Below are 56,897 nucleotides of genomic sequence, written 5' to 3'. Positions count from 1 at the left end.
AAGCGGTACGTGGAGCAGCGTGGCGTTCACGCCGATTTCCTGCTGTTCAGGATGCCGGGCGAGCAGTCACGTTGCCCCTCATGAACCTGCCGGGAACCAGTCGGGTTCCACGGGCAAATCACCGAGCGCACTCACGCGCAAATCACAACAGGAGGACAGCATGGTGGATCCGGGCCGCGTAGGAAGCCGCGTCGCGCCGACCGACGAGAAGGACAGCGGCGACGCCGTGGACGCACCGACTCAGCCGGACGAGCCGGGCAGCGCTGACGAGCCCGAGGCGTAGTTCGCGGATCGTCCGGAGGGCTTGGCGTTCAAGGTGGCGGCCTTCTCAGTGGTTTCCCTCCGCAGAGAAGGCCGCTGCTTGCCGCAAGGGGCCTGCCGGCGGCCGGGGCCAGATGGGGTGGAGTCTGGAAACCCGTGCCTCGACGACGCGCGAGGGCCGACCTCGGTACGCCCACTCATCCGGTCGCGGGCGGGGGTGTGTTGACGACGCCGAACGGCACGTGGACGCTCGGGGTTGCCGGTGCCGTGCCGTTGAGGTGGGAGACCTGGTCGTCGAAGAAGATGTGCGGGTCGAGGGCGTGCATCACGGTGGCCTTGTCGATGCCACCGAGGAAGAAGGCGTCGTTGACGCGAAGGCCCCACTGCTTGAGGCTGCGCACGAGCCGTTCGTGTGCCGGGGCGTCCCGGGCGGTGACCAGCGACACCCGCAGACGGGGCTGGTACGACGGGTCCTGGCGGCGTGCCTCCTCCTCGCGGCGCTGGATGCGGTTGATGCCCGCGAGGAAGTCCTTCAAGGGACCGGGGTCGTGAGCCGTGGTCACGTTGCGGACCTCGTGTGCGCGGAACGCGTCGATGCCGGCGTCCTGGTAGATCCGCTCGGAGGCGTCGTCCGCCACGACGCCGTCGAAGTCGAAGGCGATGCGGAGTTCCCGGTCGGCGTCGTCGTCGACCCTCTTCGTCTTGAGTACGTGCCCCGCCGGCAGCCCGTCGGCCACCGCCTCGCGGACGTCCGAACCGTTGGCCGACAGGAACAAAGACATGTTCAGGGCGGGCATGAACCGGTGTGGCGACCGCCCCTGCCGGAAGACGGCCCGACTGATGGGCAGGCCGTGCGCCGCGATGGACCGCATGACACGGAGCCCGGTGTCCGGGTCGTTGCGCGACAGGATGATGACCTCGACAAGTGGGTCGGAGGGGCCCGCGAGGTCGTTCAGCGACAGCAGGCGCCGGACGAAGGGGAAGGCCACGCCCTGCTCCAGGACGTCGTCCAGATGGGTCTCCTGGTATGCCCGGTACGCGGCCTCGCCCTGCTCGCGGAAGACCGCATCGCAGTCAGTGAGGTCGAACAGGGCGCTGGAAGCGATCCCGATGACGAGGCGGTCGGACAGGTCGTACTTCATCTCGCCCCCTGCTGGCACACGTGCAACATCGAGAGGGTTATCACCTTTTCGCATATGCCGAAAACATGTGCGGCCACCGGGTGGGGGTGTGGGCAGGGAGCAAGGCCTTGAGCAGCCTGGCTCCGGCTCGGGCCGCTCCCCCTCTGCGCAGCGCCGACAGCCGGGTGCGGCGTTTGCCCGCGTGAGGGGGAGAGCGGCGGGCATCATGGGGTGGTGGCTGACCACCAGGCGAGCAACACCCGTGAGTCCACATCGACGCAAGTGCTGGCCGCGGCGTTGAGCAACCAGCAGATCGACCCCGGCCAGGTGCTCACTCCCACGCAGTTGCTGGCTGCGGTGCTGGTGCTGCTCGTGGTCTCCGTTCCCGCGTTCATCGCCGGTGCGGCCACGACCACCTCGCCGGGCTGGGTGCCGGCGATGTTCGCGGTCGCGGCGGTGCTGGACGTCCCGCTGGCCCTGCTCTTCGTCTACCGGCTCTTGACCAAGCACCGGCAGCAGATCACCAGCGACGCGGTGTACGAGCGGGCGGTGCTGCGGGTCCCTCACGCAAGCCGTGACCTCGATGAATCACTCACTCACGCGGGGATCGACACCGAGGGCCTGGTCAGTGGAACCGCCACCGTGGACCAGCAGGTGCGCACAGCCCTGGAACAGATGGAAGCGGTGATGAGCATCCTGCGCGATCGTGCCGCAGACGGCGCTGTGCCGCCTGATGTCGAACTGAACCTGGCCAGGGCGCTGATGGCTGAACGCCGGTGGGCAGAGGCGGCAGAGCACTTCGACCGGTACGTCACTCAAGTCGAGGTGGACTGGGAGGTTCATTTCGTACGGGGCGTCGCCCACGGCAATACCCGAGGAGGACCGTCGTCCGACCTCTCCGCATGGCGGGCGTACAACGAGGCGATCGCCCTGCTGCCGGACGAGACGGAGCCGAATGTCAGCGCGCGGCTTTTCGCCTACCGAGGGGCGATGGCAAAGCGCCTCGGTCGATACGACCAAGCCGAGTCGGATCTACAACTGGCCAGGCGGCACGCCACCGCCAACTACGAGATCACCGACATCGCCTACAACCTGGCCGCGGTGTACGCCCTGGCAGGCCGCCGCGACGAGGCACTCGCCGAACTACGCACATTGCGCGACCTGGGACACATCAATCTCGTCCGTGGGCACTTGGACGACTACTTCAGCACGTTGCGCCAAGACCCTGAGTTTCGGCGGATCACAGGGATCTGATGGCGCTGGCGCGCACAGGTTTGCGTCCGCTCCGCTGGAACCGGCCATCCCGTCTTCGGCGCAGAACCATTGAACGCCTGGGAAAGGATCGAACTGGTTTGGCGGAGGGCCCCGGCGGGTTCTTGCCGCCTGCCCCGAGCTGCTCATGACGACGATCCTGGCGGCCGCGTACTGTACGGGAGAGGCTCCTGCTGGTGTTCGTCGACTGTTCTTGGGAGACTGACGGTACGGCGCGGCCGGTCGGGTCAAGAAGCGGTGTGGGTGCCAGCCGCACGCGTGGCATGCGGGCGATGCCTTCGCGAACCCGCCGGGTCAGCGGACACGATCACGCTGATGACCTTCCTCAAGACGTGGCCCGGGCCGAGATCCAGTGGTCGTCCCGGGCGAATAGCGGACCGTACGGACGTACTGGGTACGGATACTCACGACACAGCCACGGCTGCGCCCGACCATGGGGACAGACACGTCTCCTGGAGGGACCCGATGCACGCTCGTACCCTGATGCGCCTGACCTTCGCCAACCCGGCCTCGGCGGTCTACCTCGGGCTCTTCGGCGCCGCCGTCGCGATCGCCACGGCCGTCACCGTCTTCAGCCCGGACCCCGGATTCATCTGGGTATGGCCCGCCTTCTTCGCCTTCCCCACCCTGTTGTTCGCCGTAGTGGTCGGCGAGGCGGTCGGGGGAGCGGGAGAGGTACCCACCTGGCTCCTCCTCGGCGGGCTGGTCGCCTGTGTGCTGGCGCAGTCGCTCTGCCTCGGAGTGCTCGTGGAGGTCCTACGCGGCCGCCGCCGGGGGCTCACGCAGCCACACTGACGGCGAGGCCCGCGCGCCCCTGTTCAGCGTGGCCGTCGCCGGAGAGGTCACCGTGCTGCTGGCGCCGGGGCCAGCCCGGGCTCAGGTGTACAAGAGGAGGAGCGGGCCGTCGGCCTCCGGCGGGACTCGCGCCGCCTCAGCCCCCGGCGATGATGCTCCTTGCACTGGAGTCCGCGGCCAGGCAGCACGGTTGTCCGCGGACAAGTCCTGTTGTCCACCTGCAGTTCAGCGGCGACCTGCGTCGATGCCGGCATCGTGGTCCGGACAACGGCGGCTCTGGGGAGAGTTGCTGTCGTCAGTGAGAAGCAGTGGCGATTTACCGAATGAGTGCTGCGGATGGCGCGCCCGTCGTCCAGCGGAGCCGTAACGGCAATCCCGGTCAGGGCTGGTACGGGCAACTCCCGCCGCAGGGCAGGAGCAATGCCGGTCGCCGCAGCCTGCCGGGCTCACCGGCCCGGGAGTTGGCGTCGCTGCTTGGCAGCGAGCATGTGCCGTGCAGAAGGAGAACCAGATGAGTGGCGAACGGCCTGGAGCGGACGGCGAAGCTGCACTCCTGTATCCCCACGTGGGACCGGCCGCCAGCGTATGCCTCGCTCTCGCAGCCCTGGCGAGCAGCGTATGTACGTCGTGGGCACTGCGGTGAGCGGGCAGGCGGTGCTGCTCTTCGGGTTCCCGGCGATCGTCGGTGTGGTGGCAGGGTACGTGAGCGGTGGTCGCCTGGGCGGACTGCTCGCCACCCGGCTGCGGGCACTGTGGCTGGTGTGGCTCGCCGGCGCGGCGCAGATGGCAGAGTACGCCGTCGACCGTCTCGACGGCCGGCCGGGCCAGGCACTGCGCAGCGTGCTGCTGGCCACGGTCTTCGTGACGGTGCTGGGGTGGCTGCTCGCCAACGTGCGGGGACGCAGCCGCGCACTGAAGAGCGCCGCGTTGACGGCCCTGGGCGGCGGGTTGCTCAACGGCATGGCGATCGCGTTCAACGGGCGGATGCCCTACTCGCGTACAGCCGCGGCCGCCGCCGGCATCCCGCCGGGGCAGGAAACGGCCAAGAACATCGCCGCCGGGCGCGGCAGCCGACTGGCCTTCCTCGGCGATGCCATCCCCGTACCACCGCTCCACGCGGTCATCAGCGTCGGCGACATCCTCATCACGCTGGGAGCCGCCGCAGTCATCGCCACAGCCATGCACCAGCTCACACCACCACACACCACGGAGGCAAGACATGACTCAAACGATCAACGTACGGCGCCTGATGACGGCGCTGTTCACCCTGGCCACCTTCGCCGTGCTGCTCTACACCATCGGAGCCCCCGACTGGACCGGGGGCTGAGACCTCAACCCGAAAGGAGACCGACGTGATCCGAACCATCAGCGTGCAGCGTTTGGTGACGGCGCTGTTCACCGTGGCGACCTTTGCCCTGCTCCTGTACACCATCGGAGCCCCCGACATGACGGGTGGCTGAGAGCTCACTCGGAAAGGAGACTGACGTGACCCGAACCGTCAGTGTGCAGCGTGTGATGACCGCGCTGTTCACCGTGGCCACCTTCGCCCTGTTGCTCTACACCATCGGGGGCCCCGACTTCGGCGGCGGCTGATCCGCTACGAAAGGGGTCAGCTGGCGTGGTGGATTTCCTCACCGCAACAGCCCGACCCCAGCCTGCTGGATCACTTGGCCAGCCAGGATGCCGGGTAGCCCTGGCTCCTGGCTGGTTGCGGTCGCGGCCATAGTGGTGAGGGGAACGTCTGAACGGATGAGTGCACTGAAACCCTGGTGCTCCTATCCGTCATCCTGGCCATACTGTGCAGACCAGCCGGAGACGTAAGACGTAGAGCGAGCAGTGATGAACCACCACGACCGTGCGAACGGGGCAGAGCCGCGTGCACTGCTGATCACCGGCACCGTCGGCGTCGGCAAGACTTCGGCCGCCGATCTGCTGGGCGATCTTCTCTCTGACGCCGGTGTGCCGCACGCGGTCATGGACCTGGATCGCCTCTGCCAGTCGTGGCCCGCCCCTGAAGACGACCCGTTCAACTTCGCTCTGCTGCTGCGCAACCTGCGGGCCCTGACCGCGAACTTTCTCGACGCCGGTGTGGAGCGGCTCGTCCTGGCCGGAGTGGCCGAAAGCACGGCCGACCGAGACGCCTACCAGGCAGCCATCGGCATGCCGCTCAAGGTGTGCCGCCTGACGGCGGACCTTCCCGTCGTGCACAGCCGGCTCAGGCACCGCCATGAAACCGACAACGACCCCGAGTCCCTGCCCTGGCACCTGGAACGCGCCGACCAGCTCGACAAGGTCCTCGAACAGGCCGACATCGCCGACTTCACCATCGACACCACCCACGTTGCGCTCCCGGCCGTTGCCTCCGCCATTCTGAAGACCGCTGGTTGGACCTGACCCGACCCCGACTACGCCGGGGGTCGTGGCGTCTTGTGAGAGCAGGCCGGGGCAGTGGGCGGGCCAGGAGTGGATTCCGTATCCCACAGGGGAGGGTGCATACACCCTGGTGAACCGGAATGGTGGAAGCGCCTGAAGGCCATCGTTCTGCGTGGGCAGCCTGGCCGCTCGTCCCCTCCTGAGGGGACGAGCGGCCAGACGCCGACGTGATGATGGGCGCTCCGGTCAGGGCCCGGTGTCTCCCGGGTGGGTACAGAGGCCGCCTTGGTAGTTGCTGTCGTACCAGGCGCCGGTGGCGTCGAGGTCCAGGTTGGTGCGGCCCGGTCCCACGCAGCGGTGGTAGTTGGACCGGGGCCACCGCTTGACCTGGATCCACACGTTGGTGTTGGTGGCGCAGTGCTCGTAGTAGGCGCGTTCGCCTCCCCTGCTCTCGTTCCAGCCGCAGCCCGCAGCGTAGGTCTTACCGGCCTCGGAAAGCGCCTGGACGGCCGGGGCAGTGGCGGCTCCCGCGCTGGCCGAGGCCGGCATTGATGCCAGGGCGCCGATGGTCAGCGCTGCTGTGGCGGCAACTGCTGTGCAAAGTCGTGCCTTGAGGAAAGTCATGCCACTACTGCTATCGGATACCGCTTGCCCCGGGACAGCGAAAAAGGATCAAACCCCTCGGACGAGGGATCGCCCTGCGGTGCCCATTGGCCCGTCTGCGCTGCCCGCCCCCCCGACGGCTTTGAGGAGACGCTGCGCGAGGCGCACCAGGACGTGCCGGTCAGCCGCTACGAGTTGTGGGCTGGCTGGCTGAGCAGCAGATAGCCCCGGCCGCACCAGCCCTATGTACTTGTGGCCTTCTCGGCCCTCCCCGCTCAGTCCTGCCAGTAAAACAGCAGGGTGTCGACGTTGAGAGGGTCGCGTGCGCCGAAGTAGTAGACGCACAGGTCGGTGACCCGGATGCCGCCGATGGCTGCGTGGATCCAGCGGAACCCAGCCTCCTCCAGTACCCGCCGAGCGGGATGCCGGTCGTCGTCGCTTGTGGCGAAGCGCCCGAGGGCACTGATGTAGATGTCCTCGTCGCCGCACGAGATCACGTGATAGGTGCCGTCGCCCTGCTGGTTGTGGTCCCCGGCGGAGACCGGCGGGTCCGGGGTGAGACCGCCCGCGGTCAACGCGGCGGTCGCACGTGCGAGTTGGTCGGGCAGGTCCGGACGGACGGGCGGCTCGGTGCACAGGGCTTCGAGGAGCCATCGGGGGTCGCTCTGCCGCTCGCACCAGGGGGCGTACTCGTGGACTATCGCCCGGCGCAGTTCCTCGTCCAGGCCCTCGACTTCGGTCCGCGGGCTGCCGAGCCGCTCGTCGATCCGGCGGGTCTCCGCGGTGTCCCCGGTGAGCCGATGGAGGGCGCAGGCCGCCCGCACCGCGGCCTCGGGGGCGGGCACGTCCTCCAGAAAGGCACGCAGCCGGTCCGGATCCGCGACGAGCGACTGGGCGAGATACGCGATGCCCCGGTCGGAGTCGGCCAGGTACGGCGTCACGTCCCGCCCCGCCCGGTGCCGTGTCCGCAGGGCGAAGCGGCGGTCCTCAGGTCGCTCCTGGCCGAGCTGGGCCAGGAGCGCGTCGGCGCCGTGGTGCTCCACCAGCCCGTCGAGGCCGGCCTCCCCGGTCTCCCGCCACCGCAGCCAGGGCGAGGCCGCGAGCGTGGACAGTCCTGGGGCGGCGGTCCGGTCGCCGAGCAGGCCACGGGTCTTGAGGGCCGCCTCGGCGACGCCGTACGCACTATCCCCACACCCCTCCACGGTGCGCAGCCAAGGTAGGAGCTCCGTCCGGCCCGCGAGGAGGTCGAGGAGTGCGATGCGTACTTCGGCCGTCTCGTCCTCGTCCCGGATCCGGTCGGCGAGGCCAGGGGTGTATGCCTCCGGGACTCGGCCGGCGAGCGCGTGCACACAGATCCGGCGGCGCCACCAGGCGTTGCCGGTGTCCAGAACGTAGCGGGCGAGGGCGTCGGGGTCGTGGGCGTGCAGGGCCGCGGTGTCGGGCTGCCCCCGCTCCGGTATCAACGTGTCGATCTTCCGCATCGGGCGATGCTACGTCCCTGGGACACCGAAGAGCCCCGGATTTCCTTCCGCGCAGGCGCTCCTGCGCGTCGCGATCCCGCCGCGGAACCAGCCGGGCTCGGTAGCGGCCTGGACGGTATGAGGCCTCGCCAGTCAGGGGCTGATGACGAAGTCCCAGACAAACAGCGCTGATCCTGCGAGAACCGCCGCCGTCACCAGGGCACCTGCCCCACCCATGATCTTGGCCGCTATCGGGCGCCGCTGGGGGTTCGCGTACCCGGCGAGCAGCAGTACTGCCGCGGGCCAGAACAGGAACACCCCCAAGAAGACGCCCAACACTCCCCATCCGAGGAGTGCGGTGAAGCCAGGTACGGGGACAGGGCAACGCGAGGCAAGCCCGGGCCCTGCTCAGGAGCCAGGTGTGTCCCAACAGGAGCCTGATGAGAGAGGGGAGTTGATCAGGTCTTGTGCAGTCGTTGACAGGAATACTGTTCGCCGGTGAAGAAGTTGAAGTTGCACACCTCGAACCAGATGTTCGCCACGCCGGAGAACTTGTCGGGCATGCCGGTGCGGGACTGGCTGTCCTGGTTGTCCACGATGATGTTTCTGTCGCTTCCCCATACGGAGTCAAAGTGCATCAAGACCCGGCCGCCCCATCCGTCGCCCGGCCACTGATCGCTGGAGGTGGGTTTGCGGTACTCGGCCGTGTACCAGCCATTGCCATCGGACCAGTACCGGTACTCCACGGAGCCGCGCGTGGCCTTGTTGGTGCTTTCTCCGGCGAACGTACTGAATGCGGGCAGAGCGGCCGGGCTGTGCGGCTCCGCCTGCGCCGGCACGGCGGACAGGACGGCGAACGCCGCGCCAAGACCGAGCCCCATGAGCGATGAGCAGATTTTCATGGACGTCTCCTCTGGCACTGAGATTGCCGCCTCACGCGGCAATCGGATGCTTCAACAGTGCTCAGGGGACGAGCAGTGGTCCTTGACTACCCGTGCACAGACATGGTCGATTCGTGCGCCCGTAGAACACCAGGCACTGCACGTTCACCGCCTACCACCCGACCCATGTCCGGTTCCGGCGATCGCCCGTCTCCCCTGCTCCCGGCGGCGGCCCTGCGCAGACCATCAACCTCCGTCGGTAGACCGTCACATAGGACCGAGGCTAGGACGAATCTAGGACGACCCAAGGACACGTGTCCGTAGCCTCCCTGTTGCCGTCGCGCCTGTGAGCAGCGGGGCATCAGCGCACCTGGATGGAGGGCTCGCCGCCATGGCTGCCGCTGGAGCGCTCCGAGCGTCGGCCCCCAGCCAAGCGGGGGGCCTGGTCCTGCTGCTCCGCGCAAGGCAGGCCCACGCCAGAGGACGGCTCAATCGCCACCGCTGGGCCACCGGCCATGCCGTTGCGCACGCGCCGTCAACACGAGACGAGGGGAAACCGTGTCTGCACTGACGACAGCACGCAAGTTCCGCCGCACCATCGCCATGACCACCGCCGCGCTCGCTCTTGTCGGCGGAACCGCATTCGGCGCCGCCACCACGGCGACGGCCGCTGACGCCGCGCCCGCAACCATCAACGACACCAGCGGCGTCGCTCACCCCGCGCAGCACCCCATCGCGCGCACGAGCACGACGAAAACGACCCTGACCACCGCGTGCAATCCGCGGATCTGGATCGGGGACCAGGCACCGTACGGCTGGCAGGGTTGGATCACCGCCGGATGGGTTCAGCAGTACTGGAACCAGTGCACCGATCACGTGGGTGTCTACTGGTGGTGGAACCAGGACTTCATCAACCGGGTCGGCGGTACGGCGACCATCAAGGTCAGCTCCCCCTACGGGCGGCTCCTGGCCTCGGGCTACGTCAACACGAGCATCACACAGTGGTACTTCGAGGCGTCCCAGTGGACCCACGGCACGCCGAGCCCCGACGCCTGGCGTGCCGGTGCGGAGGTCAACTCCAGCAACTGCACCCAGTGGGCTACGCTGCACTGGTATGGCGGCCAGGATTGGGATGGCGACCGCGGCGGCTGCAACAACCCGTACGCCCCGTACCCGAACGGAACCCAGCCGTGATCCGGCCGTCGTCGTGCTCCCACTCAACCGGCTGACCCAACCTGAGGGCCTTTCCGGCCGCAGTTTGAGGTGTCGCAGGGGCTGTCCAGTCAACGGCTGATCTTGGTTGTTGAGGGGGCAGTGGCTGGTGGTGGGGGTGAGTCGCTCTTCGAAGGTGACCTGGAGGGCGTTCAACGGCGCCTTCCAGCGCATCGTCCAGCGGCGTTGGCCCTTGCAGGTCGGGTCGGGACCGTATCGGATGCCCCGCCGGGTGGCGGGGCATCACTGGTGGGTGCGGCGGTGTCGTGGCCTGATAGCTGCTGATGCCGTGGGGTGACTACGCCGTTACCTTCTGCCCTGAGCCTGTGTCGCAGGCACGTGACGTGGGAGGGACGCCGCATGTCGAACAGCACGCCGCCGGTCACTGGAGGCCCCGATGGACCCACGACGACGCGGGAGGAGCGGGTCACACGGCTTCGGACTCTGCTGTCGGAAGCCCGCGCGGACACGCGTTGGGCGAGCCGCCTGCGGGCGAACCGGAACAGCAACATCCTGATCGAGATCGCGCTGCATGCCGCGGCCCGGCTCAGCGAGGGATTACCGCTGTCAGACCTCGAGCAGGACCTGGTCGACCAGATGGCGCGGGTGGTGTCCGTGGAGGAGGTCGCGGAGTACGGCAAGCTCTACAAGGACGCCCCCGCCGTCGGGGAATTGTTTCCCGCTGGCGTGGCGCGGATCGAGCTGGAGCGTTCCTACTCGATGGCGGACTACGCGGCGGACCAGGAGATCCTCGTCCGGGACATTCTGGCGCAGCCCAACGTCAACATCATCGACCTGTCCTCGCTGCCTCGGGGTGCACAGCTGAACAGTCCGGACAGCGAGGAGTTCGTCGCTGCGATGGGCGAGTACGGATCGGCGCTCACGGTGATAACGGGACCCCCGCCCGGCGTGGAGGCCCTCGCACCGAGCACCTTCACCCTGAGGGCGCACAAGTTCATGAGTGTGCGGGGATCCAACGAGATCGGCGCCGACGAGTTCTACTGGGCCTCGGGCGCGGGCAGCGACCAGGTTGCCCGCCGTGAATACCGGTCCCGTGTCTTCAGCGACATGTACACCGGCAACACCCGGGGCTTCAGCGACTCCGACATCCTCTTCCAGGGCCGCGTGGACCGGTTCTTCTACATGGATGTCGAGGCGTGGGAGGAGGACAGCGGCGGCATCTGGCGGGAGATCAGCAGGTTCCTGTACAAGATCTCCGACAAGGCGATGGAGGCCGCCGAACGAGGGCAGGCGTCCGGCGTTCCGGACGACAACGCCCAGGCGGCCGCCGGAGCCCTCGCACTGTTCGGAGTCGCCACCGAATTCATCGGCTGGCTCTTCTCCCTCTTCGAGAACAAGGACGACTTCGTCGCCCACCGCTCCTACGGGATCACCCGTGCCGGACTCGTCGCCCTCAGCCAGATCCCCCCGGGCGCCGGGTGGCCGGCCGGGCTGTCCGCCTACGAGTTCAACGGCGGCGGCGAAGGCCACCTCAGGCTCTGGATTCGCACCAGTTACCAGCCCGCGCCCGAACCTCACCCACGAAGCTACGCGCTCAGCATGAACAACACCGGAGCAGTGACCGGTCGACCGTACGCGGGCAGCGCGGACCAGAGCTTCAAACGCGTGTCGCAGGCGGACGGTTCCACCGGCATCCGCAACGGCTACTACAACCTCGCACTGAGCATGAACAGTGCCGGTGCGGTGACCGGCCGCCCGTACGTGGGTGATGTGGACCAGAGCTTCGTCCTGGTCCCGCAGGCTGACGGCTCCGTCGGTATCCGCAACAACTACCACAACCTCGCACTGAGCGTGAGCAGTGCCGGTGTGATCAGCGGCCGCCCGTACGCGGGCACTCAGGACCAGAGCTTCGACATCGTTCCCCAGGATGGCGACAACTCCACCGGCATTCGGAGCGTCTACTACCGGGCTCCCTGACCCACGGTGGACCACCACTCTGCGCGTCACGTTCAGCGCGGCCCAGTGGGCGAACAGCTCGTAGACGGTCTGCCACGGACCGTACCGCTCAGGCGGATCATGCCAGGGGGCGTCGGTCCGTAGCCGCCACAGCGCCCAGTCGACCTGCAGCAACAAGGGCTCTGTTGGCTCCCAATTCGCTCCCGCGCCGCGTCGGTCAACTCACCCGTACCATTCACAGATCAACTATCGGGCGATCCCTGACCGGAATCGGGCGCGGCGTTCGGTACGAAGAGGCTCAGCCGGTAGGTGGTCGGTTGGACCAGGCGCCCGCAGAACATGTCCGCTCGCACCGCCGTCCAGTCGATCTGGGTGTCCGACGCTCGCAGACGGCGGATGTGAGCGTTCCACTGCGACTCGTCCTGAGTCTCGAAGAGCACCTCCCAGCGACCCGCGTCAGGCGCGAAGCGAGCGGCCGCCCGCTCTGCTGCGTCCTGCTGCTCACGTTGCCTCTGACGTTTTCTCTTCCTCTGCCCTGGCACCGATCCAGCATCGCTGAGCCCCACCATCGCGGCAAGGGCATTACCTACTGCTCGAAACCAGTACGAAGTTGATCATTCGCCAGACAGCTCCAGGACCGCGACAGCCAACCGGGTCACCTGCACGGGTTCCGCCGCCTGCGGATCTCCTGGGAGGTACGCGACGCCTTTCACGGAGCGTGTTTCCGGCATAGGGCATCGTTGGGTGGTTGATCTCAACTTGGCTTGCGCCATACGGAGACGTGCTTCGCAGAGTCCTGGGTGAACGGCGACCCGTCCCAGTCCGCGACGCGGCGTTCCAGCTCGAGGCCGGCGATCCTTGCCATCAGGTCGAGCTCTGCCGGCCAGGCGTACCGATGCCGGGAGTTGCTGCGGCGGTAGCGGCCGTCGTCGCCCTCGCGGGTGAAGTGGTGTGAGACGAGAATCTGCTCGACCAGGTCGAAGGTGTCGAAGCCGAGATGCTGTTCCGAGACATCGAACGGTACGGCGACCTGGCCGGGAGGTAGGAACCGCAGTGGCGGCACGCCCAGCTCGATGACGAATCGGCCGCCGGGCGTCAGATGACGCGCGGCGTTGCGGAAGCATTCGACCTGCTCGTCCTGGGTGAGGAGATTCGTGATGGTGTTGTAGACGAGATAGACCAGGGTGAACTCACCAGGGACGAGTGTGGTGGCCATGTCCCCGATGGTCACCGGGAGCGTGACCTCGTCGGCCTTGCGCCGCAAGACCGCTGCCATGTGCTCGGACAGTTCGATGCCCGCTACCTGCACGCCGCGTTCCCGGAGCGGGACACCCACCCGTCCGGTTCCGATGGCGAACTCCAGGGCCCGGCCGTCTCCGGCGAGCTCGGCGAGGAAGTCGAGAGTCGGTCCGAGAACGGCGGCCGAGGACATCTCGGTCTCTTCGGCGTCGTAGCGGTCGGCGGTCGCACGGGTCCATAGCTCACTACTCGTCACGGGCGGCCACTTTGCCGGGCGCCGAGGGTCGCTGTCGACGCATTTACGTTCCACCGCTCCGATCACAAGGTCTGGGGGTGCAACGACACGACGGTGGCGCGGCCGTTCTGCTCGGCCCATCAACGTCGCGGTCGACCCACAGCGAGCAAGAACCGGACGGTCAACTCCCCGTGGTGAACAGCACACACCTACGATGCCGCCTTCCTCGCCCCAGAGCTCAAGGCGTCCCCTGGACAGTGGCAGGCGGCGATCGAGGCGGCTACGGGGTTGGAGGGCGCCCCGTGCTCAGCGAAGGGCGGGAAGGGTTCAGCGGCCGCACCGGGCGCGGACCGTGCCGGTCATGCCGACCCATGCCACGAGGACAACGATGGCAACAGCGATGGCCCCAAGAGCCTCCATGGGTACGGCATGCGTCACATAGAGGGCGAGCCACACCATGGACAGAGGGAAGGCTGAGCCGATCCACGCGGCCACCGGGAACCGCTTCTTGGGCCCGGCTTCGGAGCCTTCACGGGAAACCCGTCGGGACATCTGTGAGGACATGGATTCATTCCTTAACTTCTATGAACAGGCCGTGTGAACTGCCTGATCCGTATCCTGCCGGGAACTGGGTGCCCCATACAACCGGGTGACGGCTCAGCCTCAACGGAAGGTCGCCAAGCGGGGGGCGAGGTGGTCCTGATCGATGGCACCTTCCGCACCCGGTCGGCGTCCAGGAAACGTACGCCCCGTGGTCGTCACAGGCTTCCACGCCAGCCGCACCCGCCAACTGGCCCCGGCCAGCGGGAAGCCAACTACCTCCTCGTTGTCGGACACACCCCGTCGAGCACGGCTTCGCCCACCTCGCGAACTGGCAGACTCTCACCAAACTCGGCACCGACCCCGCCCAAACCGCCTCCCCGTACCGCCCCGTGCTCGTTCTGACGAACATCGAAGCCTGGTCCAGCTTGAGCGGTTGATCCGAGTTCTACCGGATGCTGACTGGTGGTCTTACAGAGGCGACCGGCACGGCTCGTCGCGCAGTGGCGACTCTCCGTCAGCGTGCCTCCCGATCGTCATGAGCAGTTGGCGCATGGCTCCGGAGGCCGTGGAGGCGTTCCTGGTTGCGGTAGGGAACGTTCCGGCCCTGGTGCGCTGGGACTTCAGCGGTTGGCCTGAGGCTCCGGAGGTCGGCCTCGGCCGCGGGGGCACGAGAGGCGCCTTCGTGACGGTATGTGTGAATGCGCGCGACCTCTACCTCGAAGAGCCCGCGGCAGACCACACGGTGTACGTCCACGTGAAGCAGGCCGAAGCCCAACGAGCCAACTGGCTGGCAGCGCAAGTCGGCCTGCAGGTCATCGGCGAGTTGCAGATGGCGTCCCTCTGAGTCGGGTTGCTCGCTTTGGTCGCCGGACTACCGGATCGGCGAGCGAGAGGACGGTGGGGGAGTGTGGCTTGGGGTGGGTGATGGCGCCGGGCCGGGGAAGTGCGGCATACAGGGCGTCGTTTTCCTGGGTTTTCGAGGTGATCGCCCGATCTCACTGGCGTCTCGAAAGGGTACGTATGGTGACTCTTGGTCATAATCGGGCGTCCCGAAGGTGAGCCGCCCCATAGGACCTATGTCACGTACGAGCGGGGTTCGTAGCTCCACGGGCCGCCGCACCCCCGTCCTTACATAGGCTCCCACCTGCACAAATCACCCTCCAGCGGCGCCTGGGGCGTTGGTGGTGTGCTGCGAGGCCCGCTAGTAGGTGGGGTCGTTGCCAGGCGGGCGGGGCGCCGGTAGAACTGGATGAGTCGCCGGGCGGTTCGGGTGTTTCTCCCCGCCGCTGGTGAATCCCTCTCTTTTGCGTGAGTGGCTCACGCATGCCTGTGGCGTGCCGCGATGGTCCTTGTTCCCGTTGGAAGGCTTCTCTGTGTCCCAGTCCGTCATCCGCCGTATCGCCGCTTCGAAGAAGACCCTCGCGGGTGCCGTCGTCGCCCTGGGTGCCGCCGGTTCGATGCTCGCCACCGTTCCCGCTCAGGCGGCTCCGGTGAGTGCGAAGGCGATCGCCCAGCAGATGATCAAGGACCCGGCGCAGTTCGCGGCGTTCAACAACATCGTTTCGCGTGAGAGCGGCTGGGACCACACCGCCACGAACTCCTCCTCGGGCGCGTACGGCCTGGTGCAGGCTCTGCCGGCGTCGAAGATGGCTTCGGCGGGTGCGGACTGGAAGACGAATCCGGCCACCCAGATCAAGTGGGGCCTGGACTACATGAACGACCGCTACGGCGGCCCCGTGGGTGCCTGGAACTTCTGGCAGACCCACCACTGGTACTAAGCCTCCAGCGGCAGCAGACACACACGAAGACGCTCGACCGGGAATACCCCGGCCGAGCGTCTTCGCGTATGTGCGGCGCGCACGGGGTGGTACCAAGTGTCGGGGTCGCTACCTGCGCCTGCGTGTCACCACCGGTGCAGGAAACTCCGGACGTCGTCATAGCCGTCCAGGGCCCGACCGTCCACGTCCGTCGGGTCCGCCTCGGCCCGCGCCGCCAGCGCCTCCGCCAGTGCCAGGGCTTCATCACTGAGACGCCCGAAGCGCCGGGCGGCGTGCCCCAGGCACAGGCCGGCCAGCCCGAGCAGTGGACTCCCCGGCGCAGCCCGCGTCCCGATCTGCACGCACCAGTGCTCGACAAACTCCGCGTCGTCGTCGTTCAACGCGGTCCCGACCATGACGCTCGCCGCCTCGCCCTCGGCCGAGCGGTCGAGCAGAGCCCGCTCCAGCATCTGGACCACGACCCCGTGAGGCAGAGCGGGAGGGTTCTCGAACCTCAGATGAGAGTGCACCCCGCGAGACTATGCGGACCGCGCGATCCACACTCGACCGGCAAGACCGAGGCGAACGTTGCCTGATGTGGCACTTAGTTGCTGCCGACCGGCGAGACCGCGATGCAGCCGCCCGCCGTCACGAGGCCCTGGCCCTTCTCTTCCTTGAGGACCTTGCCCTTGTAGGTGATCTTGCAGTTGACCTCGGCGCCGGACGGGTCCGCGGCGACGGGCATGACCGCGGGCGGCATGATGCCGCGCAGCGTGACGGTCTTCTTCCAGGGCAGCGCGGGCTTCTGGACGGTCTCGACCTTCGGCTTCATCGCCTCGCCGCCACCGCCGTGGAAGTCGATGGAGTCGACACCCTTGCCGGTGACCTCGTAGGTGACGTCGTAGGTCTCGGTCACGACCTTGTCGACCTGCTCGGCGGCTTTGTCAGCAGCCTTGTCGGCGGTCTTTGAGCAGGCGGTGAGGCCGACGGCGAGACCTGCGGCAGCGAGCGTGCACACGGCGCGGAAAGTGCGCTTCAAGGGTGGTTCCCCCAAGTTAAGCGGAATGTGTAATTCGGGTTGGTGCAGGCACACCAAATCGTAAAGGGAAGGTAAAGTCAAACCCGTCTGTGCGGCTCAGGGCGCGCTCTTGTCAGCGGCCACGGCTCTCCCGACACTGCGGCGTGTCGGGCCGGGCGGCCATGGGGGTGTGCGTGATGGCCGCGCGCAGCTGCGGGGCGCGGCGCAGTCGTGTGAAGTGGCAGCTGCTGCGCCGCAAGTCCACTCGGTCACCGTGATCTCGGTGAGGGGGCCACGCCAGGTCGGGTTGGGCGCTGGCCCCGTGCGGCGGGGGTCGGCCACCCGGCCACGCATGCCGGACCGGCTCTTTGGCGTGATCTCTATAGAAGTTATCGCCGGCAGGCCGTCAGGATGGCACTCTGCCACCCGTTGGTCACACTCTGCAGTAGAGGAGCTTCCTGCCATGTCGAATATCCCTGCCGAGCTCAAGTACACCGACGAGCACGAATGGGTGCGTACCGAAGCCGACGGAACACTGACGATCGGCATTACCGACCACGCCCAGAACACGCTTGGCGACATCGTGTTCCTGGAGCTGCCCCCGGTGGGCAAGCAGGTCAAGGCCGGAGACGCCATCGGCGTCGTGGAGTCGACCAAGGCCGCTTCCGACCTCTACACCCCGGTGACCGGCGAGATCGTCGCGATAAACGCTGACGCCGCCGACACTCCTGAAGAGGTCAACAGCGATGCGTACGACGCCTGGCTGTTCAAGATCAAGCTGGCGGCGGGCGCCTCTACTGACGGCCTGCTCGACGCCGCCGCATACGCGAAGCTGGTCGACTGACCACCTGTCACACGGCCCCGGCCGCAGCGTGCTGTGACGCCGAGGTGATCGGCTCGCAACCGGCACCGGCCGGGGCTGTCCTGAGCCTCGGCCGGTGCCGGTAGGCCGCGCACGTGCGAAGCCCTCTTGGGGCCTGGCGAGCGAGCTGAATGGTTCGCCCCTGAAACGCCTAAACCCAGACGCGGGGTCGGCAGATCGGGGGAGCGGTGTTGCTGCACGCCTGGTAGGAGGTGATGCGGTACGGGCCCGTCACCCAGTACTCCCCACAGCCGGACTGGCTGCCATTGTGGTCGTAGACGACGCCGCTCTCCCCGCTGGCCAGCCAGAAAATGGTCATGAAGCCGTCGCCGTCCGCGTAGGAGTCACAGGCATAGGCTCGCAGGTTGTTGTTGCTGACCCCGCCGTGCCCGCAGATGGACTGCCCGAACGGTCCACAGCCACCGAGCTTACTGTCGCTGTCCACCGCTGCGGCCGCAGGTGCCAGCCACAGCCCCACGCCTGCGACCGCTGCCACGACTCCACTCACCGAAACAAGACGCTTACGCGTTTTGGTTCCCACGTGTTCTCCTTTGCCCGGACTGTCGGTGTGGCCGAATACGGAACTCCCGCGCAGGGACAGACCAAGCGCGGTGACGCAACGCCCGTTGAGCGCCCCGTCCACCGAGAACCTCGTTCGACGGGGAATTGACCGCAAGCCGCCGACCGCATCCGCGCAGGCCCGTCGGCACAGAACCGGCGGACAATGGGGATTGTCCCCGGACAACCCCTCGTACTAGGCACTGTCCGATGGGCTGCGTCACCAGGCCAGCAGTCACATCGTTCCGGCCGGTGGGAGCCGGCGTGATCTTTCGGATGAGGAGTGGGTTCTGCTGGAGCCGCAACTGCCGAAGAACGTGGGTCGGGGCGGGCATTGGAAGAGTCACCGCAGGGTGATCAATGGCATCCTCTTCCGGCAGCGGACCGGTGGCCCGTGGCGTGATCTGCCAGGACGGTTCGGGAAGTGGAAGACCGTGCACGACAGGCACCGCAGGTGGGAGCCGGACGGCGCAGCGGCTCGCATTGGCCCGCCCGCGCGGGTGGCACAGGCGGCGGCGAACTGCTTGGCTCCCTACCCCGCCCGCGCTGCTCGGGAGGTGGGATCCCTGTGGGGCGGTTCCCCTCCGGGGAGCAGGCTGAAGACGGCGATGCTCGCGACCCACAGGAAGGCCAGTCCGAGCAGTCCGAGCAGCAGCCACGGCCAGCGCCCGCGGGTCTGTTCCAGCTCCCAGGCGCGGATCCGGTCCTGGCAGTGCGGGTTCCCGGCGTTGCGGGTCATGGTGCATTCGGGCTCGGGTGCCGGCAGGGCTTGGCTCGTGGCCTGCCCCGGGGCCGTGGGCGCGCGGTGTTCCAGCAGTCCGGGGTGGTTGTTCAGCCAGGTGGTGAAGGTGTCGCGCATGGCTTCGTGGCCGCGCTCGTTCGGGTGGAGGCTGTTGTGGATCCATTTGGCCGGGCTGAAGCGCTGGGAGGCGAAGCCGTTGACCGATGCGATGTCCACGAAGTTGATACCGGCTTTGCTTTTTCTTCCCTGGCACAGCTGGAGCTGGTGGTCTTTGAGGCTGTCCTTCATCTCGGCCAGGTACTCGATGCCCGCGTTGGCCTCGGTCGCGGCGTCGGACATCGTCTGGTCGACATCGTCGACGAATGTGTGGATGAAGTCCCGTTCGGTCTTCGTCAGGGCCACTCCGGTGCATGTGTCGGCTGGGGCGAGCGGCTGCGGGTAGGGCACCGCCACGATGGGTACGCCGACGGGCAGGGCCTTCCTGAGTGACCGGAACGTCGCGGCGAGGGCTCCTCGCACCTTTGGCAGGTTGGCTGTGAACGCCGACGCCTGGTCCTTGCAGCCGCCGGGTGCGATGCACGCTTCCCCGAGGATGGCGAAGCCGGCGTCGTTGCCTCCCAGCGCCACGATGACGAGTGCGGGGCGGAACGAGGATGTCTGACTGGTGAGTTGATCGATCTGGGTACCCGGCTCGCCGTCCTGCGCCTGGATCTTGGCGCCCGGCTTCCCCTTCTGCCCTTGGAGGAGGCGTGCATCGGCTTTCGCGATGACGTTGTAGGTCCGTGCCCCGGAGCATGCGAGGAACAGCATGCGGTCGAAGCGCCGGTCCTTCGTGGCGAGTGCCACCGCGTACGCGGAAGGCGAGCGCCGGCATTCGTCGCGGCCGCCATCGTCGGTCCCCTCGAAGTAACTGCTCGCGCCCTCGCCCGACATGTAGGAGTCCCCGATCGCCACGAGGACGCGCTGCCCTCCGGCGGGAATAAGGGCCTGTGGTGTGGGGCGCTCGGGGGGAGCCGCCGCGAGCATGCAGAGCGCCGCGAGGACGAGGGCGATGTCCGCGTGCGTGTTGGAGACGACGGCCAGCACCAGCACCAGCGCCGTGGCGACGAGGACTGCGGCCAGTACCCAGTCCAGATACCCCAGACACACGACGGCCAGGACGGCCAGGACGATCCCCGCGAGGCCCAAGTACCCGACGATACCGACACCGGCGTCGTCTCCCGCGGCAGAGCTGCGCCGACGCAGCCGACGCACTCCCCACTCGGACAGGACGTTGACCCCGAGCGGCAGGGCCACGAACAGGCCCAGGCCGAGGGCGACGAGCAGGGACAGGAAGAGGCCGCCCTTTGCCTTGGGCAGCAGGAAGGCAGCTGCGATTGCCGTCACCGCCGTCAAGGTGCACAGGGCCACACCCCACCACAGGAGGGCTTTCCTTGGCTGGCCGGGCTTGGCTCCCCGCCACGCTTCGACGAACCAACCCAGACCGAGCAGCAGCAGGACCGAGCCGACCAGCGGCAGGGCGTCCCCCTTGACGCCCGCCAGGTGGGCGACGAGCACCAGCACTCCTGCGGCGGTCAGGAACGCCGCCGCACGCACCAGCCAGCGCGGAGCGTCCCCGCCCGGCCCTCGCTGATGCCCGACCCACAGCTGTCGCGCGATGAAGACGGCACTGCAGACCCCGAAGACACACAGGGCCAGCCGCAGCTCCGGGAGAGGCACTCCGCGGCTCGACTCCACGACGAGCACCACGGCGCCGCCGACGAACATGACCCGCGGTCCCCACCACAGCAACATGTTGCGTCGGCCCCGTCGTTCGGCCGACGCCGCCGACTCGACATCGTTCATTTTCCTGCGCCTTTCGGCTGGTCGGAGGACGTCGGACGACGCTCGACGTGCTGGGCATCCCTTGGCAACAAGGGCTGCGGGGTTCGGGGAAGCTTCACCGGCCCTGCTCTGGCGGGTGAACACCCACACCAGTTCATTACGGTCGGGTCAGGCGGCGGGGATGCCGAGCACCTGGTGGACGCCAAGGGATCGGATCAGGCGGGTGGGTTGCCGGTGTGTTCCTAGCGGACCAGGACGGGTATGGGGGAGGCGAGCGCGGCGCGGGTCCGGCCTCATCTCACCATGACCAGGGCCTCCTTCGGCCCGGGTTCCCGGCCATCGGCAAAGGCGGCGGTCGGCTCGGACCTTCCAGGGTGCAGCCGGCCATCGCGAGCGAGGTGAAGGCGACAGTCGTCAGGAAGTCGCGACGGCGCGACCCTGACCCGTCGAAGACTTCTGGCATGGAGCCCACCGTCTCCCACATGCCGGACACCGGCGGGGCACCACGCTCCGAACCGCCGCCACGAGCGCCCGGTCGGCCGATCGGGCCAGCCGATCGGCCGAGGCTTCTCGAAAGTGTCGGCGTACACATAAACGTACGCGGTCGGGTGCGGACCAACGGCGCCTGTGGCAATCCGTGTGGTCGTGCGTGCGGCAGTGTCCCAGGTCAGGCGCCCACCTCGTGTCAAGGCGGCTCTTCGGTACTGGCTAGGCTTCTGCAGAGGAGGCGATCATGGGGATTGAGCTCGAACTCCATTCCACTCGGCCGGCGCGAAGCAACTGGGACATGTCCAGGGGCTCGTTTCTGCAGGGTTCGTACGAGCATGGTGAAGCGTTGGCCGGGGTGTTGGCCACACTCAAGGCGGACGGCCCTGGCAAGCTCTCGTGGGTGGATCCTTACGGCAACACACAGTTCAACGAGCAGGAGGCGCAAGCCGCGCTCGGCGAGATCGCCGACCTGCTGGAACGGTGTGCCGACGCGGCGCAGATGGCTGCCGTGACCGACCTCGCGGTGCTGCTGAAGTCCTGTGCGAGGACGCCAGGGAGCTACTTGTGGTTCATCGGGGACTGAGGTGCCCCGGGCGGTCATCGCTGACCCCCAGGTTCGCGAAGCCCTGCGGCACCGCCCGATCACACGGATTGCGGCAGACCCGGTGAACGTGCCCGGCGCCGGGCTTTCAGCGGGTCCACCGGGGAGGCAGTCCCGCTTCGGCACGCCAGTAGTCCGCGTCGTGAGGATCGGCTAGCCAGGCGGTCAGACGTTCAGCGCCGGCATGGAAGGCCTCGGGCAACGAGGTCTGCTCGCCGACCACGAGTCTGAGGGCGTCGACGTCATGGGTAGCGTGATCGGTGTCGCACCAGCAGGCCACGTTCACCGCCGCGTCAACCGCGAGGCGGCCCAGGTCGGTCCACACCACCTGAAGCAGGAACTCCAACTGGTCGCCCTCCTGGGCGCGCTCGATGACATACAGTCCAAGGATGATCGGCGTCCCCAACTGCGTGCCCGGGAAGGCGGCATGCTCGAGGATCCACTCCCAATCCGCCGTGTCTACACGAGCCGCGTCGACGGTGCCGGCCGCCAGATTCAAGGAATCCGCATCCGCATCCGCAGGCGACAGGAGAGGGAAGAGCGCGGTCAAGGGGACATTGCTGAAGGCGCCTCGCATCATGAGGTGATCATCCCTGTCTCCGAATCGCACCGCGAACCCTTCCGGGGTCCCCGCGCAGAAAGCCGCCCACGGCTTGGCCCGGCCAGCTGAGCACTTTCCTCCATACTTGGTTGGGCACCTCGACGAGTACGTCGACAACGGCGGGCAGGGGAACACCGCTTGACCTGCTTACCGGCCCAGAGGAGCCGACTGGCGTCCCTATAGCGTGCGTTCCATGATCGTCCTCGATGCGCTAGTCCGCCTCTGCCCGCCACCCGCCAGTCCGCCACCCCCGGTCGACTGGGCGCAAGCCGAGCGTGCCCTCGGGGTGACTCTGCCCGCCGACTACAAGCAGCTCGTCGAGACGTACGGCGACGGCATCTTCGACGAGACGATCTGGCTGCTCGTCCCCGACTCCGCCTACGACGACTGCGACCTGCACGCGCAGACCGCCGAACGGGACGAGATCCTGGCCGACCTGTGGGAGTTCGAGGAGAAGCCCGCCAGCCTGAAGGAGGCAGGGGCGAAAGTCCTGCCGTGGGCGTTCGAAGAGGGCACGGGAGCGTTCCTGTACTGGCTGGTGCGGCCCGGTCAGCACCCCGACGACTGGACCGTGCTCTACAACGAAGGGCGCGGCCCCCTGTGGGAGCACCACGACGTGGGATGCCTGGCCTTCCTGCTGGCGGTGCTCACCGGAACGGCGGAAACGGAGTACTTCGGCTACCTCTACGAAGTGCTGAAGCCGACGGAGCACCGCTTCGCATCGGCCGACGAGGTCCTTGGTGAGGGCCGGGCAGTGATCCGTCAGCCGCTCTCAAGCGCGGTCGGCGCCGACTACGCTCACCTCCATCATGTCTGGGCCAGCCCCTGGCCCTCGGCATGCAGCCCTTGATCAACCAACTCCGGCCGGGGGCCGTGAGAGCACTGATCCCTTCACTATGCTGACGGCATGATCGATGTGCCGATTTCAGCGCTGGAAGTCGCAGTGGTCGAAGCAGGGACCCGTGGCGTGGAGACCCTGAGGGACACCGCCAGCTTCGCTCGCAGGCTCGAACTACTGGGGTATCACCGGATCTGGTACGCCGAGCACCACCATTCGCCTGCGATCGGCGCGTTCCCGCCCGTGGTGCTGATCGCTCATGCGGCGGCCTCGACCTCAGTCATCCGGCTCGGGTCGGGCGGAGTGCTGGCGCCCAACCACGCGCCCATCATGCTGGCGGAGCAGTTCGGAACGCTGGCCGCGTTGCACCCGGATCGCATCGACCTGGGTATCGGCCGCGGTCCCGGCACCTTCGACGAGGCCACGGCGCGGGAACTGCGTCGCGGAGCTGGACCGGCGACGGACGCGGAGTACCACGACGACGTCGCTGCGATCCTGTCCTTTCTGGTCGACGAAGTGGCGCTCGGCTCGCTGCCGGAGCCATGGCTGCTGTGCTCGAGCACAGCAGGTGCCGCCCTCGCCGCGCGACTCGGCCTGCCGATCGCCGTCGCGCACCACATCCGGCCCGACAGCACCTTCGCGGTGCTGGAGCGCTACCGGGCGGCGTTCACTCCGTCCCGCTGGTGCGAGCAGCCCCGTGTTGTGGTGTGCGTGGAGGCGATATGCGCTGAAACGGAGCAGGAAGCGGCGTGGCGAGCCGGGCCCATGGACGTCGTCAAGGCCGGGCTGCTCAAAGGTCTGAGCGAGATTCCCTTTCCTACGCCCGCGGATGCTGCCACCCATCCCTTCACGGCGGAGGAGCGACAGGCGCTCGATGGCTTCCGTGCACAGCAGGCGTGCGGGACGCCCGAGGCCGTCGTACGCCGGCTCGCGCAACTGGCCGCCGAGACCGGAGCCGACGAACTCATGCTGACCACACCTGTCTACGACCTCGACGCCCGCGTGCGCTCCTACGAACTCATCAAGAAGCACTGCGAGGCCATGAAAGCACCGTAACAACCGCGCGGCACCGAACCGTCCGTCCTGACCCGCCCCACCAGAGCTGCCCCGCGCGTCGCATCAAGGAGGGCAAGATCCGACGCGAGATCGTCCGCTGTCACAAGCGCTATGCGGCCCGGGAGGTCTTCCACTTGGGTCGGACGGTACCGCCAGGGGACCTCGCTCAAATGCGTTGCGTCGTGGCCGCCAACGAGGTCAGCTGTTGCAGCGGACCACGAGGTCGTCAAGGCGTACGGTCCTGGGTGTTCCGTCGGAGCCGAGGATCGCCTCGACGAAGGCGTTGTTCTGCTGCTCGGCGATCCAACTGACCTGGACGGTCTGGTACGTGCCGTTGGCCACGAGCCAGGGCGCGTTGCTGGCGAGCTTGGTGCCCTGGGGGGTCCAGACTCTGAGTTCGAACTGGAGGTCTTGGACGGGCTTGACGTAGATCTCGGCGGTGCACACCGTCCTGGGCCAGATGTTCGTGCCGAAATAGGCCCAGGTGCCCTCGCGGGCCCAGCCCCGGGTGGTGGACAGCCAGCCGTTGACCCGGCCGGATCGGGCGGTTCCTTGGTTGGTCTCGAACGCGGCTATGCCGTCACCGCCCGCCAGGCGATCCCATTTGTCGATGTCGTAGCCTTCGAAGCCGTTGGTGGTCACCTTCTCCTCGGCCTGTGCCGCCGGCGACACCGTCAGGGCTGCCAGGGACACCAGGGCGAGGACGGCCCATCTGGCCGTACCACGGGCGTATTTCAGCATGGCTGTCTCCAAAGATCGCCGCAGTGGATGTTCGGTCCAGGCTCGCGCACGCTCTCCGACGCTGGCAATGCACAACTGGGAGGATGGCTGTATCAGGTTGTCCGTGCTCGGCGGAGATGGCGAAGTCCGCTGCCGTCCTGTCGGGGGCGGGCGGGGTGGCACACATCGAAATGGATCAGCAGCTGACTTCGCGGCAGCCGCCTACTTCCCGGCGGCCTCCGCCAGAGTGTGGGCGACAAGAGCATTGGCGTGGCCGTGGCCCAGGCCGTGTTCGGTTTTGAGCCAGCTGACCAGCTCCATGTGCTTGGACAGCGGGGACGTACGGATGAGGTTCTTCCACTCGGCTATGGGTCGGCCGTACTTCTTCTCGATCGACGGAAAGTAGCTGGCCGGGCCCTTCACAGGTTCAGTCATAGCCGCAGCATGTCACCCACCACTGACAACGCGGCCTGCCCGACCGTCACCGGACCTCACAGATCGGCAGTCTCGTTCGTGTCCGGGATTGGCGCCAGAGGAAGCGAGGGAGTCACGGGCCGCCGACGCACAGCCAGCCTGTCGCCCACTGCGTCCCCGGCCTTACTTCGACTTGTCAAACACCTTGACCCCAAGGCCCCTCAACACGATTCTGGGAGCGCTCCCACGGGTTCAAGGCTTGTGCACAACCCCCACACCTTCCTCCGAGCCGCCAAGGAGGCTCGCACATGCCACCAGGAAAGAGAACGCCCCCCGGCACGGGGCGGCGCAGCCGCAGACGTCGTCTGTGGACTTCGTTGGTCGCGGCGTTCGCCCTGCCGTTAGGTCTCGCCGCGGTCGGCTCCCCGTCGGCCAGTGCGGCCGCGGTCCAGTGCAGTGTCGACTACAAGAACACCAACGACTGGGGCTCCGGCTTCACGGCCGACCTCACTCTCACCAACCGGGGCTCTGCCCCGCTCGACGGCTGGACCCTGACCTACTCGTACGCCGGCAACCAGAAGCTCGGCAACGGCTGGAACGGCAGTTGGTCGCAGTCCGGGGCCGCCGTCACCGTCAAGAACGCCGACTGGAACAAGACCGTCGCGGCGGGCGCCGCCGTCTCCGTCGGCGGCCAGTTCAGCTACAGCGGTACGAACACGGCACCCACCTCCTTCGCCGTCAACGGCACGACCTGCGCCGGGGCCCACCAGCCGCCGGTCGCCGTGCTCACCAGCCCCGCCGCGGGTGCCACGTACTCGGTCGGCGACACCGTCCCGCTCGCGGCCACCGCGGCGGCGGCCGACGGGGCGAGCGTGAGCAAGGTCGAGTTCTACAGCGGCACCACTCTGCTCGGCTCCGACACCACGGCGCCCTTCACCTTCGGCGCCACCGGACTCGCGGCCGGTGACTACTCGCTCTACGCGAAGGCCTACGACAGCCTGGGTGCGTCCGCCGAGTCGGCCCCGGTCGGCATACACGTCGCCGCCGGTCCGGCCGTCATCGTCACGCCCACCCAACTCGCCCTTCAGCAGGGAAAGTCGGGCGCCCTGCAGGTGAAGCTGTCGACGAAGCCGAGCGCCAATGTGACGGTCGGTGTCGCTCGTACGTCGGGCAACAGCGGGCTCTCCGTCACGGACGGGGCGAGTCTCACCTTCACCCCGTCCAACTGGAGCACCGCCCAGCGCGCCACCATCACGGCCGACGCCACCGGCACCGGCTCCGCCGTCTTCGCCGCGACCGCCCCCGGCCACGCCAAGGCCGAGGCCACCGTCACCGAACTGGCCGCGTCGTCGACGTACAACGCACGCTTCCTCGCCCTCTACGGGAAGATCACCGACCCGGCCAACGGCTACTTCTCGCCCGAGGGCATTCCCTACCACTCGGTCGAGACGCTGATCGTGGAGGCGCCCGACCAGGGTCACGAGAGCACCTCGGAGGCGTACAGCTATCTGATCTGGCTGCAGGCGATGTACGGGAAGGTCACCGGGGACTGGTCCAAGTTCAACGGGGCGTGGGCCGTCATGGAGAAGTACATGATCCCCACCCATGCGGACCAGCCCACCAACTCCTTCTACAACGCCTCGAAACCGGCCACGTACGCGCCGGAGTGGGACCTGCCCTCCCAGTACCCGGCCAAGCTCGACACCGGTGTGTCCGTCGGGGCCGACCCGATCGCGGCCGAGCTGAAGAGCGCGTACGGCACGGACGACGTCTACGGCATGCACTGGCTGCAGGACGTCGACAACGTCTACGGGTACGGGAACGAGCCCGGCAAGTGCGAGGCGGGTCCGGCCGCGACCGGCCCCTCCTACATCAACACCTTCCAGCGCGGCGCCCAGGAGTCCGTCTGGGAGACCGTGCCGCAACCCACCTGCGACACCTTCAAGTACGGTGGGAAGAACGGGTACCTGGACCTGTTCACCGGTGACAGCTCCTATGCGAAGCAGTGGAAGTTCACCGACGCGCCCGACGCCGACGCCCGCGCCGTGCAGGCCGCCTACTGGGCCGATGTGTGGGCCAAGCAGCAGGGCAACGGCGGCGCCGTCTCGGGCACCGTGTCCAAGGCCGCCAAGATGGGCGACTACCTGCGCTACGCCATGTACGACAAGTACTTCAAGAAAATCGGCGACTGCGTGGGGCCGACCGTCTGCCCGGCCGGCAGCGGCAAGAACAGTTCGAGCTACCTGCTGTCCTGGTACTACGCCTGGGGCGGCGCGACCGACACCTCGGCGGGCTGGGCCTGGCGCATCGGATCGAGCCATGTGCACGGCGGATACCAGAACCCCCTCGCCGCCTGGGCGCTGAGCTCGTACGCCGACCTCAAGCCCAAGTCGGCGACGGGCGCCGCCGATTGGAGCACCAGCCTGGGACGTCAGCTGGAGTTCTACCAGTGGCTGCAGTCCGCCGATGGCGCCATCGCGGGCGGCGCGACCAACAGCTGGCAGGGCCGGTACGCGGCCGCGCCGGCCGGTACACCCACCTTCTACGGCATGTACTACGACGAGGCCCCCGTCTACCACGACCCGCCGTCCAACCAGTGGTTCGGCTTCCAGGCGTGGTCGATGGAGCGCGTCGCCGAGTACTACAAGGAGACGGGCGACGCGAAGGCGAAGGCCGTCCTGGACAAGTGGGTCGGCTGGGCCCTGTCCAAGACGACCGTCAACCCCGACGGAACCTTCCGGATCCCTGCCACCCTGCAGTGGTCGGGCAAGCCCGACACCTGGAACCCGGCGTCGCCCGGCGCGAACGCGGGCTTGCACGTCACCGTCGCCGACTACACCGACGACGTCGGCGTGGCCGCCGCCTACGCCAAGACGCTGACCTACTACGCCGCCAAGTCCGGTGACGCCAAGGCCGCGAGCACGGCCAAGGCGCTCCTGGACGGCATGTGGGACCACGACCAGGACGCGCTCGGCATCGCCGTGCCGGAGACCCGTACCGACTACAAGCGGTTCGCCGACCCGGTGTACGTGCCCAGCGGCTGGACCGGCACCATGCCGGGCGGCGAGAAGATCGACTCCGCATCGACCTTCTCCTCCCTGCGGTCCTTCTACAAGAACGACCCGGCCTGGTCGAAGATCGAGGCCTATCTCGCGGGCGGCGCGGCGCCCGTCTTCACCTATCACCGGTTCTGGGCCCAGGCGGACATCGCGCTCGCCATGGGTTCGTACGCGGAGCTCCTGGAGTAGCCCCCCGCCCCCGTGGCGGGCCCCGTGTAACCGGGCCGGAGGTACCCCTGCCGGGGGTGCCTCCGGCCTGCCTCGTGCCGTACGGAAAGACCGGGCGACCGGCGGGCGGGCGCCGGGATGTCCTACGGTTTCCGGAAGACGCCCGGAGGCTTTCGGGGTGCACGGCTGCGGAGGTGGGGATGGTGGCTGGGGAAGGGGCGCGGCGCAAGGCGGAGGCGCGGAGCCCGGACGGCGCGGTCAAGGTGACGATCACCGAGATCGCGCGGGAGGCGGGGGTGTCCGTGCCGACCGTCTCACGGGTGGTCAACGGGCGCTCGGACGTCTCGCCGGCCACCCGGGCCCGGGTCGAGGACCTGCTGCACCGGCACGGCTACCGGCGCCGCCCGGCCGCGCCCGGCACCAGGGCGGCCCTGCTCGACCTGGTCTTCAACGACCTGGACAGCCCATGGGCCGTCGAGATCATCCGGGGGGTGGAGGAGGTCGCGCACGAGGCCGGTGTGGGCACGGTGGTCTCCGCGATCCACGACCGGGCGGGTGCCGCGCGGCAGTGGATGACCAATCTGCGGGCCCGCGCCTCCGACGGGGTGATCCTGGTGACGTCGGCGCTCGAACCCGGGCTCCACGACGAACTGCGGCACCTGGGCGTGCCGTTGGCGGTCATCGACCCGGCCGGACGGTCCCCGGTCGCCGAGGCGCCGACGGTGGGAGCCACCAACTGGGCGGGCGGGATGGCCGCGACCGAGCATCTGCTCCAGCTCGGACACCGGCGTATCGGGTTCATCGAGGGGCCGCCCAGGCTGTTGTGCTCACGGGCGCGCCTCGACGGTTACCGGGCCGCGCTCGACGCGGCCCGAGTGGCGGCCGACGGCGACCTGGTCGTGCCCGGCGACTTCTATCCCGAGTCGGGATTCGTCGGAGCGGGACGCCTGTTGGACCTGCCCGAGCCGCCGACCGCGATCTTCGCCGCGAGCGACCAGATGGCGCTCGGCGCGATCGAGGCGCTGCGTCGGCGCGGGTTGCGGGTGCCCCAGGACATGAGCGTCGTCGGTTTCGACGACCTGCCGGAGGTGCGCTGGTCCTCGCCTCCGCTCACGACGGTCCGTCAGCCTTTGTCCGACATGGGGAAGTTGGCGGCACGTATGCTGCTCGACCTCGCGCGGGACGTCGAGCCGGCCGCGCCGCGGGTGGAGCTGGCGACCGAGCTGGTGGTCCGCGCGAGTACCGCACCGCCGCGCCGCGCATAACGGAACATCCCACTCCGGGGGGGGTGTCAACGGCTGTGAGACTCGGGGTGGCCGGTCTGGGATCGGCTGCCAGGGTGGTGTCGGTCGTCCCGTCGTGTGGTGACTCATGTCAATGGTGGCCCTGCGAAGGTGCCCTCAAATGGACTTGTCCGACGTGGTGGGAGCCGACGCCGCCCTGGCCCACCTCGGTGTCCTGATCAGGAGATTGCCCGCCGTTCACGGCGTGGCCCGTCACAGTCGTGGCCCGGAGTGACTCTTGCCCAGACCGACGTCGGCCGTCAGCGGCCCAACCGTTGATCTCTGGACTGGAAGGCACCCGACCACCGTGACGATCGTCGCGCACAGCCACCCGTACGTCATTGGCGTGGACACCCACGCGCGTAACCATGTCTTGGCCGTCCTGGCCGCACCGACCGGCGAACTGCTCGATACGGCTGAGTTCCCTACGAGCAGATCCGGCATGACGCGGGCGGTGGCCTGGGCCGCTCGCCGCAGCGGCGGCGACCTCGCCGCTCTGTGGGTCATGGAATGCATCGCGACCTACGGCGCCCAGTTCGCCCGCACCGTCGCCGAGGCCGGCTACCAGGTCATCGAAGCGCCGCGGACGGGTGTTCATCGTGGCAAGGGCAAGTCGGACCCGATCGACGCACGGCGCATGGCAGAGGCCGCGCTCCCGCTTGAGGAGCACGAGCTGCGTCATCCCCGCGCTGACGAGGGGGAACGCGCCGCCTTGCGCGTGCTGGTGACTGCCAGAGACCAGATGACTGAGCGGACCGCGAACGTCAACGCACTGACCGCGTTGGTCCGGGCCATGGACCTCGGTATCGACGGGCGTCGGGCGCTGACCGGTCGACAAATTCTTGAGGTCTCCCGCTGGCGAACCCGTGAAGAGCCTGTCGCGGTCACGACCGCTCGGGCGGAAGCCGTGCGCCTGGCCAAGCGCATCGTCGCGCTCGAGGAGGAACTGAGCGCCAACGCGAAGTCGATGACAGCGATGGTGCGCGCGACGCCGGCCGCAGGGCTGCTGGACAAGCCCGGGATCGGGCCCGTCACGGCAGCTGTCGCAATGACGGCCTGGTCCCACCGTGGACGGGTGCGCTCCGAAGCCGCGTTCGCCTGCCTGGCCGGCGTCAACCCGATCCCTGCATCCTCGGGGAACACCGTCCGCCACCGACTCAACCGCGGCGGCGACCGACGTCTGAACCGGGCACTGCACATGGCCACAGTCAGCCGCATGATCCACGACCCCGACACCCGCGCATACGTCGAACGCCGACGCGCTGAAGGCCGCACCAACAAAGAGATTCGCCGAAGCCTCAAGCGCTATCTCGCACGCCAGATCTACCGACACCTCAACTCCGCCGACAATCCACCCGCCTCGACTTGCATGTCATAGGAGAGCCCTTTTGTGTCAGGGCCGTTGACACCCCCCAACGCATGCCCGTAACTTCCGTGGCCGTCTCCCGAAATATTTCGGATTCCTTCCGGAAGGTGTGTCATGCCAGCCTCCCATCGAGCCGCCGTGTCCTCCGCCTTCTCCCGCCGACGGTTCCTCGGGACCGCTTCGGCGGTCGGTCTCGGCGCAGCCGGCCTGTCCGCCTGCTCGGACTCCGGGTCCACCACCGACAGCGAAGGCCGGACCGTCGTGGAATGGTGGAACATCCAGACCACGGAGCCGTCGAAGACCGTGTGGCCCGAGCGGGCCAAGGCCTTCGAAGCGGCCAACCCGCACGTCCGCGTCAAGCTCGTGACGATGGAGAACGACGCCTACAAGTCGAAGATGACGGCCCTGACGAGTTCCGGAAAGCTGCCGGACATCTACCACACGTGGGGCGGCGGCGTACTCAAGCAGCAGATCGACGCCGGGCTCGTGGAGGACCTCACCCCGTCGGTTCAGCCCTGGGCCGACACCCTCGTTCCGGCGTCGGCCAAGGCCTACCAGTTCGACGGGAAGACGTACGCCGTGCCCTTCGACATCGGCGCGGTGGGCTTCTGGTACAACAAGGCGCTGTTCGCCAAGGCCGGCATCGAGTCCCCGCCCACCACCTGGGCTGGCTACCTCGACGCGGTCGGGAAGCTGAAGAGCGCCGGGATCACCCCCATCGCCCTCGCGGGCAAGGAGAAGTGGCCCGGCATGTACTACTGGGCCTACCTGGCCATGAGGATCGCCGGGGTCGACGGCATGCGGAAGGCCGCCGATGCCAAGGACTTCACCGGGGACGCGTTCGTCAAGGCGGGCGAACACCTCAAGGAGCTCGTCGCGCTCCAGCCGTTCCAGAAGGGCTTCCTCGGTGCCGCCTACTCCACGCCCAACGGCGAGGCGGCCGCCATGGGCAACGGCAAGGCGGCGATGGAGCTGATGGGCCAGTGGGCACCCGTCGTGCAGGCCGACGCCGGCAAGGGCATCGGCGGGGACCTCGGGTTCTTCCCGTTCCCCGCCGTCGACGGCGGCAAGGGCGCGCAGAGCGACGTGTTCGGCGGAGGCGGCGGATACGCGGTGCGCAAGGGCGCTCCCAAGGCGGCCGCGGACTTCCTGAAGTTCCTCGTGACGGCCGAGTCCGACCGCGTCCTCGTCGCGAAGGGATCCATGATGCCCGTCGTCAAGGACGCCACCACGGCCCTGACCGACCCCAACCTCAAGCGCGTCTCCGACGCCCTCGGCAAGGCGACCGGCTTCCAGCTCTACCTCGACCAGGCCTACCCGCCCGCCGTCGGCCAGGAGATCAACGACTCCGTGGCCGCGCTGATCGCCGGGTCCAAGTCGCCCGACCAGGTGGCCCGTTCGGTCACCCAGGTCGCGAAGAGCCAGTGAACGCGATGACGACGACGTATGTGCAGGACCCCACGCCCGCGACCGCTCCGGCGAAGCGGCCGCCGTCCACGGCGGGCCGCCCGCTGGGGCGGCGGTTCACGGACTGGCTGACCGCGGTCTGCTTCACCCTGCCCGCCCTGCTCCTGTTCGGCGCGCTCGTGCTCGCCCCGATCCTGTACGCCCTGTACGTCAGCCTCTTCAACTGGGGCGGGTTCGGGGCCCCTTCGGACTACGTCGGCCTCGACAACTACAGCCGGCTGCTGCGTGACCCGGTCTTCCGCGGTGACCTGTGGCGCAGCCTCCTGATGGTGCTGTTCTCCGTGTGCGTACAACTGCCGTTCGCGCTCGGCATGGCCGTGCTGCTCAACCAGAAACTGCGCGGCCGGGCCCTGTACCGGATGCTGTTCTTCGCCCCCTACGTCCTGTCCGAGGTCATCACCGGAGTCCTGTTCTCCATGATCTTCGCGCCGCAGGCCGGCCTCGCCGACAAGGCGCTCGGCGCGGTCGGCCTCGACGGCCTGGGCGGACTGTGGTTCGCCGACCAGAACCACGTCCTGCCCACCCTGTTCCTCGTCATGACGTGGAAGTACTTCGGCTTCCACATGATGCTCTACCTGGCCGGACTGCAGGGCATCCCCGCGGAACTGCACGAGGCGGCCCGCATCGACGGCGCGGGTCCCTGGCAGCGCTTCCGCCACATCACCCTGCCGCTGCTGGGGCCGACGGTCCGCATCAGCGTGTTCCTCTCCGTGATCGGCGCCATCCAGCTCTTCGACCTGGTGTGGGTGGTCACGCAGGGCGGCCCCGACCACCACTCCGAAACCATGGCCGTGACCCTGTTCCAGTTCGGCTTCCAGCGCTACCAGATCGGCTACGCCAGCGCGATCAGCATCGCCATGTTCCTCATCAGCCTCGTCTTCGCCCTCGTCTACCAGCGCTGGGTGCTGCGCCGCGACACCGAAGGAGCCCTCACCACCATGCGAGCCCACCGATGAGCGCCCCGCCGCCGACCGCCCGGCGCCGGCTGCGGTCCGCGCCGCTGTACGCGATCGTGTGGCTGGTCGGCGTCGTGATGGTCACACCGCTGCTGTACGCGGTCGTGTCCGGCTTCAAGTCCACCGACCAGCTCTCCCGCAACCCCTTCGGACTGCCCTCGCCGTGGGTGGCGTCCAACTACACCGATGTCCTCGCCTCCGGCGCGTTCTGGCGGATGCTGGGAGCCTCCACGCTGATCGCCGTCGGCACGACCGTGCTGACCGTGGGCGCCGCGGCCCTCGCCGCCTTCGCCCTGGCGCGCTTCGCCTTCCGCGGCCGCGAGCTGCTCTTCACCCTCTTCACCGTCGGCCTGATGTTCCCGTTCGCCGTGGCGATCCTGCCGCTGTTCATCCTGCTGCGCACCTTCGGCCTGCTCGACAACCCCTGGGGCGTGATCCTGCCGCAGGCGGCGTTCGGCCTGCCCGTGACCGTGGTCATCCTGCGCGGCTTCTTCCGGGAGATCCCCGGCGAACTGGAGGAGGCGGCCACCCTCGACGGCTGCTCGGCGTTCGGCTTCTTCTGGCGGATCCTGCTGCCCATGGCACGGCCCGCGCTCGGCACCGTGTCGATCCTCGCCGTCGTCGGCAGCTGGAACAACTTCCTCCTGCCGCTGCTGGTGTTCAGCAAGCAGACCTGGTGGACGATCCCCATCGGCGTCCAGCAGTTCCAGGGCCAGTACGCCACCGACATCGCCCGCGTCTTCGCCTATCTCGTCCTGGCCATGGTGCCCGCCCTCGCCTTCTACGCCGTCGCCGAACGGCAGTTGATCGGCGGCATCACCCTGGGCGCCACCAAGGGCTGATCCGGCGCAGGCCCACCTCCCTTACCCGTACCGCACTTTGAGGAGTCCCATGGTCGAGCCATGGCGGGACACCACCCTGCCCGCCCACGTCAGGGCGGCGGACCTGCTCGCCCGGATGACGGACGAGGAGAAGACCGCCCAGCTGTCCAGCGTATGGATCGGCGCCCAGTCCGACGGCGGCGCGGCCGCCGACGTCGCCCCCGGCCAGCACGTCTACGCGGCCCGCAGCGCCGCCCTCGACGCGCTCCTTCCCTACGGCCTGGGCCAGCTCACCCGCCCCTTCGGCACCGTCCCCGTCGACCCCGCACAGGGCGCCGCCCGCCTCGCCGAACTGCAGCGCACCATCCGCGGCGGCAACCGCTTCGGCCTGCCCGCCATCGCCCACGAGGAGTGCCTGACGGGGTTCACCGCCTGGCAGGCCACCGTCTTCCCGACCCCACTGGCCTGGGGCGCCACCTTCGACCCGGCGCTGATCACGGAGATGGCCCGGGCGATCGGCACGTCGATGCGCGCGGTCGGCGTCCACCAGGGGCTCGCCCCGGTCCTCGACGTCGTCCGCGACCCGCGGTGGGGCCGCACCGAGGAGGCGATCGGCGAGGACCCCTACCTCGTCGGCACCATCGGCACCGCCTATGTGCGCGGCCTGGAGGCCGCCGGGATCGTCGCCACCCTCAAACACTTCGCCGGGTACTCCGCCTCGCGCGCCGCCCGCAACCACGCACCCGCCTCGCTCGGCCCGCGCGAGCTCGCCGACGTGATCCTGCCGCCGTTCGAGATGGCGGTGCGCGACGGCGGCGCCCGCTCCGTGATGCCCGCCTACAACGACGTCGACGGCCTGCCCGCCCACGCCCACCCCGAACTGCTCACCCACCTCCTGCGCGAACAGTGGGAGTTCACCGGGACCGTCGTCTCGGACTACTACGGCGTCTCCCTGTTGGAGGAAGCACACCGGGTCGCTGACGGGGAAAGCGGCGCCGCGCGGCTCGCCCTCGCGGCCGGTGTCGACGTGGAACTGCCGGCGGCCCAGTGCTTCAGCCCCGCCGACCCGCTGCCCAGGGAACTGCTCGACCGTGCCGTGCTGCGTGTCCTCACGCAGAAGGGCGAACTGGGGCTGCTGGACCCGGACGGGGAGACCGTCGTGGGGGGCATGCCCGTCGACCTGAACCCTCCGCACATGCGGGAGCTGGCCCAGAACGTCGCCGAGGAGTCGGTCGTCCTGCTCGCCAACGACTCCGGGGTGCTGCCACTGAGCGGCGGGCCGCGCATCGCCCTCCTTGGCCCGCTCGCCCACGACCAGGCGGCCATGCTCGGCTGCTACTCCTTCCCCCGCCACGTCGGTGTCCACCACCCCGACCTGCCGACCGGTGTCGAGGTGCCGACGCTCGCACAGGCGCTGCGCTCCGAGCTGCCGGGTGCCGTGTTCGTCGCCGATCCGGCGGCGGCCGAGGTCTGCGTGGCCGTGGTGGGGGACCGGTCCGGTCTGTTCGGGCGCGGTTCCTCGGGCGAGGGCTGCGACGCCGAGGACCTGCAACTGCCCTACGGCCAGGGCGAGTTGCTGGATGCGGCGATGGAATCCGGCACGCCGGTTGTCATCGTCGTCCTCAGCGGGCGGCCCTACGCGCTCGGCCGCTGGGCCGACCGGGCCGCAGCCGTGGTCCAGGCGTTCTTCCCCGGTCAGGAGGGCGGCCCGGCCGTCGCGGGGGTCCTCTCCGGCCGCGTCGCCCCCTCCGGGCGCCTGCCCCTCGGGGTGCCGCGCGGCCCCGGTGGCCAGCCCGCCCCGTACCTGGCCCCGCCGCTCGGCCGGCACGGCTTCCCCAGCACCGTGGACCCGACCCCCCTCTACCCGTTCGGGTACGGCCTGTCCTACACCACCTTCACCTGGGGCACCCCCGAGTGCGACGCCTACGAACTGCCGACCGACGGCGAGACCACCCTGCGCCTCACCGTCCGCAACACGGGCGAGCTCCCCGGTACGGAAGTCCTCCAGCTCTACCTCCACGACCCGGTCGGCACCGTCGCCCGGCCCGAGGTGCGGCTCGTCGGATATGCCCGAGTGCCGCTCGACGCCGGAGCCTCGGCCGAGGTGACCGCCACCTTCCCGGCCGACCTCGCCGCGTACACCGGTGCCGACGGCCGCCGCGTCGTCGAGCCCGGCGCCCTCGAACTGCGCCTCGCCGCGTCCAGCGAACACGTCCACCACACCGTGCCGCTGACCCTGACGGGCCCGGCGCGCACGGTCGGGCACCAGCGCCGGATGCGCTGCGAGACGCACGTCGAGCAGCTCACGCACGACCCAGCGCATCCGCAACCGTTCACCTCTCCGTCCACGAGTTGAGGAGCCGCCTCATGCGCGCACCCGCACGTCGTTCCCGTATCAGGTCATCCGCCCTCGCCGCCTGCGCGGCCCTCTTACTCGGACTTGCGGCCGCTCCGGCCGCCGACGCCGCGAGCCCCGACCGGCACCGGGCGACCACCCTTGACGAGCTGGCCCGCCGGCACGGCCGGTACTTCGGCTCGGCCGTCGACAACCCGGAGCTCACCGACGCCGCGTACGCCGATCTGCTCGGCCGCGAGTTCGGCACCACCACTCCCGGCAACGGCATGAAGTGGTACGCGACCGAACCCCGGCGCGGGGTGTTCGACTTCACCGCCGGGGACGAGATCGTCTCCTACGCCCGCGCCCACCACCTCAAGGTCCGCGGCCACACCCTGCTGTGGCACAGCCAACTGCCCGGTTGGCTCACCTCCGGCACCTGGACCGCCGACGAACTGCGCGCCATCCTCAAGAACCACATCACACAGGTCGTGAAGCACTACCGCGGCAAGGTCTTCGCCTGGGACGTCGCCAACGAGATCATGAGCGAGGACGGCACCTACCGCGAGAACCTCTTCTACCGCACGCTGGGCCCCGGATACATCGCCGACGCCCTGCGCTGGGCCCGCGCCGCCGACCCCAAGGCCAAGCTGTACCTCAACGACTACAACGTCGAGGACATCGGCGCGAAGTCCGACGCGTACTACACGCTGATCAAGCGGCTCAAGGCCGACGGGGTGCCCGTCGACGGCTTCGGGATGCAGGCCCACCTCGCGCTGCAGTACGGCTTCCCGGGCCGGCTGCCGCAGAACGTCCAGCGCTTCGCCGACCTCGGCGTCGACGTCGCGCTGACCGAACTCGACATCCGGATGGCCCTGCCCGCCGACACGGCGAAGCTGGCCCAGCAGGCCGACTGGTACGGGAGGGTCACCGGCGCCTGCCTCGCCGTAAAGCGGTGCGTGGGCATCACGGTCTGGGGCTACTCCGACCGGCACTCGTGGATCCCGAGCACCTTCCCGGGCGAGGGCGCGGCCCTGCCGTGGGACGAGAACCTCCGGCACAAACCGGCCTACGACGCGATCCGCCAGGCGCTCACGGCGGCATGACCCGCTGAACGCCTGGCGAACGAGGACGCCCACGGCCGCGGCGAAAGCCGGGGGCGGCGGTGGGCGTCAGCGCGGGGTGTCGATGAAGCCGGTCTTGTCGACCTCGTCGCCCGAGCGGCCGTGGAACCCGGTGATCTGCCAGCCGGGAGGCGCGCTGTGGGTGACACAGTCGGAAGTGGTGGAGCCACCGGCGAGCGTGCGGCCGAGGTTCGTCGTGAACCTGGCGGAGGAGATCCGTGTACGGCCGTCCTTCTGGGCCCGGCACAGGTTCGCGGTGGTCACATACTCACCGGTGGCGAGCGTCAGCGCGGACGCCGTACCGCCGGTGCCGCCATGGGTGAGTGCGGTGCCGTTGTCCAGGGTCATGCTCATACGGTCGATCCGGGAGCCGGAGCCCAGGGCGACGGTGGTGACGCGGGCGTTGGCGGGGATGCTGTCGATGTCGTTGAAGTAGTCCCCGTGGGGTCCGCCGAACGGGTCGCTCAGCCGGAAGGCGGGGTTGCGGCTCCAGGCGAAGCCCACCGTGATGGGGTCGTGGTCGGAGAGCATGAGTCCGCCTGCGGAGAGGAAGGCGGCGTGCTCGTTGGCGTAGGACGTGGCGTTCAGGGAGACGAGTGTGCTGCCGCGGTACAGCACCTTGTCCACGACCTCGCAGGTGTTGGGCACCGTCGGCTGTGACTGGTCGCAGACGAGGGCGTCGCTGCCCTTGGCGGGCGGGACGCCGCCGCGGATGCGCTCGACCCAGGCGTCGGTGAGGCCGTTGGCGGCGGCGAACTCGGCGATGGTGTCGCCGGTGCGGGTGTAGCGGGTGTTCGTATCGCCCATGACGACCACCGCGTTGCCCGCCGAGTGGGTTTTGATGAAGGCGGTGAGCTGGTTCAGGTTGTCCGCACGGGCCGCGAGGTCTCCTTTGTTGGTGCCGGCGTTGGTGTGGAGGTTGTAGAAGTCCACGTACACGCCTTCGGCGAGGCGCTCCCGGTTGAAGGTGAAGCCCTTGGGGGTCAGACAGTCGCCCGAGTCGTACTGGCAGGACTTCCAGCGCACCCTGGCGAAGTCGTCCTCGTCGTAGGGGGCCTTCGACAGGGTGTTGAGCCCGCTGCCGATGCCCGCCCCTCCGCTGGTGGGAGTGCGGTGGGTGTGGGCGGTGTCGGCCGCGTACAGGCGGGCGTGGTAGTTGAAGTCCTCCTGGACGTGGACGATGTCGTACGGGGCGATGCGCCGGCCGATCTCCGTCGTGCTGGGCTCGCGCGGCGTCGGGGCGCTGGAGAGGACCTCGGGGAGTCCGGCGACGTTGTAGGTGAGCACGCTGAAGGTGCCCGAGTCGGCGGCCGCCGACGGCGGCGCCAGCGCGGTGAGTCCGGCGAGAGCGACTGCCGTAGTGGTCAGGCAGGTGAGGAGTCTGCGCATGGGGTCCTCCCGGAAGGTGCGTGACACGGTCGGGTGGTACGGCGGCGGCCGGGCCGGTGCGCTCTGGTGCGCCCCGGCCCGGCCGACCGTGGATCAGGTGCAGGTGCTCCCGTTCAGGCTGAAGGCCGTGGGCGGGGGAGTGGTCCCGGTGTGTGTTCCCTGGACTCCGAAGCTCACTGTCGTGCCGGGGGCGATGGTCCGGTTCCAACCGGCGTCGCGGGCGACGACCGCGGCGCCGTTCTGGGTGACGGTCGCGTTCCAGGCGCTGGTGACGCGCTGCTCGCCCGGGTAGGTCCAGTGCAGCTGCCAGCCGTCCACAGCGGTGGGGCTGGTGTTCTTGACCGTGACGGTCGCGGTGAAGCCGGTGCTCCAGACGTTGTCGCTGCGGTAGGTCACCGTGCAGGCACCGGTGGGGGGTTCGCCGGTGGAGGTCCGCTCGGCGGCGTAGGCGGCCAGCCAGGCCAGCGGGGCGTTCCAGTTGACCGCCACCTCGTTGGTCGAGTACGAGCCGATGTCGTCGACGTAGCAGGCGGCGGGCGCGCAGCCCGGCAGCTTCTCCTTCGCCACCGGATCCTGGAGCCCGCTGTCGGGACCGCCCGCGAGCGACCCCGCCGGGGGATGGGGCAGCGAGGCGTCCAACTGGTGGGCCCAGAAGCGGTGGTGCTGGTTCTGCGAGGACGTCGTGCCGTAGCCGGATACGTAGGACTGGCCCAGGGCGTTGCGGCCGAGCAGGTAGTCCATGGTCTCCAGCGCGCCCGTGCGGTAGCGGCCGTCGCCCGTCAGCTCCCCGGCGACGGCCATGACGACCGCGTCGCCCGCGACCTCTCCGTTGGAGCCCCAGAAGTAGCCGTCCACCGGGACGGGCACCGCGTACCCCTGGGCGGCCATCCGGGACAGGTAGCCGTCGGCGGCGGAGGTCACCGAGGAGCGGACGCGGGCCAGGTCCGTGGCGGGCAGCCCGTTGGGGACGGTGGCCAGGGTGAGGCGGCCGAGGGCGGCCGTGTCCGCCCAGCCGAAGCCGTAGGCGGAGAAGGCGGTCGGGGAGGTGTGCCAGGTGGAGGAGGTGACCGCGTCCCGGTAGCCGCTCTCGCCGGTCGTGGCGTACAGCTCGGCCGCCGCCCAGTAGAACTCGTCGGTGACCTGGGTGTCGCCGTAGGCGCCGCCGCCCGTGCTGTCGGCATCGGGCGCGTACAGGGCCGGGTTGGACTGGGCTGCCCGCCAGGCCCGGCGGGCGGCCGACAGGCAGCGGTCGGCGAACGCGGCGTCGTACGGCCGGAAGACCCGGGCGCACTGCGCGGCGGCCGCCGCGAGGTTGAGGGTCGCCGCCGTGGACGGGCGGTGCAGCTCGCGCGCCTGGGCGTCCTGGTCGGGGCGGAGCGGCATGCCGGTCCAGGCCGCGTCGTGGACCTTGTGGAACGCCAGGCCCGCGTACGGCTTGCCCTCGGGCACCTGCATCCGCATCAGGAAGTCCAGCTCCCAGCGCGCCTCGTCGAGGACGTCGGGTATGCCGTTGCCGCGCTCGGGGACGCGCAGGGTCGAATCTCCCAGGGCCGCCTGCCCGCCCGCGCGTTTGGCCCGCTCGAAGGAGTTGACCATCAGCCAGGTGGATATGCCCCCGTTGACCACGTACTTGCCGTGGTCGCCCGCGTCGTACCAACCGCCCCTGACGTCCTGGGTGTAGTCGCACACGGTGGCCTGGCACGGCACGGACGTGTCGCCCTTGTTGGGTGCGACGCCGAGGTGTCCGGCCGGGCGGGCGTAGGCGGAGCCCACCAGAGAGGCGTCGATGGGGATGCCGCTGCGCTGGTGGTAGAAGAACGCCATCGCGTCGGAGCGCAGCGTGTCGTACAGGTTCGCGCGGATGTCGAAGGGCACGCTGCCGCTGCCGTCCACCGCCAGGACGTATCCCGAGCCGGACCCCCGGTACGAGGAGAAGTCGGCCACCTGGACGGACTGGCCGGAGGGGGCGTCCGCGCCGCGCGGGGCGGTCGCCCCCGAGGCGACGACCGTCCCGGAGGCGTTGCGCAGCTGCCAGGCGAGCGACTGGGCGGCGGTGGTGACGACGGTGGCGCGCTTGGGGCCGTCCGGCAGATAGCCGAACTGGTTGACGCGCACGGCCGTGGTCGCCGCCGCGGAGGTGGCGGCGGCCGAGGCGGGCGCGGACAGCAGGCCGCCGATCAGGAGGGAACCCGTCAGCGCGGCGGCGGCGAGGCGTCTGGGATGGCGTGACGAAGCGGTGGGGGGCATGAGCGGCTCCGGGGCGTCGGCGGGGTCAGCAGGGGGAGTTGGTCTGGGTGAGCAGTCCCATGCGCCAGGGCAGGCGGAGGTAGTCGCCCCCGGCGTTGGGGTCCATGCCCTGGTAGACGTACTGGAGGCGGCACGGATCGATGGTGAGGCTCTGGTCGTTGCCGGCGCGGACCATCTCGCCGTGGCTGATGTCCTGTGTCCAGGCGCCGCCGGGGAAGGTGACGTTGGCGCGGCCGGCGAAGGGTTCGTTCTCGGTGGCGGCCAAGGGGGTCCAGCTGCCGGTGAGCGAGGGGGAGGTGAAGGAGCGGAAGTAGCGTCGGCCGGAGGAGCCGATGGCCTCCTGGACGAGCAGGTACTGGTCGCGTCCGGCAACCTTGTACACGTTGCTCGCCTCGAACAGGTTGAACCGGCTGTCCGACAGGACGATGTGGGTGTCCGTGAAGCCGTTCGGGAAGTTCGCCAGGCTGGTGTGGGCGCGGTAGACGTGGCCGTTGTCGTCGCTGAAGAACAGGTGGCAGTCGGACGTGTCGCAGATGACCCAGAAGTCGATCCAGGTGCCGGGGCCCTTGTTCTGGGTGACGATCGGCGGCTCCTGGGAGATGAAGGTGCGCGGCGCGGACCAGGAGTGCGGGTCGGCGGGGTTGGTGCTGGTGGAGTAGGTGGGCGGACCGGTCTGGTAGACCATGTACCACAGGTTCTGCGGCGCGAAGTAGAACACCTGTGGCGCGGCCCGGTAACCGGGGCCCATGGGCGAGGTGTCGAGGTAGGTGTGCGGCGCGGAGGCCGCCTGGGACCAGTCGTTGAAGGCGAACTGCACCAGACCCCAGCCGGACGGGCTGGCGGTCGTCGCGTAGGTCAGCCACTGGTTGTTGTACCGGATGACCGAGAAGTCCTTGATCGCCAGTGTCTGCGGATGCTGGGCGTCCGGCTTCGGACCGGCCAGCACGCCGCTGGAGGACCAGCGGAACGTCGACGGCAGAGAGCCGCCGCCGGAACCGACGCGGACCGGTTGCCACTGCTGGTTGGCTCCGCCCCAGTCGGCGTACTGCACGACCTTGGCGCCGTCCGCGGTGGAGCCGCCCTGTACCTCGACGGCTTTGCCGCTGTTGCGGTTGATCAGCCGGACGTGGCCGTCCGGTGAATCGGCGAGCCGGAACTGCTGGTTGGTGCCGTTGTGGTCGCTCCACTGCACGATGTCCGCCCCGTCGGCGGTGGAGTGGGAGTAGACGTCCAGCACCTTGTTCGAGTGCTGGGCCCGCAGCCGGTAGTAGCCGTCGCCCGAGTCGACGAACTGGAACCGCTGCTGGGCCCCGTCGGTGCGGGTCGCCTGGGTGAGGCGTGCGCCGTCGCCGGTGGCCGCGCCGGACACCTCCAGGGCCTTCCCGCTGCCCCGGTTGACCAGCACGTACCACGCGTTCGGATCCACGGTGGCGGCCCGCGCCATTCCGGTCGCGCCGAGGGCGGCCAGGAGCCCCGCCAGCAGGACGGTTACCGTGCCGAGCACCGTGCTTCGCCTGCCGCGCCTTCGCCAGGCGGTCGTGCGGGGTGAGCGCTTGCGCGTCATCTGCATCTCCTTCGTCGTTGCGGTCGCCGGTGCGCCGGGGGTCTGCTGCTGGCCGCCCTGGGACTGGAAGCGCTAGTGGGCATCCCGGCGGACGCGGTGGGTGACGTGGGGGACTGGGAGCGCTCCCAAGATTCGAAATACCGAACGTGGGTCGATGGATCGAAGATTTGAGGCGGACAGTAGTGATGTGCGGAGGAGTCGTCAACAGGTGCGGGCGGTACGGGAGTTGTGACCGCGACTCACCGGGGTTCCGTGTTCGTCCGCGGCGCCCAGACGCTTGTCGCCCTAGACCATGAGCTGCTTGCCGGTGGGCGTGGGGGAGTGGTCGTCGACTTGAACTGCGAGAAGAACTTCCATACCTCTCCCGAGGTCCAGGTGCGCCAGCCGTCACCGGTGGACCCGTCTATCGGGCCGGGGTCGTGACCGGCTCCGTCGAACGCGGCCCACACGACCGGATACCCGGTCCTGCAACCGGAGTAGGCGGTGACGATGTGCGTCAGGCTGCCGTACGCCGGCTCGGGCGGGTTCTGCTGGGTGCAGCCGTTGGCCTTGGCGAACGTGTCGCGCAGCGCCCGTCCCGAGGAGATGGGCAGCACGTTGTCCCGGAGGCCGTGGAGCCCCATGTACGCGATGGGCTGGGTGCCGCCGGCGCACCCGCTGAGGTTCGCGCCGGAGTAGACCGCGACCGCGCGGAAGACCGTCGCCCGGGCGCAGGCGAGTGCGTACGACATGGCACCGCCGTAGCTGAATCCCGTGGAAAAGAGCTGCGTGGTGTCGATGCACAGGCCCGTCTCGAGCTGGCGGACCATGTCGTCGACGAAGGTCAGGTCCTGACCGCCTGAATTCGCCCAGCCGTTGTTGATGCCCTGGGGTGCCACGAAGATCGTGCTGTTGTTCGCGCCGTCCGCCAGCCGCCTGAGTCCGTAGTAGGACCAGTTGTAGCCGTCGGTTCCGCCCGAGTCGACCTCGTTGGCGGTGCCGCCCAGCCAGTGGAAGCCGAACACCAGCCGGTAGGGGTGGTTCTGGTCGTAGTTGGCGGGCACCCGGAGGATGTAGCCGCGGTTCTGGCCGCTGCTGGAGATCGTGTGCGTACCGCTGGTCAGGGTCGGAGCCTTGCCGCATCCGGTGGTCGGTGCGGCGGCGCTGACACTGGTGGGCGACCTGCCCGCGTCCGGGCTGCTGCTCAGTGCCGTTCCGGCGGCGGTCATGACGAGAAGTGCTGCGGCCACAAAGGGCATGACGAGGGATTTGGCTCTCAACTGGTTCTCCTTGTTCCGTCGGGGGAGTCGGTCGCCCGTGTGCGCCTGCCGCGACACGGGGCCGGGGCGAGCGGTGGGCTGCTGCCTCACCTCACCTGAAGTTCCAGTGCTGGTTGGCGGCGCCGCTGGAGTCCCAGACCTGGACAGGGGTCCCGTTGGCGCTCTGCCCTGCGGGGACATCCAGCGCCCGCCCGGAAGCGACGTTGGTCAAGGTGTACGAGCCGTCGCCGTTCTGGCTCGCCCGCCAGTGCTGGTTCGCACCGCTGTGGCCGTCCCAGATCTGCATGCGGGTGCCGTTGCCCGTCTGATCGCCCGGCTCGTCCAGGACCCGCCCGCTGCCGATGTTCGTCAGCGTGTACGAGCCGTCGCCGTTCTGATCCGCCCGCCACTGCTGGTTCGCACCGCCGTTGGCATCCCAGACCTGCACAGGGGTGCCGTTCGCCGTCTGACCGCCCGGAACATCCAGCACCCGGGAGGCGGCCACACTGCCCAGCGAGTACACCGTGCCCGAGACGATGCCCCCGGGATTGCCGGTGCTGCCGCCCAGTGCGGACAGGGTGGCGCCGTAGGCCGACTTCTTGTTGCCGTTGCCGTCGAACAGCAGCGGGTTCTCCCCCGGCCGCCACGAGTCGGTGTCCCTGATCCCCCACGCGGTGAGGCCGGTGCAGCGGGCGACGTTCAGGCACGCCTGGACCGTGTTGGCGTAGGCGGTCGGCGGTGCCTGGGCGATGTCGAGTTCGGTGATCTGGACGTCGACCCCGAGGGCGGCGAAGTTGGACAGGGTGGTCCGGAAGCTCGCCGGCGGGCCGCCGGCGCCGAAGTGGCTCTGGAGGCCGACGCAGTCGATGGGCACGCCGCGCGACTTGAAGTCCTTCACCATCGCGTAGACGCCCTGCGTCTTGGCGTCGGTCCAGTTCTCGATGTTGTAGTCGTTGTAGCAGAGCTTGGCCGACGGGTCGGCGGCCCGCGCGGTGCGGAACGCCTCCTCGATGAAGCCGTTGCCGAGCACGTTCTGGAACACCGAGCTGCGGTGCTGGGTGGAGCCGTCGGCGAAGGCCTCGTTGACCACGTCCCAGGCGTAGATCTTGCCCTTGAAGTGGTTCATCTCGCTGGTGATGTGGTTGTTCATCACACCGCGCAGCGTGTTCGCGTCCCTGATGCTGTTGACCCAGCCGGGCAGCTGCGAGTGCCACACCAGCGTGTGGCCGCGCATCCGCTGACCGTGCGCGGTGGCGTGGCTGACTATCCCGTCGGCCGGGCCGAAGTTGAAGTTGCCGCGTGAGGGCTCGGTGGTGTCCCACTTCATCTCGTTCTCCGGGGTGATCATGTTGAACTCCCGGTCGAGAATCGTGGAGTACGTCGCGTCGCTGAGCCTCCCGGCAGCCACGGCCGTGCCGAAATAGCGGCCGTTGGCGGCGGCGGCCGCACCGAGCGTGCCGGGAGCCGCATGGGCCTGTGGGGCCACTGTTCCGGCCAGGGCCAGTGCGGTGCCGACGGTCAGACCGGCGGCCGAGACCAGGGTCCTGCGGAGACGGGGCTCCTTGCTGAGCCAGGACATGGGGGATCACTCCTTGTGCGTGGGGGAGAAGCAGGGAGCACTGGGGAGAGAGGCACCGATCACGGGACGGAGCCGTGGCGCTGCCAAGTCACGGAGTTCAGAAGACCGGCAGAGTGGTCCATTGCTGATTTACGCCGCCGTTGCAGTCCCACAGGACCTGTTGCGTGCCGTCGGCGGTCGACCCGCCGGGGTCGTCGAGGCAACGGCCGGAGACGGGGTTGCGATAGCCCCCGTTGTAGGCCTGCCACTGCTGGTTGGTGCCGCCGTTGCAGTCCCAGATCTGGATCTTCGTGCCGTTGGCGGTGCCGAGGCCGGTGGCGTCGAGACACTTCCCGAGCGCCCGCAGGGTGCCGTCGGAGTACGCGGACCAGAGCTGCGCGTCGGAGCCGTTGCAGGACCAGAGCTGCACGGCGGTCCCGTTGGCGCTGTTGCCGCCGTTGACGTCCAGGCACTTCCCCGCGACTCCGGAGCGCAGTTGCCCGCCCACGGGAACCGGTGGTTTGATCCAGCCCGCCGCGTCCGCTGCCTGGACCCCGGTGTTGAAGGCGTCCGCCATCTTGAGGAAGCCGCTGTCGTTGGGGTGCAGGGAGTCGGACAGGTCCGCCGCGGTCAGAGCGCTCATGTCGACCAGGCGTACGTGCTTGCCGGCGGCCTGCTCGGCCTGGACGATCGCGGGGAGCTTGGCGTTGAACGCGGGCCGGTAGGCCTCTTCGGTGGGGCTGGTGGAGACGATGACGGTGCCGACGAGGACGGTCGCGTCGGGTGCGGCGCGGGTGATCTGGTCGATGAGCGCGCGGAGCCGGTCGGCGGCGGTCGGGATCTGATAACCGCCGTTCAGATCGTTGGTGCCGATCTCCAGGGTGACCACGTTCGGCCGGTAGCGGGCCAGCACGGAGTCCGCGATGCCGGCGATCTGGTCGATCCGCCAGCCGGAGTGGCCCTCGTTGTCCGGGTCGGACATGGTGCCGTTGCGGCCCGAGCCGACGAAGTCGAGGGAGTGCCCCTCGGCGGCCAGCTGGCCGCGCAGGAAGTCCCGGTAGCTGTTGCCGGACGGGCTGCCGACGCCCCAGGTGATTGAGTCGCCCAACGGCATCAGCCGTAAGGCGGCGGGTGCGGCGGCGGAGGGCGCCTCGGTGCTGGTGGCGGCTTCTGCGGGCGCTGTGGCGCCCACGCCGAGCGCGGCCGTCAGTGCCGCGGCCAGGAGTGCGGAGTACTTCTTCATCAGCGTTCCTCACTGGTGGGGACAGTGGGTGCGGTGAACGGGCCCGCCGGTGGGCAAGCCGCTGTCGACGCCAGGCGGTTGTACTGGTTGCAGGACGTGGCCCTGTCGTCGGCGGTGACGCTCCGGGTGCTGGCGAGCCGGAAGCGCTTGAAGGTGCCGTTCTGTGCAGTGGGGTTGCAGAGAGGTTTCGGGGGGAGACAGTGGTCCCATCTCTGTGGGCTGTCAAGGGAGGTATCCCGCTTGCCAGGAACCTTGGCGCGGATTCGATTCGATGGCTGATTTCTACAGATCAGTGCGGTCGAGCAGGTCCGGTGTGGCGGCAGGTGGGCGGTGGTCGGCCCTCGTGGCGTGCGGCGCGGCGGGGTGCGCAGCTGCGTTCGAGGGCCGGGGCCGGATCACCCTGGCGCCCTCTATCTCTGAACCGGTCGTACCTCAACTACATCAGCGTCGAAGCGCTTTCATGGGATGGATCGCTGCGAAAGCGGTCTTTGGCTCAGCCGTGCTTCCCGGTCGAAGGAAGAGCATCCCGTACGGCTTCGGCGTTGCGCAGATGTTCGCGCAGCCACTGCTCGGTGTGGCTCACGTGCAGCAGCGCGGCGGCCTGGCTGAGTGCGGCATCGCGGTCCGAGAGCGCCGCGAAGATCGCCTCGTGCTCGGCGAGGGTCCGGTCCGCGGCCTGGCCGTCGACCAGGCCGCGCCAGATGCGCGCGCGCAGCGTACGTCCGGAGATGCCTTCGAGGAGGGTGAGCAGGGTCTCGTTGCCCGTGGCCGCGACGACGGCACGATGGAAGGAGGCGTCGTGGGCGTTGAGTTGCTCGACGTCCTCGCGCGCCTCGCGCATGGCGTCCAGGTGCTGTTTCACCTCGGCCAACTGCTCGTCGGAGATCCGCGTCGCCGCCAGCGCGGTGGCGAGCGGTTCGAGGAGCCGCCGTACCTCCATGAGGTCCAGCAGGGCGGCCGAGTCCCCCTGGAGGAGTTCGACCGCGCTGCCCAGTCCCTCCAGGAGCAGGCTGGGCTGCAGGCTGGTGACGTAGGTGCCGTCGCCCCGGCGGACCTCCAGGACCCGTGCGACGGCCAGCGCCTTGACCGCCTCGCGGGCCAGGTTGCGGGACAGGCCCAGCTGGTCTGCCAGGTCCTGCTCGGGCGGCAGCTTCGAGCCCGGAGGCAGTGCACCGGTGCGGATCAGTTCACGGATCCGCTCGATGGCCTTGTCCGTCAGGGACACTACGAACTCCTTCCGTGACCGTTCTCCGTCGGTGCGTCCCACCTGATGAGTCCATGGGTGCGAAGATCCTCCCACAGGCCCTCCGGGATGCGCCGACGGTGGAGATCCACGTTCCGTTCGACCTGCTCCGGATTCCGCATGCCCAGGGTGACGTTGATGATACTGGGGTGGGTGTACGGGAAGGCGATGGCGGCGGCGGGCAGGGTGGTGCCGTGCGCCTCGCAGATCTCGGCGATGTCTTGGGCGCGGGCGACGAGGTCCGGTGGGGCGTCCTGGTAGTCGTACTTCATGCCCTGGGCGGGCCGGTCGAGGGCGAGCAGGCCGGAGTTGAAGACGCCGACCGCGACGACGCTCTTGCCGTGTTCCCGCGCGGCGGGCAGGACGTCGTCCAGTGCCGACTGGTCCAGGAGCGTGTAGCGGCCGGCGAGCATCACCACGTCGGCGGCGGTCTCGCGCAGGAAGCGGGCCAGCATGGCCGACTGGTTCATCCCGGCGCCGATCGCGCCGATCACACCCTGGTCGCGCAGCTCCGCGAGCGTCGGCATGGCCTCATCGGAGGCTTGGCGCCAATGGTCGTCGGGGTCGTCCAGGTAGACGATGTCGAGGCGGTCCAGGCCCGTGCGGGCGAGGGTGTCCTCGATGGAGCGCAGGACGCCGTCGCGGCTGAAATCCCACCGGCGGCGCAGGTGGTCGGGAACGGCGAAGCCCTCGGTGTCGACGCCGCGCGGCGCCCCATGGGGCACGAGCAGCCGGCCGACTTTGGAGGAGACGACGTACTCGTCGCGCGGGCGACCCCGCAGTGCGGCGCCAAGGCGTACTTCGGACAGGCCGAGACCGTAATGGGGCGCGGCGTCGAAGTACCGGATACCCGCCTCCCAGGCCGCTGTGACGGCCGCTGCCGCGTCCTCGGACGGGGTGGCCCTGTACAAGTTGCCTATGACGGCGGCGCCGAAGCCTGGTTCGGTCAGTGCGACGGGTGTGTTCGTGATCGTCCGGCTGTGCAAGACGTGCTCCTCGGGTCGTATGGGTGCGAGAGGGGTGCCGTTCAGCGCACGACGTGCCGGCGAACTGACGCTGCGGGTGGACACCGCCGAGCCGTGGCAGCTGGAGTTCAGCGCCGGCGGCCGGGTGCTGAACTCGGTGGGCGAGCGCGGCACCGGGTTCGCCACCGGCGCCGACGGCCGCCACCACACGCTCGGTCAACTCTCCCTGGGCGTCGGCGAGCTGGTCTACGGCCTGGGGGAGTGGTTCACTCCCTTCGTCCGCAACGGCCAGGTGGTCGACATGGGGCAGGCGGACGGCGGCACCAGCAGCGAGCAGGCCTACAAGAACATCCCGTTCCATCTGACCAACCGGGGCTACGGCGTCTTCGTCAACCATCCGGGGAAGGTCAGCCACGAGATCGGCTCCGAGTCCGTCGGCCAGGTGCAGTTCAGCGTCGAGGACCAGTCGTTGGAGTACTTCGTCGTCCACGGCCCGACCCCCAAACGGATCTTGGAGCGCTACACCGCGCTCACCGGCCGCCCGGCGCTGCCCCCGGCCTGGGCGATCGGCCTGTGGCTGACCACCTCCTTCACCACCGACTACGACGAGGCGACCGTCAACCGCTTCGTCGGCGGCATGGCCGAGCGCGGTATCCCGAACCCCGCGGCCTGCGACTGGTACCAGGGCAAGCTGCGCGCCTGCTGGCCGTCGGCGTGGACTGCTTCAAGACCGACTTCGGCGAGCGCGTCCCCACCTAGGGGGTCTGGCACGACGGCTCCGACCCGCAGCGGATGCACAACTATTACACCCACCTGTACAACGAGGATCCTGACCGGCGAGGAGGTCACCGGTCCGCGCTGGATACGCGAACAGCACGGCTTCCACACCCTGCCGCTGCTCGCCCGCCCCGACTCCGTCATCCCGCTGGGGGCGGACGACCAGCATCCGGTCTCCGCCTGGGCCGAAGGCGTCGAGCTGCGGGTGCACGCCTTCGCCGACGGCGCCGAGCGCACCGTCGTGATCCCGCGCACCGAAGGTCCCGGTGAGACGGCCCGCTTCCAGGTGCGCCGCACGGGCGACCGCCTGCGGGTGACCACCGACAGCCCGCATCCCTGGCGGCTGCGGATCGGCGGCCCGGACGGCCCCCTGCACGTCAGTCCCGCCGGCACCGGTGAGGCCGAGGTTCCCTTCCCGGTCTGAGGGCGGCACCCCGACGCAACCATCCCGCGCGCCACCGTATGGGGCGCGCGGGATGGTTGCGCTTGTCGTTTGTTTCCTGCCCGGCAGCGTTCGTACGGAGCCGGGGCGCGCTGTACGCGTGCCCCGGCTCATGGACTTGGTCAGCGGGCGCCGAGGAGGTGTTCCAGGGCCAGCTGGTCCAGCTGCTCGAAGGCCATGCCGCGGGCGGCGGCGGCCTCGACGTCGAACTCCTCGAAGGCGGAGTTGTCCGACAGGAGGCCGGTCAGGCCGTCCTCGGCCGTGGGGAGGGCGAGTTCGGGCAGGCGGGAGGCGGCGAGCGCCGCCTGTACCTCCGGGTCGGCCCGGAAGGCGCGGGAGCGCTCGGCCAGCAGCAGGTAGTTGCGCATGCAGCCGGCCGCCGAGGCCCAGACGCCGTCGAAGTCCTCGGTGCGCGGGGGCTTGAAGTCGAAGTGGCGGGGGCCGTCGTAGCCGGCCGACTCCAGCAGGTCGACCAGCCAGAAGGCCTGGCGCAGGTCTCCCGCGCCGAAGCGCAGGTCCTGGTCGTACTTGATGCCGGACTGGCCGTTGAGGTCGATGTGGAACAGCTTGCCGTGCCATAGGGCCTGGGCGATGCCGTGCGGGAAGTTGAGCCCGGCCATCTGCTCGTGGCCGACTTCGGGGTTGACGCCGACCCGGTCGGGCCGCTCCAGCGCGTTGATGAACGCCAGGGCGTGGCCGACGGTGGGCAGCAGGATGTCGCCGCGCGGCTCGTTGGGCTTGGGCTCGATCGCGAAGCGCAGGTCGTAACCCTGTTGCTCGACGTACTCGCCCAGGAGGTCGAAGGCCTCCTTGAGCCGGTCGAGTGCGGTGCGTACGTCCTTGGCCGCGCCGGACTCGGCGCCCTCGCGGCCGCCCCAGGCGACGTAGACGGAGGCGCCGAGCTCCGCGGCCAGGTCGATGTTGCGGATCGTCTTGCGCAGCGCGTAGCGGCGTACGGCGCGGTCGTTGGCGGTGAAGGCGCCGTCCTTGAAGACCGGGTGGGTGAACAGGTTGGTGGTCGCCATCGGGACCTTCAGCCCGGCGGCGTCGAGCGCGGTGCGGAAGCGCTTGACGGCCTGCTCGCGTCCGGCGTCGCTGGTGCCGAACGGGATCAGGTCGTCGTCGTGGAAGGTGAGGCCGTAGGCGCCGAGTTCGGCCAGCCGCTGGACGGTCTCGACCGGGTCGAGGGCGGGGCGGGTGGCGTCGCCGAAGGGGTCGCGCCCCTGCCAGCCGACGGTCCACAGGCCGAAGGTGAACTTGTGCGCGGGGCTGGGAACGAGCGGGTCGCGGGACATGGAGCGGCTCCGGATCCGTGCGGAGATGGTTTGTAATGGCTCTCAACAAATTAGTATGCCGGAACGCGAGAAGGAACCCCCTCCGGAGGAACGCATGGCTCAGCAGCGTGTCGTGATCGGCGTCGACAGCTCGACGCAGTCCACCAAGGCCGTCGCCGTCGACATCGACACCGGCGCCGTCCTCGGCCTGGGCCGCGCCGCGCACACCGTCAGCGAGGACGGCGGCCGCGAGAGCGACCCCGAACGGTGGTGGGAGGCGCTCGAAGAGGCCGTGGTCCGAACAGGCTGCGCGGAGCGCGCGGGCGCCGTCTCGATCGCCGGGCAGCAGCACGGCCTGGTCACCCTCGACGCGGCCGGAGCCCCGATCCGCCCGGCACTGCTGTGGAACGACGTGCGCTCCGCGACCCAGGCGGCCGAGCTGCGGGACACGGTCGGCGCCGCGGACCTCGCCCGCCGCACCGGCAGCGTCCCGACCGCCGCCTTCACCGCCGCCAAGTGGGCCTGGCTGCGCGCCAACGAGCCCGCCGCCGCGGACCGGGTCGCGGCCGTACGGCTTCCCCATGACTTCCTGACGGAGCGGCTGACCGGCGAGGCGGTCACCGACCGCGGCGACGCCTCGGGAACCGGCTGGTGGGGCCCGGACGGCTACGACCGGGACATCCTGGCCCGCATCGGCCTCGACCCGGGTCTGCTGCCGCAGGTCCTCCCGGCCGGTGCGCGGGCCGGCACCGTCCGCCCCGGCACGCCGCTGCGCCAGGGCGCGCTGGTGGCCACCGGCACCGGCGACAACATGGCCGCCGCCCTCGGCCTCGGCCTGCTCCCCGGGCAGCCGGTGCTCAGCCTGGGCACCTCCGGGACCGTCTACGCCGTCGGCCGCACCAGGCCCGCCGACCCCAGCGGCACCGTCGCCGGTTTCGCCGACGCCCTCGGCGACTGGCTGCCGCTTGCCTGCACGCTCAACTGCACCCTCGCCGTCGACCGCTTCGCCGCTCTCCTGGGACGCGGCCGCGAGGAGGTCGAGGACGGCGGCACCGCGGTCGTCCTGCCCTACCTGGACGGCGAGCGCACCCCCGACCTGCCGGCCGCCTCCGGCCTCGTCCACGGGCTGCGCCACGACACCACCCCGGGGCAACTGCTCCAGGCCGCCTACGACGGCGCCGCCCACGCCCTGCTCGCCGCCCTGGACGGCGTACTGCGCGCGGGCGGCGAGGACCCGGCGGGCGACGAGCCGCTGCTCCTGATCGGCGGCGGCGCCCAGGGCCGGGCCTGGCGGCAAACCGTCCTGCGGCTGTCCGGCCGGGCGGTCCAGGTGCCCGCCGCCCAGGAACTGGTCGCGCTCGGCGCGGCCGCCCAGGCCGCCGCCCTGCTCACCGGCGAGCGCGCCGACGCCGTGGCACGCCGCTGGCGCACGGCCCAGGGCCCGGTCCTGGAGCCGGTGGACAAGGACGACGACGCGCTCGAACGGATCGGGGATACCCTGCGTCGGGCCGGGGCCTTGCAGGGCGCCCCGGCCACAGCACGGTAGGAGAAACGGCACGTGACGGTGGTCGGCAGGACGAACAGGGGCGCGGAGAACGGGCGGGCCTCGCAACAGGACATGCGCCGGCAGAACCTCGCGGTCGTCCTTGGCGCGGTCCGCGCGCACAGCCCGCTCTCGCGCGCGGACGTCGCCGGACGCGTCGGCCTCACCAGGGCGGCCGTCTCCTCCCTGGTCGACGAACTGATCGAACGCGGCGCGCTGAACGAGGCGCCGGCCACCGCCAGCGGCCGGGTCGGCCGCCCCGGCCGGGCACTGACCATCAGCGACCGCGGCCCCGCGGGCCTCGGCCTGGAGATCGGCGCCACCCACCTCGGCGCGTGCGTGGCGGACCTGCGCGGCGAGCCGCGGCTGTGGCGCAGGGTGGAACGGGACAACGCGGGCCGCCCGGCCGGACAGGTACTGGCGGAGGCCGCCGCGCTGGCCGCCGAAGTGGAGGCCGAGGCAGCGGCCCTCGGGCTGTGCGTCCAGGGGCGCGTCCTCGCCGTGCCCGGGGTGGTGCCGAACGAACCCGGCGGCCTCGTCGAGCGCGCGCCCAACCTCGGCTGGCACGGCATCCGCCTCGCCCACCACTGGCCCGACCAGAACACCGTGCCTGAGCCGGAGAACGAGGCCAACCTCGGTGCGCTGGCCGAGTACTGGAGCGCCGAGCTGCCCGCGCAGACCATCGTGCACGTCTCCGCGGAGACCGGCATCGGCGCTGCCCTGATCATCGAAGGCCGACTGTTCCGGGGGGCCCGCGGCTTCGCCGGCGAACTCGGCCACATTCCCGTCCAGCCGGACGGCCCCCGCTGCGCCTGCGGCGCCCGCGGCTGCCTTGAGCAGTACGCGGGCGAGGCGGCCGTGCTGCGCGCAGCCGGCCTTGCCGGGGACGCTCTCGGCCAGCACGGCGACGCGGTCGCCCTGCTGGCCGAGCGGGCGGGCGCCGGGCACGCGCCCACCCTGCGGGCCCTGGACGGCGCCGGGCGCGCCCTCGGCCTCGCCCTGGCGTCCGCCGTGGAACTCATCGACCCGGACTGCCTCGTCCTCGGCGGTGCCTACGCCGAACTGGCCGACTGGCTGCTCCCGTCCGTACGCGCCGAACTGGCCGCCCGGGTCACCGTGCGGCCCTGGGCCTCGGAGGCACTGCGCCCCTCCGCGCTGGGCCGACGCGGGCCGCTGCTGGGCGCGGCGCTGACGACCGTGCGCCGGATCATGGCCGATCCGACCCTGCTGCCCACCGGTTGACCCGAGACCCGCGCGTGGTCAGTCGTGCTCGACCACGACCATCGCGTGGCCGTCCGCGGTGGTGACCCGCACGTGGACGTACGCGCCGTCGTACTGCCAGGGCAACTCCTGCCCAGCGGGCTGCAGCCGCACCGAGCGCGGCGCGCCGTCGAGCTTGACGCGACGGGCACGTCGATGAGCGGGAACGGGTCGTGCACCAGGTCCAGCTCCGGGGTCTCCCGGGCCGGAACGAAGCTGACCAGGTGCACTACGGTGCCGCCGTCCGTCCGTACGACCGTGGTCTCCAGGTGGACCGGCCCGCCCGCGCGGAGGCTGATGACGGGTAAGTCCTCCCGGACACCGGGCACGCCCTGGCAGGCGAGGAAGACCTCACCGGCCGGTGCCGGGGCGAGCCCGTCGACCGGGAGGAGGCCGGGAAGGGCCGGTTCGGTGGCGTTCTTGAGCAGCGCCGGCCCGACCAGCGGTACGGCTCCGCCGGCCGTCCGGTAGGCGAGCAGGCGCTGCGCGAGGACGTCGTCCACCGGCGTGGTCTCGGGTACCACCACGGCCCGGTAGGCGCTCAGGTCGGCTGTCGGCGGGACCACGCCGAATTGCGCGCGCTTCCGAACCCCCTTTCAGGACCTGCTCACCCGGCTCGGCCACACCGACCCCGAGTCGGCCGCCGGTGCACTGCTGATGCTGTACGACGGCGCGATGGCAGCCGGCTACCTGGACGACTCGACGGGCGCCCACAAGACCCTGCTGGACACGGTCCGACTGATCCGCTCGGGAGGCTGACCCCGTCGAGGGCGCGCGGAGCAGCGGCCCTCTCACCGCGGCAATGGACCGGTGCGCCGTTGATGAACGTCGAGTCGCCGATCGACCCGTTCAACTGGCCCGGCACTGCGGCGACCTCGCGGCTTTCGGATCCCGCCCTACCCGGCCGCGATGCGCTACGTCGACGCCGCGTACGCCGAGCGCACCGCGAAGCCAGCCAGGCAGCGCAGCTCTTCCCGCGCGTGACGGCCTGCCCTGGAGCGGTCCGGGGCAGGCTGTCACGGTGAACGGTCAGTCAGATGGTGACGCACGGCGGTGAGGTTGGATGCACCCTCACGGCCCTTCGGCCCCACTGGCCGTACGGGTCAGCACGACGAGTACTCACCCCAGTTGGCGCCATTGGCGTAGGCGTGCCAGGAACCGCCAGCCTGGGAGCAGCCGTAGGGGATGGTGACGATCGCCTGCCAGGTGTCAGGGTTCGCTGAGTGAATGGGCACCCATCCGGAATACACGTCCTGCGGGCCGTCGACCGTGTCGCCGCTGGCGCACGCCTGTCCCACGTAGTTCAGCGTCTGCACGCACGGGTGCGCCGACCAGGCGGTGCCGCTGTGGCCGAGCCAGTAGTTGTGGGAGTACTGGAAGTGGGCGCGGACATAGCCGCAGCCGTCGTACTGCTGCTCAACCTGGCCCGCGTACACACCGCCGACGTTGATGTTGCCGGGGCTGCCGATGTCGATGGTGGTGCAACTGCTGGGGGCAGCCTGCGCGGTGCCGCCAACGCCGATGGCGGCGCCGCCGGCGAGACCGAGGGTGGCGGCGGTGAGGGCGATAGCGCGTCGAGTCTTGCGGAGCTTGAGCATGAGTGCTGTCTCCTGACTTGAGCGGCCTGGCCCGGGTCGGGGCCGGGCATCGGTTTGACCGTGGACGGAATGATCGTGTCTGGCTTTCGGGGTCCAGAAGGGGGCATGAGCAGCCGGCTCTGATTGGCCAGGCGTGACAGTGATTCGGCGCGCATCGCCCACCCCCTGGTCTTCGGTGACTCCGACTGCGGTGACGTTAGGGGCGCGGGTCCGTCGGCCGTCCTAGAGTCGTCCTAGTGCCAGGTCGGGGCGCTGATGGTGAAGGGCCGTGGGGAGCCGTGGCTATACGAGAACCGGGTCGCCCGCAGAGGAGGTTCGGGCCCCGTTCGATGCCAGGCCTTGGGCGACAGGCTCATCAGCGAACCCCGCTCACCAGAGTTCGGGCTTCACCTCGTGGAAGATGTCCACCACTTCCTGAGGAGTCAGCACCGGGGCGGTGAATCCGAGCCGGGCCGTGTGCTCCTCGAACTCCGGCGGTACCGCGAAGTGATGTTCGCGCACCAGGTGACCCGCGATGTCCGGCCAGATCCACTCGCCGTCGGTCTTCAGGCTGAAGCCACCCATGACCTCCTGCGAGGGGTTGAA

Annotated in this window: 47 protein-coding genes and 6 pseudogenes (1 of these 53 cut by a window edge); 27 read left to right on the top strand and 26 right to left on the bottom strand. The window is 69.4% G+C overall.

All coding sequences use genetic code 11. The features are described from left to right. Together IE252_RS30910 and IE252_RS44005 are read left to right on the top strand one after the other, a co-directional pair. On the top strand, positions 1–84 hold the 3' portion of the coding sequence (locus IE252_RS30910; RefSeq protein ID WP_190092723.1) for a GNAT family N-acetyltransferase. The gene continues 453 nt to the left of window position 1, outside the view; the window shows 84 of its 537 coding nt (coding positions 454–537); the start codon falls outside the window, past its left edge; its stop codon occupies positions 82–84. Between the two features lie 76 nt (positions 85–160). Continuing rightward, a complete protein-coding gene (locus IE252_RS44005; RefSeq protein ID WP_268248432.1) occupies positions 161–283 on the top strand; it encodes a hypothetical protein in 123 nt (40 codons plus the stop codon). A gap of 175 nt (positions 284–458) precedes the next feature. Here IE252_RS44005 and IE252_RS30905 read toward each other — a convergent pair whose 3' ends face one another. Next, complete coding sequence (locus IE252_RS30905) at positions 459–1,403, bottom strand: 5'-nucleotidase (RefSeq protein WP_190092722.1); 945 nt, start codon at positions 1,401–1,403, stop codon at positions 459–461. 213 nt (positions 1,404–1,616) lie between these two features. Here IE252_RS30905 and IE252_RS30900 point away from each other — a divergent pair, with 213 nt between their 5' ends. The 4 genes from IE252_RS30900 (at position 1,617) to IE252_RS30885 (ending at position 5,843) form a co-directional block, all read left to right on the top strand. Further along, positions 1,617–2,636, top strand: a complete 1,020-nt coding sequence (locus IE252_RS30900; protein ID WP_190092721.1) for a tetratricopeptide repeat protein — start codon at positions 1,617–1,619, stop codon at positions 2,634–2,636. 483 nt (positions 2,637–3,119) lie between these two features. After that, positions 3,120–3,449: an SCO4225 family membrane protein gene (locus tag IE252_RS30895; RefSeq protein ID WP_190092720.1), complete on the top strand. Its 330-nt coding sequence runs from the start codon at positions 3,120–3,122 to the stop codon at positions 3,447–3,449. A gap of 618 nt (positions 3,450–4,067) precedes the next feature. Beyond that, positions 4,068–4,805: a DUF5317 family protein gene (locus IE252_RS30890; protein WP_190092719.1), complete on the top strand. Its 738-nt coding sequence runs from the start codon at positions 4,068–4,070 to the stop codon at positions 4,803–4,805. 483 nt (positions 4,806–5,288) lie between these two features. Then, on the top strand, positions 5,289–5,843 hold the full coding sequence (locus tag IE252_RS30885; RefSeq protein ID WP_190092718.1) for a P-loop NTPase family protein: 555 nt from the start codon (positions 5,289–5,291) through the stop codon (positions 5,841–5,843). A gap of 225 nt (positions 5,844–6,068) precedes the next feature. Here IE252_RS30885 and IE252_RS30880 read toward each other — a convergent pair whose 3' ends face one another. From IE252_RS30880 to IE252_RS30865, 4 genes are all read right to left on the bottom strand, one after another. After that, on the bottom strand, positions 6,069–6,371 hold the full coding sequence (locus tag IE252_RS30880) for a DUF6355 family natural product biosynthesis protein (RefSeq protein ID WP_190092819.1): 303 nt from the start codon (positions 6,369–6,371) through the stop codon (positions 6,069–6,071). Positions 6,372–6,700: 329 nt separating this feature from the next. Then, positions 6,701–7,906, bottom strand: a complete 1,206-nt coding sequence (locus IE252_RS30875) for a HEAT repeat domain-containing protein (RefSeq protein ID WP_190092717.1) — start codon at positions 7,904–7,906, stop codon at positions 6,701–6,703. 132 nt (positions 7,907–8,038) lie between these two features. Further along, positions 8,039–8,221, bottom strand: a complete 183-nt coding sequence (locus IE252_RS30870) for a hypothetical protein (RefSeq protein ID WP_190092716.1) — start codon at positions 8,219–8,221, stop codon at positions 8,039–8,041. Between the two features lie 122 nt (positions 8,222–8,343). After that, complete coding sequence (locus tag IE252_RS30865; protein WP_190092715.1) at positions 8,344–8,787, bottom strand: hypothetical protein; 444 nt, start codon at positions 8,785–8,787, stop codon at positions 8,344–8,346. A 537-nt stretch (positions 8,788–9,324) separates the two neighbouring features. Between IE252_RS30865 and IE252_RS30860 the strand changes: the two genes are divergently transcribed. Both IE252_RS30860 and IE252_RS30855 read left to right on the top strand, forming a co-directional pair. Next, entirely contained in the window at positions 9,325–9,960 is a 636-nt protein-coding gene (locus tag IE252_RS30860) for a hypothetical protein (protein ID WP_190092714.1), read from the top strand. A gap of 378 nt (positions 9,961–10,338) precedes the next feature. Next, positions 10,339–11,916: an RICIN domain-containing protein gene (locus IE252_RS30855; RefSeq protein ID WP_190092713.1), complete on the top strand. Its 1,578-nt coding sequence runs from the start codon at positions 10,339–10,341 to the stop codon at positions 11,914–11,916. Positions 11,917–11,952: 36 nt separating this feature from the next. Here the strand turns inward: IE252_RS30855 and IE252_RS30850 are convergent. From IE252_RS30850 to IE252_RS30835, 3 genes and pseudogenes are all read right to left on the bottom strand, one after another. Further along, positions 11,953–12,072, bottom strand: a pseudogene (locus IE252_RS30850) (transposase); the annotation flags it as partial. A 577-nt stretch (positions 12,073–12,649) separates the two neighbouring features. After that, complete coding sequence (locus IE252_RS30840; protein WP_190092711.1) at positions 12,650–13,390, bottom strand: class I SAM-dependent DNA methyltransferase; 741 nt, start codon at positions 13,388–13,390, stop codon at positions 12,650–12,652. 306 nt (positions 13,391–13,696) lie between these two features. After that, positions 13,697–13,933 carry a hypothetical protein gene (locus IE252_RS30835; RefSeq protein WP_229848886.1) on the bottom strand — a complete coding sequence of 79 codons (237 nt, stop codon included), beginning with the start codon at positions 13,931–13,933 and terminating at the stop codon, positions 13,697–13,699. A gap of 529 nt (positions 13,934–14,462) precedes the next feature. On the opposite strand from IE252_RS30835, the gene IE252_RS30830 reads away from it, so the two are divergent. Further along, a complete protein-coding gene (locus tag IE252_RS30830; protein WP_190092710.1) occupies positions 14,463–14,756 on the top strand; it encodes a hypothetical protein in 294 nt (97 codons plus the stop codon). A 529-nt stretch (positions 14,757–15,285) separates the two neighbouring features. Continuing rightward, complete coding sequence (locus IE252_RS30825) at positions 15,286–15,690, top strand: aggregation-promoting factor C-terminal-like domain-containing protein (RefSeq protein WP_190092709.1); 405 nt, start codon at positions 15,286–15,288, stop codon at positions 15,688–15,690. Between the two features lie 125 nt (positions 15,691–15,815). Here the strand turns inward: IE252_RS30825 and IE252_RS30820 are convergent, their stop codons facing one another. Next, a complete protein-coding gene (locus IE252_RS30820) occupies positions 15,816–16,139 on the bottom strand; it encodes a hypothetical protein (protein WP_229848885.1) in 324 nt (107 codons plus the stop codon). 134 nt (positions 16,140–16,273) lie between these two features. Further along, entirely contained in the window at positions 16,274–16,708 is a 435-nt protein-coding gene (locus IE252_RS30815; protein WP_190092708.1) for an MmpS family transport accessory protein, read from the bottom strand. A gap of 442 nt (positions 16,709–17,150) precedes the next feature. On the opposite strand from IE252_RS30815, the gene gcvH reads away from it, so the two are divergent. After that, positions 17,151–17,531, top strand: a complete 381-nt coding sequence (gcvH, locus tag IE252_RS30810; protein WP_190092707.1) for a glycine cleavage system protein GcvH — start codon at positions 17,151–17,153, stop codon at positions 17,529–17,531. A gap of 169 nt (positions 17,532–17,700) precedes the next feature. Here gcvH and IE252_RS30805 read toward each other — a convergent pair whose 3' ends face one another. Beyond that, positions 17,701–17,994 carry a hypothetical protein gene (locus tag IE252_RS30805; RefSeq protein WP_190092706.1) on the bottom strand — a complete coding sequence of 98 codons (294 nt, stop codon included), beginning with the start codon at positions 17,992–17,994 and terminating at the stop codon, positions 17,701–17,703. 352 nt (positions 17,995–18,346) lie between these two features. Here IE252_RS30805 and IE252_RS30800 point away from each other — a divergent pair. After that, positions 18,347–18,628, top strand: a pseudogene (locus IE252_RS30800) (transposase); the annotation flags it as partial. A gap of 11 nt (positions 18,629–18,639) precedes the next feature. Here IE252_RS30800 and IE252_RS30795 read toward each other — a convergent pair. Then, positions 18,640–20,694 carry an SGNH/GDSL hydrolase family protein gene (locus IE252_RS30795; RefSeq protein ID WP_190092705.1) on the bottom strand — a complete coding sequence of 685 codons (2,055 nt, stop codon included), beginning with the start codon at positions 20,692–20,694 and terminating at the stop codon, positions 18,640–18,642. 712 nt (positions 20,695–21,406) lie between these two features. On the opposite strand from IE252_RS30795, the gene IE252_RS30790 reads away from it, so the two are divergent. After that, complete coding sequence (locus tag IE252_RS30790) at positions 21,407–21,745, top strand: hypothetical protein (RefSeq protein WP_190092704.1); 339 nt, start codon at positions 21,407–21,409, stop codon at positions 21,743–21,745. A 106-nt stretch (positions 21,746–21,851) separates the two neighbouring features. Here IE252_RS30790 and IE252_RS30785 read toward each other — a convergent pair whose 3' ends face one another. Next, positions 21,852–22,313 carry a hypothetical protein gene (locus IE252_RS30785; RefSeq protein WP_229848884.1) on the bottom strand — a complete coding sequence of 154 codons (462 nt, stop codon included), beginning with the start codon at positions 22,311–22,313 and terminating at the stop codon, positions 21,852–21,854. A gap of 244 nt (positions 22,314–22,557) precedes the next feature. Here IE252_RS30785 and IE252_RS30780 point away from each other — a divergent pair, with 244 nt between their 5' ends. Together IE252_RS30780 and IE252_RS30775 are read left to right on the top strand one after the other, a co-directional pair. Then, positions 22,558–23,214 (top strand): SMI1/KNR4 family protein, encoded by a 657-nt coding sequence (locus tag IE252_RS30780; RefSeq protein WP_190092702.1) that lies wholly within the window; start codon positions 22,558–22,560, stop codon positions 23,212–23,214. A 57-nt stretch (positions 23,215–23,271) separates the two neighbouring features. Then, positions 23,272–24,258, top strand: coding sequence for an MsnO8 family LLM class oxidoreductase (locus tag IE252_RS30775; protein ID WP_190092701.1), 987 nt, complete (start codon positions 23,272–23,274; stop codon positions 24,256–24,258). A gap of 198 nt (positions 24,259–24,456) precedes the next feature. Here the strand turns inward: IE252_RS30775 and IE252_RS30770 are convergent, their stop codons facing one another. After that, the gene (locus IE252_RS30770; RefSeq protein ID WP_190092700.1) at positions 24,457–24,999 is read right to left on the bottom strand and encodes a hypothetical protein; all 543 of its coding nucleotides are present in this window, start codon (positions 24,997–24,999) and stop codon (positions 24,457–24,459) included. A gap of 201 nt (positions 25,000–25,200) precedes the next feature. Further along, complete coding sequence (locus IE252_RS30765; RefSeq protein ID WP_190092699.1) at positions 25,201–25,413, bottom strand: DUF4287 domain-containing protein; 213 nt, start codon at positions 25,411–25,413, stop codon at positions 25,201–25,203. 287 nt (positions 25,414–25,700) lie between these two features. On the opposite strand from IE252_RS30765, the gene IE252_RS30760 reads away from it, so the two are divergent. From IE252_RS30760 to IE252_RS30725, 8 genes are all read left to right on the top strand, one after another. After that, the gene (locus tag IE252_RS30760) at positions 25,701–28,640 is read left to right on the top strand and encodes a glycoside hydrolase family 48 protein (protein WP_190092698.1); all 2,940 of its coding nucleotides are present in this window, start codon (positions 25,701–25,703) and stop codon (positions 28,638–28,640) included. 179 nt (positions 28,641–28,819) lie between these two features. Then, positions 28,820–29,884, top strand: a complete 1,065-nt coding sequence (locus IE252_RS30755) for a LacI family DNA-binding transcriptional regulator (protein WP_190092697.1) — start codon at positions 28,820–28,822, stop codon at positions 29,882–29,884. Positions 29,885–30,209: 325 nt separating this feature from the next. Further along, entirely contained in the window at positions 30,210–31,280 is a 1,071-nt protein-coding gene (locus IE252_RS30750; protein ID WP_190092696.1) for an IS110 family RNA-guided transposase, read from the top strand. 102 nt (positions 31,281–31,382) lie between these two features. Further along, positions 31,383–32,696 carry an extracellular solute-binding protein gene (locus IE252_RS30745; RefSeq protein WP_190092695.1) on the top strand — a complete coding sequence of 438 codons (1,314 nt, stop codon included), beginning with the start codon at positions 31,383–31,385 and terminating at the stop codon, positions 32,694–32,696. A gap of 5 nt (positions 32,697–32,701) precedes the next feature. After that, positions 32,702–33,691, top strand: a complete 990-nt coding sequence (locus IE252_RS30740) for a carbohydrate ABC transporter permease (protein WP_190092694.1) — start codon at positions 32,702–32,704, stop codon at positions 33,689–33,691. Next, entirely contained in the window at positions 33,688–34,533 is an 846-nt protein-coding gene (locus IE252_RS30735) for a carbohydrate ABC transporter permease (protein ID WP_190092693.1), read from the top strand. The genes IE252_RS30740 and IE252_RS30735 overlap by 4 nt, the downstream gene beginning before the upstream one ends. Before the next feature lie 49 nt (positions 34,534–34,582). After that, positions 34,583–36,868, top strand: a complete 2,286-nt coding sequence (locus IE252_RS30730; protein WP_190092692.1) for a beta-glucosidase — start codon at positions 34,583–34,585, stop codon at positions 36,866–36,868. Positions 36,869–36,879: 11 nt separating this feature from the next. Continuing rightward, positions 36,880–37,953, top strand: a complete 1,074-nt coding sequence (locus tag IE252_RS30725) for an endo-1,4-beta-xylanase (protein WP_190092691.1) — start codon at positions 36,880–36,882, stop codon at positions 37,951–37,953. Positions 37,954–38,019: 66 nt separating this feature from the next. Here the strand turns inward: IE252_RS30725 and IE252_RS30720 are convergent, their stop codons facing one another. From IE252_RS30720 to IE252_RS30685, 8 genes and pseudogenes are all read right to left on the bottom strand, one after another. Then, positions 38,020–39,360, bottom strand: coding sequence for a jacalin-like lectin (locus IE252_RS30720; RefSeq protein ID WP_190092810.1), 1,341 nt, complete (start codon positions 39,358–39,360; stop codon positions 38,020–38,022). 93 nt (positions 39,361–39,453) lie between these two features. Further along, positions 39,454–41,607, bottom strand: coding sequence for a glycoside hydrolase family 9 protein (locus IE252_RS30715; protein WP_190092690.1), 2,154 nt, complete (start codon positions 41,605–41,607; stop codon positions 39,454–39,456). Between the two features lie 25 nt (positions 41,608–41,632). Continuing rightward, positions 41,633–43,171 (bottom strand): non-reducing end alpha-L-arabinofuranosidase family hydrolase, encoded by a 1,539-nt coding sequence (locus tag IE252_RS30710; RefSeq protein WP_190092689.1) that lies wholly within the window; start codon positions 43,169–43,171, stop codon positions 41,633–41,635. Between the two features lie 311 nt (positions 43,172–43,482). Then, positions 43,483–44,409, bottom strand: a pseudogene (locus IE252_RS30705) (CE1 family esterase); the annotation flags it as partial. Positions 44,410–44,524: 115 nt separating this feature from the next. Then, a pseudogene (locus IE252_RS30700) lies at positions 44,525–45,988 on the bottom strand (glycoside hydrolase family 10 protein); the annotation flags it as partial. A gap of 97 nt (positions 45,989–46,085) precedes the next feature. Next, entirely contained in the window at positions 46,086–47,210 is a 1,125-nt protein-coding gene (locus IE252_RS30695; RefSeq protein WP_190092687.1) for an SGNH/GDSL hydrolase family protein, read from the bottom strand. A 493-nt stretch (positions 47,211–47,703) separates the two neighbouring features. Beyond that, on the bottom strand, positions 47,704–48,435 hold the full coding sequence (locus IE252_RS30690) for a FadR/GntR family transcriptional regulator (RefSeq protein WP_190092686.1): 732 nt from the start codon (positions 48,433–48,435) through the stop codon (positions 47,704–47,706). Continuing rightward, positions 48,435–49,439, bottom strand: a complete 1,005-nt coding sequence (locus IE252_RS30685) for an aldo/keto reductase (protein ID WP_190092685.1) — start codon at positions 49,437–49,439, stop codon at positions 48,435–48,437. The genes IE252_RS30690 and IE252_RS30685 overlap by 1 nt, the downstream gene beginning before the upstream one ends. Positions 49,440–49,494: 55 nt before the next feature. Here IE252_RS30685 and IE252_RS30680 point away from each other — a divergent pair. Continuing rightward, a pseudogene (locus IE252_RS30680) lies at positions 49,495–50,243 on the top strand (hypothetical protein); the annotation flags it as partial. Further along, positions 50,221–50,619, top strand: coding sequence for a hypothetical protein (locus tag IE252_RS44600; protein ID WP_506417296.1), 399 nt, complete (start codon positions 50,221–50,223; stop codon positions 50,617–50,619). The pseudogene IE252_RS30680 and the gene IE252_RS44600, both read left to right, overlap by 23 nt. A 140-nt stretch (positions 50,620–50,759) precedes the next feature. Here IE252_RS44600 and xylA read toward each other — a convergent pair whose 3' ends face one another. Continuing rightward, complete coding sequence (gene xylA, locus IE252_RS30675) at positions 50,760–51,932, bottom strand: xylose isomerase (protein WP_190092684.1); 1,173 nt, start codon at positions 51,930–51,932, stop codon at positions 50,760–50,762. Between the two features lie 94 nt (positions 51,933–52,026). Between xylA and xylB the strand changes: the two genes are divergently transcribed. Continuing rightward, a complete protein-coding gene (gene xylB, locus IE252_RS30670; protein WP_190092683.1) occupies positions 52,027–53,457 on the top strand; it encodes a xylulokinase in 1,431 nt (476 codons plus the stop codon). A gap of 72 nt (positions 53,458–53,529) precedes the next feature. Continuing rightward, on the top strand, positions 53,530–54,696 hold the full coding sequence (locus IE252_RS30665; protein ID WP_190092809.1) for an ROK family transcriptional regulator: 1,167 nt from the start codon (positions 53,530–53,532) through the stop codon (positions 54,694–54,696). A gap of 1,121 nt (positions 54,697–55,817) precedes the next feature. Here the strand turns inward: IE252_RS30665 and IE252_RS30655 are convergent. Together IE252_RS30655 and IE252_RS30650 are read right to left on the bottom strand one after the other, a co-directional pair. Next, entirely contained in the window at positions 55,818–56,312 is a 495-nt protein-coding gene (locus IE252_RS30655; RefSeq protein WP_190092682.1) for a hypothetical protein, read from the bottom strand. A gap of 369 nt (positions 56,313–56,681) precedes the next feature. Continuing rightward, a pseudogene (locus IE252_RS30650) lies at positions 56,682–56,897 on the bottom strand (hypothetical protein); the annotation flags it as partial.

The organism is Streptomyces melanogenes (genome assembly GCF_014649795.1).
In the GTDB taxonomy this organism is placed as follows: domain Bacteria; phylum Actinomycetota; class Actinomycetes; order Streptomycetales; family Streptomycetaceae; genus Streptomyces; species Streptomyces noboritoensis.
The sequence above is the reverse complement of the archived record's forward strand: the minus strand, read 5'-3'. Positions and strand labels throughout refer to the sequence as shown.

Excerpts from the sequence above, each read along its gene's own strand:
- IE252_RS44005 (WP_268248432.1), top strand. The coding sequence starts at position 161 with ATGGTGGATCCGGGCCGCGTAGGAAGCCGCGTCGCGCCGACCGACGAG.
- IE252_RS30905 (WP_190092722.1), bottom strand. The coding sequence starts at position 1,403 with ATGAAGTACGACCTGTCCGACCGCCTCGTCATCGGGATCGCTTCCAGC.
- IE252_RS30895 (WP_190092720.1), top strand. The coding sequence starts at position 3,120 with ATGCACGCTCGTACCCTGATGCGCCTGACCTTCGCCAACCCGGCCTCG.
- IE252_RS30890 (WP_190092719.1), top strand. The coding sequence starts at position 4,068 with ATGTACGTCGTGGGCACTGCGGTGAGCGGGCAGGCGGTGCTGCTCTTC.
- IE252_RS30885 (WP_190092718.1), top strand. The coding sequence starts at position 5,289 with ATGAACCACCACGACCGTGCGAACGGGGCAGAGCCGCGTGCACTGCTG.
- IE252_RS30880 (WP_190092819.1), bottom strand. The coding sequence starts at position 6,371 with ATGCCGGCCTCGGCCAGCGCGGGAGCCGCCACTGCCCCGGCCGTCCAG.
- IE252_RS30875 (WP_190092717.1), bottom strand. The coding sequence starts at position 7,906 with ATGCGGAAGATCGACACGTTGATACCGGAGCGGGGGCAGCCCGACACC.
- IE252_RS30865 (WP_190092715.1), bottom strand. The coding sequence starts at position 8,787 with ATGAAAATCTGCTCATCGCTCATGGGGCTCGGTCTTGGCGCGGCGTTC.
- IE252_RS30855 (WP_190092713.1), top strand. The coding sequence starts at position 10,339 with ATGTCGAACAGCACGCCGCCGGTCACTGGAGGCCCCGATGGACCCACG.
- IE252_RS30835 (WP_229848886.1), bottom strand. The coding sequence starts at position 13,933 with ATGTCCTCACAGATGTCCCGACGGGTTTCCCGTGAAGGCTCCGAAGCC.
- IE252_RS30830 (WP_190092710.1), top strand. The coding sequence starts at position 14,463 with ATGGCTCCGGAGGCCGTGGAGGCGTTCCTGGTTGCGGTAGGGAACGTT.
- IE252_RS30820 (WP_229848885.1), bottom strand. The coding sequence starts at position 16,139 with ATGCTGGAGCGGGCTCTGCTCGACCGCTCGGCCGAGGGCGAGGCGGCG.
- gcvH (WP_190092707.1), top strand. The coding sequence starts at position 17,151 with ATGTCGAATATCCCTGCCGAGCTCAAGTACACCGACGAGCACGAATGG.
- IE252_RS30795 (WP_190092705.1), bottom strand. The coding sequence starts at position 20,694 with ATGAACGATGTCGAGTCGGCGGCGTCGGCCGAACGACGGGGCCGACGC.
- IE252_RS30790 (WP_190092704.1), top strand. The coding sequence starts at position 21,407 with ATGGGGATTGAGCTCGAACTCCATTCCACTCGGCCGGCGCGAAGCAAC.
- IE252_RS30780 (WP_190092702.1), top strand. The coding sequence starts at position 22,558 with ATGATCGTCCTCGATGCGCTAGTCCGCCTCTGCCCGCCACCCGCCAGT.
- IE252_RS30775 (WP_190092701.1), top strand. The coding sequence starts at position 23,272 with ATGATCGATGTGCCGATTTCAGCGCTGGAAGTCGCAGTGGTCGAAGCA.
- IE252_RS30770 (WP_190092700.1), bottom strand. The coding sequence starts at position 24,999 with ATGCTGAAATACGCCCGTGGTACGGCCAGATGGGCCGTCCTCGCCCTG.
- IE252_RS30765 (WP_190092699.1), bottom strand. The coding sequence starts at position 25,413 with ATGACTGAACCTGTGAAGGGCCCGGCCAGCTACTTTCCGTCGATCGAG.
- IE252_RS30760 (WP_190092698.1), top strand. The coding sequence starts at position 25,701 with ATGCCACCAGGAAAGAGAACGCCCCCCGGCACGGGGCGGCGCAGCCGC.
- IE252_RS30755 (WP_190092697.1), top strand. The coding sequence starts at position 28,820 with ATGGTGGCTGGGGAAGGGGCGCGGCGCAAGGCGGAGGCGCGGAGCCCG.
- IE252_RS30745 (WP_190092695.1), top strand. The coding sequence starts at position 31,383 with ATGCCAGCCTCCCATCGAGCCGCCGTGTCCTCCGCCTTCTCCCGCCGA.
- IE252_RS30740 (WP_190092694.1), top strand. The coding sequence starts at position 32,702 with ATGACGACGACGTATGTGCAGGACCCCACGCCCGCGACCGCTCCGGCG.
- IE252_RS30735 (WP_190092693.1), top strand. The coding sequence starts at position 33,688 with ATGAGCGCCCCGCCGCCGACCGCCCGGCGCCGGCTGCGGTCCGCGCCG.
- IE252_RS30730 (WP_190092692.1), top strand. The coding sequence starts at position 34,583 with ATGGTCGAGCCATGGCGGGACACCACCCTGCCCGCCCACGTCAGGGCG.
- IE252_RS30725 (WP_190092691.1), top strand. The coding sequence starts at position 36,880 with ATGCGCGCACCCGCACGTCGTTCCCGTATCAGGTCATCCGCCCTCGCC.
- IE252_RS30720 (WP_190092810.1), bottom strand. The coding sequence starts at position 39,360 with ATGCGCAGACTCCTCACCTGCCTGACCACTACGGCAGTCGCTCTCGCC.
- IE252_RS30715 (WP_190092690.1), bottom strand. The coding sequence starts at position 41,607 with ATGCCCCCCACCGCTTCGTCACGCCATCCCAGACGCCTCGCCGCCGCC.
- IE252_RS30710 (WP_190092689.1), bottom strand. The coding sequence starts at position 43,171 with ATGACGCGCAAGCGCTCACCCCGCACGACCGCCTGGCGAAGGCGCGGC.
- IE252_RS30695 (WP_190092687.1), bottom strand. The coding sequence starts at position 47,210 with ATGAAGAAGTACTCCGCACTCCTGGCCGCGGCACTGACGGCCGCGCTC.
- xylA (WP_190092684.1), bottom strand. The coding sequence starts at position 51,932 with ATGTCCCGCGACCCGCTCGTTCCCAGCCCCGCGCACAAGTTCACCTTC.
- xylB (WP_190092683.1), top strand. The coding sequence starts at position 52,027 with ATGGCTCAGCAGCGTGTCGTGATCGGCGTCGACAGCTCGACGCAGTCC.
- IE252_RS30665 (WP_190092809.1), top strand. The coding sequence starts at position 53,530 with ATGCGCCGGCAGAACCTCGCGGTCGTCCTTGGCGCGGTCCGCGCGCAC.
- IE252_RS30655 (WP_190092682.1), bottom strand. The coding sequence starts at position 56,312 with ATGCTCAAGCTCCGCAAGACTCGACGCGCTATCGCCCTCACCGCCGCC.